Genomic DNA, 56,032 nt, shown 5'->3' on the forward strand with positions numbered 1-56,032 from the left:
TTGAAGCCTTGCACGAAAAAGGTATGCGCCACGTCTGCGGTGTCGACATCCGCAAAATCACTGGACAAGGCCAAGTGGGCAGTAGCGGCCTAACGCTGAACTGTGATCTGTTGTGCATGTCCGGCGGGTACATGCCGGTCTATCAGTTGTTGTGTCAGGCCGGCGGCAAGCTGGCCTACGATGACCAATTGGCTGAGTTCACTCTGAGTGGCCTACCGAAAAACTTGTGTGTTGCTGGTTCCGCCCATGGTTATCACGCACTGGACAACGTTTTAAGTGACGCTATTCACGCTGCCGCTGAGGTTATAGCAGCGCTTGAACTTGCTGTTACAACTAAGCCAATGCCATTGCGCAGCGAAGCTCAGGTCAACTTTCCTTGGCCGATCTTCCCGCATCCCAAAGGCAAGGATTTCGTCGACTTCGACGAAGACCTTCAAGTGCGCGACATCGTCAACGCCACCAAGATCGGCTACCGAGACGTGCAACTGGTCAAACGCTACTCAACCGTCGGCATGGGCCCGTCCCAGGGCCGTCACTCCGCGCTGCCGACAGCACGACTGGTGGCCTCGTCGACCCAGCGCAGCATTAGCGAAACCGGCGTGACCACCGCACGTCCACCCTTCGAAGCCGAGAAATTGGCCCACGTTGCGGGTCGTTCCTTTGACCCCTACCGTCAGACACCGATGCACCGTCGTCACCTCGATGCCGGGGCAAAGATGATGCCTGCCGGGATCTGGCAGCGTCCGGCGTACTACGGCAAGGCCAGTGAGCGCGATAAGTGCATGCAGGCCGAAGCCCTGCACGTGCGCAACAAAGTAGGCATCATCGACGTATCGACCTTGGGCGGTCTGGACGTACGCGGCCCGGACGCGGCCGAACTGCTCAACCGCATGTATACCTTTGCCTTCCTCAAGCAGCCGGTGGGCCGTTCACGTTATGCGCTGATGACCAATGAGCACGGCGTAGTGATTGATGACGGCGTATGCGCCCGCTTCGCGGACAACCATTTTTACGTCACTGCTACTACCAGCGGCGTGGATCGTATCTACCAGCAGATGCTTAAGTGGAACGCACAATGGAGGTTGAACGTCGATATTGCCAACGTCACTGCAGCGATCTCTGCTGTCAACGTTGCGGGCCCAGATTCACGAAAGGTACTGGAGAAGATCTGTACCGACCTGGATCTGTCACCTCAAGCATTTCCTTACCTAGGCGTTCGATTAGGGACAGTGGCAGGAATTAAGGCACGATTACTACGAGTGGGTTTCGTAGGCGAACTTGGCTTTGAAGTTCACGTTCCTGCGCGGCACGCGCTGAAGTTGTGGGACGCATTGATTGAGGCGGGTAAGGATTTTGACATACGACCGTTTGGCGTAGAAAGCCAGCGCCTTCTGCGTCTTGAAAAAGGTCATGTGATCATAAGTCAGGACACTGACGGCATGACCCATCCGGCCGAGATCGACATGGGTTGGGCAGTTAGCCGTAACAAACCTTTCTTCGTTGGTCGCCGCTCAGTGGACATCCTCGAAGCCCAGCCGCAGAAACGAAAATTGGTCGGCTTCACTTTGCCAAAGTCCAGCCTGCAGCCGCTGGAAGGTCATCTGGTGCTGCACGGCCCAAATATCAGCGGAAATGTAAGCTCGTGCGAGTATTCACGAACCCTCGACAAGGTCATTGGCCTGGCATACGCAGCCTTTGATCAAAGCGTTCCGGGACAGCAGATTCCGATCCGCGTCGAAGGCGGAGTGATCGTCCAAGCGACCGTCGTTAAGCTTCCGTTCTTCGACCCAGATAACCAACGTCAGGAAATGTGAAATGACCAACCTAAAAACCAAGGATATTTTCCATTCTGATGCTTTTTCCCTAGTACAAAAATGTGCGCTGGTTGATCTTACAGACTTGGCGCGGGTTGGCTTTCGTGGTTCAGATACCCTGGAGTTCCTGACCACTCGCGGCTTCGTTCTACCTGATGTGCCTAATCGGGCAGTGCTGCAATCTGATGGCACTCACGCAGCACGGCTGTCACAAACTGAATACTTACTGCTTGGCAGTCTGCAAGACCAAGGGCAGCGAATTGCAGACGAGGAGGCACGCTGGGAGCAGGATCATCATTCTAATTATTTATTACCCCGATACGATAGCCATGCATGGCTCCGGATTAGCGGGTCGCATATCAGTGAAGTCTTGTCCAAACTTTGCGGTGTAGACCTGCGCCCTGAAAAATTTGGAATTGGGATGGTCGCCCAAACGTCAGCAGCGCGCATCAACGTTATTGTGATCAATGCCTGTACTGACGATGCTCAATGTTTCCATATCCTTTTCGACCGAGCATCGCGCGAATATTTTGTAGCTGCTTTGCTCGACGCGATGGAGGAATTCGGTGGAGTCGCTATACCAATGGAGGGCTTCTAATACCTAAGGAGCTTTTAAACAAGTTTCTACGAATGATCGGAGTCAATTTATCCACAATCCGATTTGCTTAGAAAGGACATTGGCTCATATTTTCGTATGGGCCTACGTAAATCACGTAGCAAAGACTGTATATTAGGACAATTGTTTGATACGCAGTCGATGGATAGGATTAAAAGGTCACTCATAAAATCCCTGTTGGTCGCGGGAATGAGCGCTTTAAGGGTCATTACCAGATGACGTTGTATCAAGCGCATTTCGGGTCTAGTCAGGATGACTAGACCCTTTTTTTACTTCATCATGAAAATGCCCGCCCTCGAATCAAAGATTGCAGGGAGGATCCACGCTTCACTGAAGCACAAAACACGCAGTTCAGGGCCTCTCCACGTGGTTTAACGGGTAGGCACCTGCCCCGGCTTTTTCCTGAAAACTATAGACTCGCGTTTTGGCGCTCCTTTCCAGCCCTGGTCAAGGAAGTAGCGGATGCCACGCGCCTTGAGTATCGGACTCACATTGAAATCAACGCGGCGATAAAAATTACATCGAGTGCACCAGAACCCCTTCTTGCTGCGCTTCGCGGCTGACGCTTGTCTTCAGCGGTCTGGCGCCTGCAGCAATGTTTACCCTCTCGTCGTTCTTCTTCAAAGAAAAGCTCAGCGTCCGCAAAATTTTAGTGATCGTTTTCGCAATCGTGCGCGTACTCGTGTTGACGCTACCGACATCAGACGGCTCAGGTGAGAACACTTTGGCAGACATCATCTTCCGCGAACCTTCTGTCGATACCTTCTACTGCAAGGTGCGTGATTGCTGCTAAGGAGACGCTGAACAATTAACCCTTTCTCGCCGCCCTCCGTTTTCAAGCCATTTTTTCAACCCTTCGGCCTTATTCTGCGTTTCTGGGGCCGATATCTGCGCACATTTTTCTGATTTGCGGGCCAGCCTCGTCTTTCAGACGGATTTATCCCGCCTCCCGTTGCAAATAACGCTTGGCCAGCATCAGATTGGCCAGCCCAAATAGGCTGAACAACTGCGCCGTGTTCTTTTCCAGCCCGCGATAACGGACTTTGCGATGATTGAAGCGCACTTTGATCACTTGGAACGGATGCTCTACCTTGGCACGCAGTTGCGCCTTGGCGTATTCAATCTTGCGCTTGACCCGGAACAGCAAGCTGCCTTTGCCGTGATGCTGGTAGCTGCTTGGCCGTGCTGCAATCGACCAGATAACCTCCCGTTCTGCATGCTCCGGTCGCTTGGCCGCACCGGTGTATCCAGCGTCACTCGAAGCATAGGTTTCGGCACCGTGCAGCAACCTGTCGACCTGGGTGACATCCGCCACGTTGGCTGCCGTCACGACCAGGCTGTGCACCAGCCCCGACGTGGCGTCGACACCGACATGGGCCTTCATCCCAAAGTGCCACTGATTGCCTTTTTTCGCCTGATGCATCTCAGGATCGCGCTTGCCTTCTCGGTTCTTGACCAAGGGCGGCGCGGCGATCAGGGTAGCGTCGATGATAGCGCCGTCCTTGAGCAGCAGACCCCGGCTGGCCAGATGCTGGTTGATCGATTCAAACATCACTCGCGTCAGTTGATGGGTTTCCAGCAAGCGGCGAAATCGCAGCAAGGTGGTAGCATCCGGTGCCGACTCACGGCCTAGGTCGATGCCGATAAAACCACGAATGGCCTGGCTGTCGTAGACGGCATCTTCGGTGCCTTCGTCGGAGAAACCGAAACACTGCTGCACGACATACATGCGCAGCATGCGCGACAACCCAATTGCACGGCGCCCGCTTGCCTGTGGTGTCGCTACAGAACGGAACGACTTGCGCCTCCAGTTGTGCCCAGGGCACCAGCTGCTCGAGGTCAGCCAAGAAGCCGATCGCGACGAGTCTGCTTTTTCTTGCCGGTGTATTCGAGTTCGAAGAAGGTCTTCTGCACTTGCGTAACAAGGCTCACGGAGAGGGGGCCGGTTGGCTATTTTGGCAGCGTCTCCCTAAGAAATTGGACGTGGAATTACCACTGGCTGCGATGGCTGCGAATGTTTGCCTGATAGGTACGCCCCCACGCTGTCTATGGCCACATGGCAGTGATTATCTTTGAATGGACGCCTCTGACGGATGCTTACGTTTGGGTAATGACTATTAGTGCACGTTAGTCTTGGTAGCGCAGTAGGTTTTGTTTTTAAAAGGCGTTACTGAAATCCCTGCAAGGGAAACTTACATGCCCATAGCCGTGATGCATATTGCCGTATCATTTCTCTCAGCCATGTCTGTAACGAACATCTTCGTGTATCGGCCAAAATTAGTAAGTTAAGAAGCCTTAGCATTTCAAATTATCCAGGAATAAAGCGAGCAAAAAAAAATGGCCGCCCTAAGGCGACCGAAAGATTACTGCGTGGAGAACGTTTCTGACTATTTAGCTGCCCATGAGTTGAATCTCTGTTCAAGTTGGTCTCCATGATCAACCCAAAATGAGGCATCCATCGCTGTCTGCTGCGCCAAGTTTGCTTGATCTGTTGGCATGCTGCTTCGCCGAGCCACGTCTATAAGTGGAACTGCCTCCTTGTTAACGGGGCCATATGCAATTTGCTGGGCAAAAGCCTTCTGAGAATCTGTTTGCAATACGAACTCAATAAAGCGCAAACCCTCCGCTTTGTTTGTAGATCCTTTGGGGATGACAAATGCATCCATATTGTAAATACCACCATTCCAGACAATCCGAAGATTGCTCTCTTTCTGAACTGCAGCAATACGCCCATTGTAAGCGGAACTCATTACAACATCACCGGACAAAAGGTACTGAGGTGGCTGAGCCCCAGCCTCCCACCACTGAATATAGGGTTTAAGCTGGTCAAGTTTCGCGAATGCTCTGTCCTGCCCTTCGCGAGTGCCAAGCACCGAATAGACATCTTGGGGCGCAACACCATCAGCTAACAGTGCAAATTCAAGCGTATACATTGCCCCTTTACGCAGACCGCGCTTGCCTGGAAACTTCTGGACATCCCAAAAATCAGACCAACCAGTAGGAGCTGTCTTTAGCTTATCCGAGTTATAAGCCAAAACTGTAGACCACACAAAAAAAGCTACGCCGCAAGGTTGCACCGAGCCGTCTAAAAGATCAGGGCTCAACTTAGATATGGCAGGCTCCTCACCGATCTCCTCCAACATTCCCAGTTCACAAGCCCGCGCTATTTCGGGCATTTCCATTTCGACCACATCCCAAGACACACTTCCAGTATCGACTTGAACCTTCACCTTCGCCATTTCACCGTTAAATTCACCGGCGACAATCCGAGTCCCGGTCTTCGCAGTGTAGGGTTCATAAAAAGCTTTGAGTTGTGCGTCCTTGTTCGCCCCTCCCTGCGATACCACTACGATATCGGCATGCGCCTGCAGGGAAATAGCGAAACCAAAAACCAACGAAAAAAAACTACTGAGGACTATTTGCATTTATTGTCGTCTCCGGTGAGCCAGGAACTACCCTTGAAAGGCACTATCAGCGGTCGCAACTGACGTCGCGCTTAGTTACCAATCGCAAGCTGCCGCTCAGTTTTAAAGGCCCAACTATTTCTGCACAATCAGACGAAATTACAAATCCATCAAGCGCACTCATACATCTGCACAAATGACGAACAACAAAGAGAGGTCTTAGGGTACGGTGCCGACAGTCCAACCAAGATAATCGGGTCTTCACTGGTATGCGCCTATGTACCTTTCCAGTCATCGACGGTCACGTGAAGGTGTCACCAGCAGATTTCCAAATACCGACATGATCCTGACGTGCTCTGTTCGGTACTGTAAGATCACCACTCTGCGAGCGAGCGGTTCGCCAGTGACGGATAGGCGATGAGTTTTGGCAGCGTCTCAGACCCCAACGGGAGTATTGCTGGGTGATGACCGATGTCTGCTTCCCCTTGAGAAAACGCTGATGTGCAAGAAAAGCCGCACAACGTAAAGAAAATCAGATTTCTGAGAGCGAGGGGCATGAAATTATTCTTCCGCGATATCCAAGGCTAGATCAAACTAACCAATTGTCTATGCCGCAGAGATCGTCTTGCATGAAGTCCGCTCCTGGACGAATAGCAGTTAGAGGCGACATCACTACCGCTTAGTACCAGCGACGTTTAGTTTGGAAAGCGGAAGGTGGCTCCCATCACTGCTCGCGCATTATCTGGTGCAAAATCAGTCACCTGCCTGCAGTGGAAAAAGCTCATCAGGATTTCGAGAATCAGCATTCATTTTGGCGCACGCTTTTTCGCCAGCAGTTCTATCCGGGTATCCCGCGTTCAGACGTACTTTTTCCTAGTTGTCATAGATGTCGAATCCGCTGGACACCGTCTGTGCGTAGTATCGCACTCCGACGCGGGAAAATTCATGATCGACTGGGATTACGGGAACAAGAACGTATCTCAATTGCATTTTCGTGTTTCCCCCAGATACAGATCTTAGTATTAATTGCTTGGATGAACACCGCCAGCGCAACTCATCGGTATTCGAGGGTGAGGTGGATTGCTATGCGGATTAATTCTGACCTTAGTGAGAGGCTGTTTCGGGTCGACGTCTGCCTGTTGCCACCGTCAGCTCTGGGTCGCTCTTTGCCGGACGTGACCAAGCACTCAATTTAGTTGCTTGAACGGGAGCCCTCGGGTGATCAAACCGATAATGCTGTTACGCCGAAGCTTCGCCTCCATGCGCTGGCGTACTAGAGTCACATTATGGATTGCGGCAACCATAGCCGGCCTGCTGGTGGTGGTTTTTGCAAGGCTAGCCGATATAGCCCTGGCGCAGTTTACTCAACAGAAGCCTAAAATTTTTCAAATGAAAAAGGCCCTCGAAGGGCCTTTTTGTACTCAAATCAAAATCACTTGGTCAGCCAGGACTCAACTGTCACGGAGCCGTGCTCTGCTTTCCATTCTTTCAAGGTCTTGTGGTTGCCGCCTTTGGTTTCGACGACTTCGCCGGTGTGCGGGTTTTTGTAGACCTTCACTTGGCGTGGTTTGCGAGTGCCGGCTTTTGAATCCGTTGCTGGTGTGCGACGACCAGCATTTGGATCTAGCAGGTTGATGACAGCCTTCAGGCTGTAACCGTACTTGGCAAGCAGGTCACGCAGCTTGGATTCGAATTCGATTTCTTTCTTGAGGCCAGCGTCACCTTTCAGCGCTTCCAGAGCCTGAAGCTGTTCGGCGAGGTGCTTTTCGAGTTGGCGGAATTCTGCGAGTTTAGACATGGTGAATCTCTTATGTGATTTGTGTGTATGAAGAAAGCGCTTGGCAAATACATCTTTCGCGCCTGGAGCGAAACTCCATGAAGAACAACCGATGCATTATCGACCATTAATTGCTACCAACGAAGCCATCGGTGTCCGAGTAGAGCGCCTACAGCGGTCGGAACTAGCATGCCCAACATGTACCAAGCCCCCCAAAATGGAGCCTCCATTTCAGGGCAATGCAGGCAATAGGCAATCGTAGCCATCGCACTCGCCAATAATCCACCACAGGCACCCGTCAGTGACAGTCGCGTCGGGGCCATCCCGCGTAGGGCCCAGAAAACAGCAATAAACCCAGGAATCGAGAGCAAGGTGATGTTCATCGCGCATACCCGCCAAGTCTTACCCAGAATGATCGCGACGCGCGTATCGGGAACTGCAGTCATGAGGACATAGAGGGTACCGGCCCACACCGCTGCCACCGCTGCACCGATCAGGAGGCTTCCGGTGCCCGGAGTTACTCCAGGTCTTGCCAGTCGCGTCACCACGCTCAGAGCGCCGATCATCAGACTCAGCGGGAAGGCGATCTTCGCCCAGAAGATAGGGGTTGTTGCAACTGTGGCCAGGTCTGGGCGGACACCCAATATGGTAGTCACCAGCAAGGTGGCAACTACAAGCCCTGCCAGCACCGCAACACTGAAGCGTTTGGCAAGCGCATGCCGGTCTACCGGGGTGATCCCGGAGGCGAGCATGCCAATAAAATCATCAGTTTTCATAGTGCACCTCTAATCTTAAGTGCCAGCGCTTTAAGCCCGCGATGGACGCCGATCTTAACGGCTGACTCCGACAAACCTGTCATTTGCGCAGTTTCTGTGACGGACAATCCCTCAAGCTTCACGTGCATGATCGGCAGACGCTGACGCTCAGGTAATTGCTCAAGTAACTTGCCCAGGTCGCGACTGGCCTGCGCCGGTTCAAGGTGAGGCTCGGCAAACAATTCCGCCGCATCGTCGAGGGTGTCGTTGAAGACCTCATGGCGCGACCGTCCTCGGAAAAAATCTGTGAGTTTGTAGCGGGTGATGGCAAAAACCCACGCCGTCAGGGGTTGATCCGTCTGATACGTATGGCGACCGTTATGCACGGCCAGCAGCACCTCTTGCAGCAAGTCCTCGATTTCACTGGGCTGGCGTTGCAGCCGGGCGCGCAAAAAGCCGCGTACATGACCACTTAACACCGACAGGAACGAGCGATAAGCCCGCTCGTCGCCCTCAAGGCCTGCGAGGAACAGAGCCTGAAGCTGCATCTCTCGGCTGCGCAACGCGTCGTTACATGTAGTTCGTTCCATCGTCCGCCCTGGTTACACGAGGAGTAAAAATTTTTTTGTACCTATTCAACGCCAGACCTGACGACAGGCAACGGATGATGCTTGCGCTCAAGGACATAAGGCAACAATCAACCTTGTTTGCGGCTTATGAAAAGTTTTTGAAAAATATTTTGTGGTGGCTGTAACCGGAAAGGAGAAGCCAGCGAACTACTTATCGGATCGCAAGTACAGAGCATCCTGCACTGATACGACGACCCATCCCCATGATCCCGGAGTAACAGCCATGAACAATCTGAAACTTGCCGCCCTCGCCGTTGCCTTTTCTTCCTTCGCCGCTGGCGCCATTGCCGCAGAGACCCCAACCGCAGCCGGTTCCATGGATAAAGCAGGTGCCATGGAAAAATGTTACGGCGTTGCCATGGCTGGTCACAACGATTGCAAAGCCGGCGCCGGCACCACCTGTGCAGGCACTGCCAAAATGGACTATCAGCCTAACGCCTGGAAAAACGTTCCAGCGGGTACTTGCACCAGCATCAAGACGCCAAAAGGCACCGGCACCCTCACACCTATGTAATTCCGTCACCATGGGGCACACGCCAATCATGAATAAGCCATTCCAGATGGGGGCCGGACTCGGTCTCAAACCGAACCATTATGAGGACGCCCTCGAGTGTACCGTCGAGGGTCTCTGGTTCGAAGTTCATCCGGAAAACTACATGGTTGGCGGTGGGCCCCGTTTGGCATGGCTGGAAGCCATTGGTGAGCGACACCCACTGTCGTTGCATGGTGTATCGCTATCACTGGCCGCCGATTGCCCGCCGGACGAAGAGCATTTGCAACGTCTGAAAATGCTCACGGATCGCGTTCAACCGGCCTTAATCTCCGAGCATCTGGCGTGGTCAACCTGGCGCGGAAAGTACCATCCTGACCTACTGCCCTTTCCCCGTAACGGAGAAGCCTTGCAGCGCATCGCAGGCAATATTCAACGCACACAAGATATCCTCGGACGTCGCATTGCGATCGAAAATCCGACCCACTATTTGCACTTCGATGGACATGACTACAGCGAGCTCGACTTTCTCACCGAGCTGAGTCGGCGAACGGGCTGCGGTTTGCTGCTGGATGTGAATAACGTGCACATCAGCGCCCATAACCTGGGGTTCGATGCGTGTACCTATCTGGATGCGTTTCCGGCGAAAGCGATCATGGAGATTCATCTAGCAGGATTCGCCGAAGATCCTGGCAACTCCACGTTACTGATTGATACCCACGATGCCCCTATCGCCGAGGACGTCTGGTCTTTGTATCGACGTCTGATCGAGAGGATCGGCCTGCGCCCTACACTGATTGAACGTGATGATCATATCCCTGACTTCGACGTTTTACTGGCCGAACGCAACCGGGCACAGACCGTGTTGAACCTTGGGCAAAACCAGCGATTGCAGGTGGCGATATGAAACCATCCCTTGCGAGTTTTCAGGATGCATTCGTGGATGCGTTGTATGGCATCGAATCATCCCTCATGGACTCACTTACCACTCAGCCTGGTTTTACGGTGTATCGCAATACAGTACTCAAGGGTTCGACTGATGCGCTGCTCGCCAACTTTCCAACTGTTGAGCGCCTGGTGGGCACTGACTGGCTCAGAAGTGCGGTGGCGATATACGCACGCCTTTCGCCGCCAACGGATGCCCGGTTGCTGCACTACGGCACCGACTTCCCCCGCTTTCTCGACGAATTTGAGCCTGCGCGAGAAATGCCTTACTTAGGCGGTGTCGCCCGGCTGGATTTACTCTGGACAAACGTTCATTGCGCCATTGATGAACCGGGTCTGGAGTTGACCGACTTGTCGCAGTTTACCGAGACAGAGCTTGGCAATCTGTGGCTGACACCAAGGGCCGCAGCCGGTTGGCTCTGGTTACCTGACTGCCCGGCCTACACGATATGGCGTGTCAATCGCGAACAACTGGAAATGCCAGAGGAACTCGAATGGCAAGGCGAAGGCGCGCTGCTGACACGTAAAGCCGGTCGCGTGCATTGGCAACCCGCCAGTGCTGCTGATTGTGCCTTTCTCGACGCCTGTACAGCGCACCTGCCCCTCGATCTCGCGGCAGATAAAGCCATTGAAGCCGAACCAGACCTGAATCTGGAGAATCTCATTATCCGCCTGGTGAGTGCCGATGCATTCGTTTCTATGGACTTGGATCTTTCCTCCTGAAAAACCGGTTACTGACATCATTAAAGGAGCACGACATGGACACTCTCCAAAACCGCTCACCCGCCGCTGACCATTCCCTGCGCGGACTCTGGAATCTCGTAGCGAACCGGCTGAGCACACTCATCGGCGATTCGTTTTTGGTTCTGGTGGCGCGCATTGCTATTGCCGCCATTTTCTTCATGTCCGGACGCACCAAAGTCTCGGACTTTATGACAATCACTCCGAGCACATACGAGCTTTTCCGTACGGAGTACGCATTGCCGTTGATCTCTCCAGAACTGGCGGCGCACCTCTCGACGTACAGCGAGCATCTGTTTCCTGTGCTTCTGGTGCTGGGTCTGTTTACCCGTCTATCAGCATTGGCATTGCTGGGCATGACCTTTGTAATCGAAGTGTTTGTGTACCCCGATGCCTGGCCAACTCACCTCTCTTGGGCAGGCCTACTGCTGCTCATAGTCGCGCGCGGGGCTGGATCACTTTCACTTGATCGGCGGCTGGGCATCCGATGAAACCTTCACCATTGAGCATGGTTGCAGACAGCAACCTTGCTCATGGTTTTCGGCAACCCGTGTACCGCTAAACGCTTCGTTCTCCGTGCGCCGCAAATCACGCCAGTACAACGCCCGCCTTCCGTAGGGCTGCAACTTCCAGGTAATTCACATGCAAAGTAATGCCGTCCGATTTTCCTGTGTAGGCTGCGGTATTTGCTGCAAAGGCAGACTGATACCGTTGACGTTAGCTGAGGCACAACAGTGGCTGACTCGGGGGGATGAAGTCGCAGTGATTGTCGAAGCCTTCGACGAATCGAACTGGCCTCGTTCATCAGAGGAATTCGCCCACGCCAAAGGTCGGTCGGTAAGCGTTCGTTGTGGCGATGCACGGATAAACGTCATAGCCGTATTTGCTGGCAAAGCCCTCGAGCAATGTCCCAACCTCAGAGCGGATAATCTGTGCGGTATCTACGACGAGCGCCCGTTGGTTTGTCGAATTTATCCAATGGAAATCAACCCATTTATCCCCTTACGCCAAGACAACAAGGTGTGCCCGCCAGAAGCGTGGGAGAGCAACGATATTCTATGTACCGATGGACGAGCCAATCCAGCGCTAGAAGCGCTCATCCATCAGTCTCGATTGGCAGACAACTCCGACGCCACAAGCAAAGTCGCCATTTGTGCGCAACTGGGATTAAATGTGGCGAGCTGGAAAGACAATGCGCTGGCCGTTTATTTTCCGCATCGGACAAAACTGCTAGAGGCGATAGACAGCGCCAAAGGTGATTCAGAGGATTATCCCGACTTTGAGTGGCAAGTGCGGGTCGATGATCCATCACTAGGTGAACGATTGGCCATGGCGAATCTGGCAATGGCTGTCAACGATTCCACCGATTACATCTTCCATACCTTATGAATTGCCTTCACAGACCGACCACACATGTATGTTTCGCTTATCGAACCGTGCTCGCGTCCTGGTTGAATAGCAGCTTGCGTGTTTCCTCGTCGACCACCGGTGCGGTGTTGATTCGTTCCGCCAGCGCATAAGCACGCTTTGTCGCAGGTCGATCACCTACTCGCTCAAACCAGTGAGCCAAATGAGGGAAATCGGCAAGGTCTTGCTGCTGCCGCCTGTGAGGCACAATCCATGGATAGCTGGCCATATCGGCAATGCTGTAGTCGCCAGCGATGTAGTCACGGCCATCCGCCAAGTGTTTGTTCAGCACGCCATACAACCGAGCCGTCTCCTTGATGTAGCGCTCTTGCGCATAGGGAATTGGCTGCGGAGCGTATTGGACGAAGTGATGGTTCTGTCCTGCCATTGGGCCCAACCCGCCCATCTGCCAGAACAGCCACTGCAAGGCTTCATTACGGCCTCGCAGATCATCAGGAATGAACTGATGAGTTTTGTCTGCCAGGTACAACAAAATGGCGCCCGACTCGAAGACTGACAACGGCTGACCACCGTCCAGTGGCTCATGATCGACAATGGCTGGAATACGATTATTGGGAGCAATTTTTAAAAATGAAGGCGTGAATTGCTCCCCCTTTCCAATGTTCACTGGCACGATGCGATAAGGCTGCCCTGACTCCTCAAGGAACAAAGTGATCTTGTGGCCGTTTGGAGTAGTCCAGTAATGCAAATCGATCATGACCTGGAACCTCTACTGAGAAATCTGCGGGAACATTGCCTTGCGAGCGTCAGCATCCATCTCTGTCTTGTAACTGTGCTGGGTCTTCAGCGCTTCAGCACGCTGGGCAGCCGGACGCGCATTGATGTCGTCGAGAAGCCGTTTCACGTTTGGAAGTTTTTCCCAAGCCTGTTCACCCAAAATGAACGGTACTGCACGCGCCCAACCCCAGACGGCCATATCCACCAACGTGTACTCACTTCCTAGCATGTAAGGCTGGTTCGCCAGGCGATCGTTGATAATCGACCAGTGACGCCAGGCCTCAAAGGTGTAGCGAGTCACGGCGTAGTCTTTCGGTTCTGGTGCGAAGTGTTTGAAATGCACCGCCTGGCCAGAATACGGGCCAATGCCAGTCGCAACGAACATGAGCCAGGTATACATTTCGCCGCGTATTTTGAGGTTGTCGGCAGGCAGGAACTTCCCGCTCTTTTCGGCCAGATAAAGCAGTATGGCGTTGCTGTCGAACACTACGTTCTCGCCGTCGACCAAAGCCGGCGTCTTGGCATTGGGGTTGATCTTGAGAAACGCCGGATCGTGTTGCTCCCCCTTTCGCGTATCGACAGGGATGAGCTCGTACTCAAGACCCGCTTCCTCCAGGAAAAGAGCGACTTTCGCGGGGTTGGGAGACGGGTGATAGTAGAACTTGATCATGTTGACTCCGTACAGTGGCTTTCAATGAGTGTCGCAGAGCGCCAGGGGCGGAAGCCCAAGGCTGTTGAGTGCAGTACCAATAGCGTCTGCTACACACGCAGGATCCCGGTTGATCCGTGCCAACACGCGAATCCCAAGCAATACGCTGAGCAAGTGATGAGCGCCCTGCTTTGCATCGATCCCTGTGGCGACTGCGCGTTGCAAGCTGAAGGCATGTAGGCGGCTTTCAAAAAAACTGCGGATGGTCTCAAGTTCCTCTGACACTGCCTGACGCAAGTCTGCGTCCTCTGCATTCGTTTCGAGGGCAGAGTTCACCAACAGGCATCCACGATTCAGCGGATCGTTCAGCGTGCGATACAGCACTTCTGCAAAGAAACCGGTAATGGCCAATCCTGGATCTGGCAACTCCTCGAGGCGCCGAATTCGCTCACGCACGCCACATTCCAGATAATGCTCAAGGGCGCGACGATAAAGACTGCGCTTGTCGCCAAAAGCGTTGTAAAGGCTCGGCTGGTTAAGGCCTGTACACCTGACAAGGTCTCTGGTTGAAGTGCCCTCGTATCCCTGAGTCCAAAATGCCTCGACTACGGAGGTTAGAACCTTTGATTCATCGAATGTACGAGGCCGGGCCATTGACTGGGGTGCTCTGCAGGTTTGTCGTAGACGGTAACACAGGTTTTGTATCGGCCGACACAAAATAAAATTAGCACCTGACCACACGACTCACCTACCGGTCGGGCGTTTCAATGTTGCAAGCGTTGGGATTGGGGAAGCGCATTTACACCAGCTACGCTTGTAACGTCTGGAGCGCGTAACCACTGGAGGTTAACTATGCCCACGGTAAAAACCGCACTTGTCCTCGCGGGTGGCGGTAGCCTCGGCGCAGTTCAGGTTGGCATGTTGCAAGCTCTGGTCGAGGCGCAGGCTTCATTCGACCTGGTGGTGGGTGCGTCGGTCGGTGCCATCAACGGTGCGTACTTCGCCGCCAAACCGAACGCGCAGGGAGTGGCGGAACTAGCGAACTTCTGGCGAGGCTTGCGCAAGGACGATGTGTTCCCATTCTCGGTACTCGACACGCTCACGGCGATACTGCAGCGACGCGGGCATCTGCTGCGCGCGTCAGCATTACAACGCCTGGTGCGCCGATCGCTGCCGGTCGAGCTGATCGAAGACACTGTGTTGCCACTGCATATCGTCACCACCAATCTGCTCAGCGGTGCCGAAGAACTGCTGTCCAGTGGTAATGCTGAACAGGCGTTGCTCGCCAGTGCCGCAATCCCGCTGGTGTTTCCCTCCGTGCGAATTGGCGAGAAGTTCCTGATCGACGGCGGCGTAGCCAGCAATACCCCAATTGCCAGTGCGGTTGCCCTGGGGGCAGCGCGGATCGTGGTGGTGCCCACCGGTTTCGGTTGTGCTTGCCCGAGACCGCCGCTCGGGCTCGTGGCGCTAGCCCTGCACACACTGAACCTGATGAGCATGCGCCAACTGGTGCGCGACATTGAACTGTACTCCCCGCGCGCCTCTATCCATGTCGTTGCGCCCTTGTGTCCACTGGACGCCTCGGTGTTCGACTTCAGCCAGACCGATCAGCTGCTGCAGCGCGCATATCATACGACCCAAACGTGGATTGAAGGGGGAGGATTGATCCGCACCGGGATTCCGGACTCATTGCAGGCGCACACCCATCATGTAGGCAAGGATAATGGCTAGTGCTTTACCAGATCACTGCTCATTTGCAGTACACCGTCCAAAGCTGATCCACCCGAGTCGTAAAGCTCTGACTCATCATCTCCCTTCGCATTCCCCAATCGGGATCTGTAGGCACACCAGCCACGCGCAGCGTACCTCTGCCCCACCTCGCGTTTATCGCATCCAACACCCCCATAACCTTCTCAGTGGCAACTGGCTGGGAGATCGAGAACAGGTCTTCCGTGTACTCACCTTTCTGGCAGAGGCTAAGCAGGAGCACCTCGGCTTTGCTGTACTTGAAACCTGTTCGGTAGACCCGATCCACTGCGTCCACCGCAGCCTTTGTCATCAAACGCACGTCATCCGTTGGGCACGGTGCGGATTCCACGGCCATCCGGCCACCTATTCCATGAACATCCGGCCGCTGATTCCACGGTGATGGGAAACCTGCAGGGACTTTGAATGAGTAGAACGGGAGCTGGACTCCCCCTTCTGCCATCGGGCCGAGGATGGTGACGCTCATGGAGGGCGCCTTAAGCTAACTGTATATGCATACAGTTAACGTTGAAGCGCGCTTGCGGTCAATCTTGAGCGAGGAAAATTACGACCGATGGACTCCTTGGAAGCAAAATCTTAAGGCTGGCCAAGAGGTATCGAAGGCTGCGGTATGAGGTTTTTTTCGTTGTGCCGCCAGCAATAATGCAGTCGCTTCTCCGCGTAAGCGGCTAAAGCCCAAACGACCCGGAGCAATATTCGGCAGCAAGGGTAAAGGCTCAAGATGCCAAGGCCGCGCTTGGGAGGCGAGGCCAGCTGTGTCGGGATAGTGGAAGGTACGCCTTCGACAAGTATCAGGTCGCGCATACTCCTTTTGCGTACTCCTGATTAACCTGCGCTTTTGGCTTTGTTGCTAGAAACACTGCAGTCCAAAGCTGTTCCGCTAGCCACTGCGCTTCGCTTCGGCTGAGATGCCAGCGAACCCAACCGAAATACATACAGACGTATTGGCCATCTAGTTTGATCTGAAAATCATAGATAGCCTCTTCACCATCCTTGAATTCCCGCATCGGCTCGGGATCAAGCAGGACTCCTGTAATTAGGAATTTACTACCAGTCATCACGACTTGGAGCAGCTCAGATGTTTCCTGTGATCCAAACGACTCATGACGCTCAATGAGAACAGTCCAATGATCGTGGGCCGTTTGGATATTAGACTTATCCGACTTCGGGTGATCGTGATCAAACGAGCTGAGTACTGCTTTGATCAGAGCAGGCGCGATCTCATAAGCTTGCTGTGTGGTGAAGCATGCTTTGAAGTCGTGTAAGGCCACACGTATGAGTCGAGACGAAGTGAGTTTGACCGCCGCACGATAATGCTCGTCTGTTCCTGGAAAAGTGAAAAACTCAGAGGACTTGAAGGTGAGGCGGGATTTCAAACGGTTGTTATCGCTCATAGCACTCTCAAATTGGTTTCCTAAATCCAATTCGGCCTACTTCCATCAAACCTTTAACATTTACAAAAAAAATATCACAGATAAGGCGCTCCATTTGTAAATGGACGAGGGACTGTCAGTCGTCTCCCCAAGGATCAAATTTTCCCCCGTACTTGGCATGTAAGGCGCGATGTCGTTTGATCTGCCAAATCCACGGATCGTAGTCATCAGGCAACGTGGCGAGCGTGGCGCTGATGATCATTTGCACTGTTTCGTCGCGCAACAAGCGGCGAGTCAAATCGCGGCATTCGCCGAGCGTTACAGCACCATGCATGACATGATTTTCTTTCACATAGCGGTCGGTCATACCTACGCGCATATGACCGTATTCCTCCACGTCATCGGGGTAAATGTCTTCCAAGCTAAGGTGTCCCATTTCGAGCTCCAAGGCAAAAAACCGCTAGTAGGAGAGTACTCAAGCGTTGTCCGTGGACGCTATGGATAGGCGTGCACCATTGATGTAATCGCCCCTTCGCGCCAGCGCCTTCAAAAGCCAGCTAACAACAGGCGATCTAGTGTGCGCGATAGCCTCAGGTCAGATACCACCGTCGTGAGAGCCTGCCTTGAGCACACCCTGCGTACCAAACGAAGTGATTCCACAATCGCCACGTTGGAGCGTTGCTGAATTTCCACGTCAGCATCGCTCACCTGTTTGAAGCAACTCACGAAAACTTTTCCGTCCTACGCCTCGTATGAAACTTCCGAGAACGTAGTTGCCACTTTGAGTTTCAAGAAGCCAGAAACGTCCCTCTTTCCATACCCTCTGAATTTTCCCTGTTTGAAGAAGGCCGCCATCTGCTGGGCGAAAAGCGTCACCTTGCTCAACGTGACCGAATGACACGCCATGGCACATGTCATTTGCGATGAAGGCATCGCTGATGAATGCTGTGACCGGTACCGAATACTTTCGGACGCTCGCTTGATCAAGGCGACGCAGTTGAAAGTCGGTCAACGCTTTGCTATGAAATTCGACTTCGATGATTTCAGGCATTCAACAAAGACTCCAAATGACTCCAAAATGAATTGTCGGCAAACATCCCTTACCCGACCGACATCGAAAAAGCAGCCGCAACGGTCGCTTCTTTTCGCTGGCCTGGGCCCCAGAGAAGGTAGACGGTGTTCTTGGTTTCAAACATGCAGCCGTAAAGGAAAGATACTCCGAAGTTGCTCCGCACCCACATGCTCGGTTGGAAGCGACCCTTGCTGTCCAAGACTACTTCGTGAGCGTACAAAGTCGCTGGTAGCAGTCCGAGGCTTTTCAGCTTTTCTCCCTCATCAGGTGTCACAGTGAGGTCGATCAAGATCCACTGCCGCACCACGCAGAAGGCCTTACCAGGGAAGACAGTTTCTGCAAAAAAGATCAGGTCGTCCTGTGTACCGTGCCAGCCAGGCGTTTCTTCTCCTGCCCCATAGAGGAGTTGAGAGATTTCATCCAAGGTCACCATAGCGGTATCTCAAGTTGGTTTAGGTTGAGGAACGCTTGTATAGGTCTGCCCCGCCATGGTTACGAATTCATAGATTGGTAGTTCTTTGTCAGAGCTTTGCAATCTGATTTCGGCAAGCGGCTCCATTAGACGTTCACTTTGTCGGTTCATCCACGGTGGGGAGTTGAGATATACCATGGTTACAGCAAGAAATTCGGAATCTCCCGAGTTGCAAATAGCTTGAACAGATGCTGCGTCGCAGACGAGGCGTGTGCTTGGCCCCATAGTCCCATCGAAGAACCCCACACCTTCTATCAAGAAAAAATATTGGTTGTGACTAAGATCTACTGACTTCCACAGCAAGAGGTTTTCATCCGGCATTTTAAATCTCCCTTGCAGCTGACTCTCGTTTGTTCTGAACACAACACAGTTCCTGGCTGACGATTTATTTATTTAGCGCTCATCTGAATTCAGATAGTAAGTATTAGATCACTTACAAAACCGGTCTCTTCAAAAGGATAGCCCCTTGGATTGGACGCATAGCGAATGCCTTCTATGGTTTTGTGGTAGCCGACATGCGTATGTCCATGCAACCAAATGTCTATATTGCATCCTGCAAACTCCCGCCAATCATTGACATAAGCTGCAGCCAAATGCCCCATTTCATATTTAATCCCAGGCGCGCACTCCGGCAAGGGCGCATGATGCGTTACGACAACCGTCTTTCCTTGATGCTTGGTAGACAAGTTCGAGAGCAACCATTGTTTCGTAAATTGCGACTTTTGCTGGAGGTCTATTGGCCTTATCCGGTGGTAATGATTTCCTGCTCTGATTTGTTTGTAGTCATTCATGGAAATCTGAGCGGCAAGCATTGCAGTGGTGACGTTGTCTGTTGAGTAAAAATCAGTCCAACCTGTAGTACCAAGAAATCTTACGCCATCAATCACTACTTCATCGTTCTCTAATACGTGAACATGAGGGAGTGCCTTCTCACGCATTTTTTCCAACGTTCGGTTTAGGTGGCCTTTGTAAAACTCGTGGTTTCCAGCAACGTAGATCACAGGGCAGTGGAAGTTTTTGTTAGCCCATACCACCCCTCTGGCTAGTAGATCGATGTCTCCTGCCAAGACAACGACATCCGCAACCTGCGTAGAAGGAGAGAAATCTTGAAACTCAAGGTGGAGGTCTGACAGCAAATGAATTTTCAAAATCTCCTCCCTTAAAAAGACTATCTGCGCCGTCAATTAATGACTATTGTTTGCCAGGGGTACTGAACGCGCTGGAGTGAAAATGTACCACTTAAAAATTTCAGTCGGAATCTTTGCGGGTGGTGCCGAGTTGATTTATCAGCTGCTATCGAACAAGAAGCAAAGTGATCTGTCATTCCGCGCTTCCTGATAATTTGCTACTGGATACCCAGCCAACCAAATCAAGATCCCACTTTAGGTATTATATTCCATGGCATGGGATTGTTCAATATGGCCTTATCCTCGCTTTTGAGGATTCGCCATGATCATGAGGGAATCGCTGGCGGCAGTACTCCGACTAGTTCGATCTGCTCGCGGCCTTTCGAAGGAAGATCTTCAAGAGCAGATTGATCCCAAGCATCTATACAATCTCGAGAACGCCAAGACCGGCATAACCCTCGATATGTTGAATACGACCTCCTCAGCATTGAGTGTCGATCCATTGGCTCTACTTGTGGTCGCATCATGTTTTGACAAAAAACTGTCTCTCGATGACGCTCTCGAACGTCTCCGCATAGAGATAAAGAGTCTCATCGACCTAGGGGTCGTGAAAGGATTGCCCGAGCAATTCGTTGATGGCTCACTCGTGCCCAGTAAGGCTGGCCAACGCTCATCTCTAGAAAAAATAGAAGCTGTGCTTCGTTGCCGCGCACAGGGGATGACGCAGAAAGAAGCGTCTGCCGTACTTGGTGTTCCGACTTCAACCGTTAACCGGATATGGCGGAAGCCGAAATAGGCAAACATCGAACGACAGCAAAGGAAGGCGGTTCCTATGGACAGTGATGCATTGGAATTTACCCATAACCGCCTTCCGCAGCTCCTTCCAAGAAAATCTCTCGCATTTGTGGGTAGCATCACCCAGTTTCTGGGTAGAGGAATTTTTGCGGTGCAGCTGACAGCGCGAGATGGCAAACCTAACTGAAATGTAAACCCCGCGCGCCCCTGAATACGGGCGATTTACTCTTTTCAGCATCCGAATTTTTTACCTACAGAAGCGATGAGCTATCCCCAGGTTTACAAAGCTGGTGAAAAAAAGCCTTCGAGGGGACTTGTTTACATTTTTTATCTAGGGCAGGCTATCAGCCGAATACATACGAATGTCGATCATTAAAAAAGGCTGGCATTTCGGGGGCTTGAAGGATTTTTCAAGCTGTACACTCATAGACTCAACAAACTTGAACTAGGTTTCCATTGGTAAGTCTTCCGAAATAGGAGGCGGGTAAAGCGATCGCACAACACCACCGCGCCACGGGACAACGCCGGGCGGATAACGCCGGCCAGGTGCTGGGCTCGCGCGGCAAACACCAACAACAACTCGGTGTCCGGGTCCATGACTTCATCGACCGGCGCCAACAGCACCTCGCGGATCCGCTCGGCCAATGGCGTACCCCCCGGCTCGCGGGTCAGCACCACTTCGATACCGGCGGCGCGCAGGCGCCCGGCGAGGTATTCGCGGTTGGTGCTCTTGCCGGCGCCTTCGGGGCCTTCCAGGGTAATAAACAAGCCAGTCACAGGCAGTCCTTAGTCAGAATCATTGCGGGCTTTGCGGCGCGGGTGCATCCGGTTCGGGCGCGGGTGCAGCAGCGGGCTCTTTAGCAGGTTCATGAGTTGCTTCTTGAGCCGGTTCTGGCGGCGTCACTGGCGGCAAGATCTCGGGCGCAGGGTCAGGCGAAGCCGCCGGGATCGGTGCCTGCTCGTTCGTCGCCTCTGGTGCGGTGACCGGCGCCGGGCTGGAGCGATAATCGGCGCGCCGCTTGAGCTGAAATTCACGCACCGCGCTGTTGTGAGCATCCAGATCATCGGAGAACACGTGGCTGCCATCACCGCGCGCGACAAAATACAGACTGTTGCCGGCCACCGGGTTCAGCGCTGCATGAATCGCTTCGCGGCCGACCATCGCAATCGGCGTCGGCGGCAGGCCAGAGATTACGTAGGTGTTGTATGGGGTCGCTTCCTTGAGATGGGCGCGGGTCAACTTGCCGTTGTAACGATCACCGAGGCCGTAGATCACGGTCGGATCGGTCTGCAACAACATGCCCATTTCCATGCGCCGCACGAACACCCCAGCGATTTGCCCACGCTCTTGCGGTACGCCGGTTTCCTTTTCCACCAGCGAAGCCATGATCAGCGCTTGATAGGGCTCGGTGTACGGCACGTCAGCCGAGCGCTGCGCCCATTCCTTGGCGAGGACGTCATCGAGGCGATCGTAGGCTTTTTTCAGCAGCTCGACGTCGGTCATGCCACGCACGAAACGGTAGGTATCCGGGAAGAACCGACCTTCCGGAAAGATCCCGGTATGACCGAGCTTGTCCATCACTTCGCTGTCGCTCAAGCCGTTCAGCGTCTGCTCAAGTTTTTCATCCTTGGCCAGGGCTGCACGGACCTGACGGAAATTCCAGCCTTCGACCAGGGTCAGGCTGTACTGAACCATTTCCCCGCGTTTCCACAGACCGATCAGGCCTTCTACGGTCATGCCGGGCTGCATGCGGTACTCGCCACTGTGCAACGGTTGTCCGGCCAGATTGAAGCGCCAATACACGCGCAGCCAAAACGCGTCCTTGATGACGCCATCGGCTTCGAGTCGATAGAAAGTGCGGGTAGGTGTCGTGCCCTTGGGCACCTCCAGCAATTCTTCCTGAGTGATGTTCAGCGGCTGTTCCAGCGCCGAATGAATCTTCCAGGCAGAAGCGCCCAACAACAGCCCCGCCAGAACCAGTCCGGTTTCCAGCAGCAGCAAGAATTTACGTCTCACGTATCAAGCATCCAGTAGCGCGCGGGCAATGGTTTGGAGTTTACGGGTGAGCGGCCCAACCGGCCAGCTCAGTGCTGCATAGGCGCGCACCGGCCAAACGCCATAAACGCTGTTGCAGACGAAGACCTCATCAGCCCATTGCAGCTGTTCCAGGGTGATGTCGGTGATTTGCGTGGAGATTCCCAACGACTCGGCTTGAAACAATAATTCCGCACGCATCACGCCGGCAACGCCGCAACGCTTGAGATCGGCGCCAATCAACACGCCATCGCGAACCAGGAACAGATTACTGAACACACCTTCAATCACGCGCCCGGCCTGATCGAGCATCAAACCTTCGGCATGCTCGGTGTCTTGCCATTCGGAACGGGCAATGACTTGCTCAAGACGATTCAGGTGCTTGAGGCCGGCGAGCAAGGGTTGTCTGGACAGTCGTGTAATGCAAGGAAACAGGCGGACGCCTTGCTCTGCATGCACAGCAGGATAAGCAGCGGGTGGATTGCCCTGAAGAATGCGTCGGGCCTGGGCCGCAGGATCGGGCGCGTAACCGCGCAGGCTGTCGCCGCGGGTAAGGATGAGTTTGAGCACGCCCTCACCCAGTGCTGCGGCGTAGGCCAGCAGCTCGCTACGGATCAACACGTGATCGGCAGTGATCGCCAGGCGTGAACAGCCTAGCGCCAGACGCGCCAGATGCCGGTCCAGCAACAGCGGCTGCCCGCCACGCACGGCAATGGTCTCGAACAGACCATCACCGTAAGCCAGGCCGCGATCCTTCAGCGACAGAGCGTCAGCCGGCTGACCGTCGACCCAGCTGTCCATCAGTCAGCGAACCGGCGGAACACCAGCGAGCCGTTGGTACCGCCAAACCCGAAGGAGTTGGACAGCACCACATCGATGTCCATGTTGCGCGCGGTGTGCGGCACGAAGTCGAGGTCGCAGCCTTCGTCCGGCTCATCGAGGTTGATGGTCGGCGGCGCCACCTGGCCGTTGATCGCCAGCACACTGAAGATCGCCTCGACCGCGCCCGCCGCACCCAAAAGGTGGCCGGTCATGGACTTGGTCGAACTGACGGCCAGCTTGTAGGCGTGATCGCCGAACACCGACTTGATCGCGCAGGCTTCGGCAAGGTCGCCGGCCGACGTCGAGGTTCCGTGGGCATTGATGTACTGGACTTGATCGACGTTGACCTTGGCGTCGCGCAAGGCATTGGTGATGCAACGTGCAGCACCCGCACCGTCAGCCGGCGGCGACGTCATGTGGTAGGCATCGCCGCTGGTACCAAAACCGATCAGTTCGCCATAGATGGTTGCGCCGCGTGCCTTGGCATGTTCCAACTCCTCAAGCACCAGCGCACCGGCACCGTCGGACAGGACGAAGCCATCACGGCCCTTGTCCCATGGACGGCTGGCGCGGGTCGGCTCGTCGTTGCGGGTAGACAGCGCACGGGAGGCACCGAAGCCGCCCATGCCCAGACCGCAAGCCGCCATCTCGGCGCCGCCGGCAATCATCACGTCGGCTTCGTCGTACATGATGTTGCGGGCTGCCATGCCGATGCAGTGCGTACCGGTGGTGCATGCGGTGGCGATGGCGTAGTTAGGTCCCTGTGCACCCAGATGGATCGACAGGAAACCGGAAATCATATTGATGATCGAGCCAGGCACGAAAAACGGAGAGATCCGTCGTGGGCCGGAATCATGCAGGGTACGGCTGGTGTCTTCGATATTGGTCAGACCGCCAATGCCCGAGCCCATGGCCACGCCAATGCGCTCACGGTTGGCGTCGGTGACTTCCAGACCGGAATTGCGCACTGCCTGAAAACCTGCGGCCAGACCGTACTGAATGAACAGGTCGAGTTTGCGAGCTTCCTTGACCGACAGGTACTCCTCGACATTGAAGCCCTTTACCGAACCGCCAAAACGGGTGGAATAGGCAGAAAGGTCGGTGTGTTCGATCAGACCAATGCCACTGCGGCCAGCCAGAATGCCCTGCCAACTGCTCGGCACATCCGTGCCCAGTGGCGACAACATACCCATACCGGTGACTACGACGCGTCTACGCGACACAGCACTCTCCTTTTTTCAAATGACGACTTTGCATCAGGCCTAAAGAAAAAACCGCACGCCATGATGGCAGTGCGGTTTTTCCATGACAGCTAGCAACGATTACAAGCTATTAAGCCTGGTGGTTAGTAACGTAATCGATTGCAGCTTGTACAGTAGTGATCTTCTCAGCTTCTTCGTCAGGGATTTCGGTCTCGAATTCCTCTTCCAGAGCCATCACCAGCTCAACGGTGTCAAGGGAGTCGGCACCCAGGTCTTCAACGAAGGAAGCAGTGTTGATCACTTCTTCTTCTTTAACGCCCAGTTGCTCAGCAACGATTTTCTTGACGCGCTCTTCGATGGTGCTCATACCTTGTTTTCACTCCTAATGGACAAATTCAGGCAGCTGGCCAGTGGGTAAGTGTATAGAAAGACTTTTCAGTTTTTCAACTGAAAGCTTCACTCCTCAAACCCGGCGACCCTCTGCCTATAAATAGATTGCAGCTTTATAACGGATTTTAGACAGCTCGTATGACATTTTTTTGAAGCAATCCGTCACATTTAACTCATGTACATCCCGCCGTTCACCGGGATTGTAGCCCCAGTAACGTAAGCCGCACCGTCGGATGCAAGAAAAGCGACCACAGACGCGATCTCTTGAGCTTGCCCCAGACGGCCCAGCGGAATTTGCGTCTGCAAGGCTTCACGCTGCGCCTCGGGCAGTTCGCGGGTCATATCGGTGTCGATGAACCCAGGGGCCACCGAGTTTACCGTAATCGAACGCGAACCGACTTCACGCGCCAGAGCACGGCTGAAACCTTCCAGACCTGCCTTGGCGGCAGCGTAGTTTACTTGGCCTGCGTTGCCCATGGCACCCACAACCGAGCCAATACTGATAATTCGTCCCCAACGGGCCTTTGTCATACCGCGCAAAACGCCCTTGGACAGGCGGAACAGACTGTTCAGGTTGGTATCGACGACGTCATGCCACTCGTCGTCTTTCATGCGCATCATCAGGTTATCGCGGGTGATACCGGCATTATTGACCAGGATCGCCGGCGCACCGAACTGCTCCTGAATGCTCGCCAACACCGCGGCAACGGATTCGTCGCTGGTGACATTGAGTTCCAGGCCGGTGCCTTGAATACCATTTTCTTTCAGGGTTGCGGCGATGCGTTCGGCACCCGAGGCGGATGTCGCGGTGCCCACAACGATGGCGCCCTGACGACCCAGCTCCAGGGCGATGGCCTGGCCGATACCGCGGCTCGCACCGGTGACCAGTGCAACTTTACCTTGCAGACTCATGCAAGCTTCTCCTGATTCAGGCCTGTGCCGCACGGGCGGCAGCGAAGGCGTCTGGGGTATTGAGGTTGGATGTCGACACGCCTTCGGCGCAGCGTTTGTTCAGGCCTGCGAGCACTTTGCCAGGGCCACATTCGACCAATTGGGTCGCGCCCTTCGCGGCCAGCGCCTGGACCGACTCGACCCAGCGCACAGGCTTGTAGAGCTGCTCAAGCAGATCGCGCTTGAGGGTTTCGAGATCGGCCGGCACGTTCGCGCTGACGTTTTGTACCACAGGAATCTGTGGTTCCTGCCAGTTGATCGCAGCGATCGACTCGGCAAAACGTTCTGCCGCTGGACGCATCAGCTCGCAATGGGACGGCACGCTGACCGGCAATGGCATGGCGCGCTTGGCACCACGCGCCTTGCATCCCTCAATAGCGCGCTCGACCGCAGCCTTGGCGCCTGCGATCACGACTTGACCCGGGGAATTGAAATTGACCGCGCTGACCACTTCGCCTTGCGCCGCTTCGGCGCAGGCTGCCAGTACGTCAGCGTCGTCCAGACCGAGAATCGCAGCCATACCGCCCTGCCCGGCCGGAACGGCTTCTTGCATTAACTGACCGCGACGTTCCACCAGCTTCACCGCGTCGCCCAGACTCAGGCTGCCCGCAGCGACCAGGGCGCTGTACTCGCCCAGGCTGTGACCGGCGACGTAAGCCGGACGCGCACCGCCTTCCGCCAGCCACAGACGCCACAAGGCGATCGAAGCGGTCAGAATGGCCGGCTGGGTTTTGTCGGTTTGATTGAGTTGCTCTTCCGGCCCTTGCTGGGTCAGTGCCCACAGGTCGTAACCAAGCGCAGCGGAAGCTTCTTTGAATGTTTCGAGGACCACCGGATGTTGCGCGCCCAACTCGGCCAGCATGCCGAGGGACTGCGAACCCTGTCCTGGAAAGACGAATGCGAGGGAAGCAGACATGTAACAAGCCCCTAATGATCTTGTCGTCGGAGAATTGACGTCCCGCCTGGGGGACGCAAGAAACTGACAGTTGGATGGCTAATTGAACTGAGCGGTCACATTTAAGCATTGTCCGACGAAAACGCCTAAAGCAACAAATCCTCCAGACGACCGTGAATGCGTTCCGGCAGGTTTTCCTGAATCTCGATCAAGGCACGCTGAATCGCACTCTGGAAGCCCTGAACCCCCGCCGAGCCATGGCTTTTCACCACAATTCCCTGCAACCCGAGGAAGCTTGCGCCGTTATGCCGAGCAGGCGCCAGGTCAGCCTGAAGACGCTTCATCAGTGGCAGCGCCAGGGCACCGACCATTTTCGATGCGAGGTTTTTGTTGAAAAGAGCCTCTATTCGCCCGGCAATCATGGTCGCCAGACCTTCACTGGACTTGAGCAAAATATTGCCGACAAAACCGTCACACACCACCACATCTGCCTCGCCACGGTACAAACCGTCACCTTCGACAAAACCGATGTAGTTTATGCCGCGAGCACTCTGCAACAAGGTCGCCGCCAGTTTGACCTGCTGATTGCCCTTGATGTCCTCGGTGCCGATGTTCAGCAATGCGACCCGTGGACGAACGATGCCCAGGGTTTCCGCCGCCACTGAGCCCATCACCGCAAACTGCAGCAAATGCTCGGCACTGCAATCGACGTTGGCGCCGAGGTCGAGCAACTGACAGTAACCCTTCTGCGTCGGAATCGCCGCGACCATGGCGGGTCGATCTATGCCCGGCAAGGTTTTCAACACGAATCGCGACAAGGCCATCAGCGCGCCGGTATTGCCGGCGCTGACGCAGGCCTGAACCTTGCCATCACGCAACAGCTCGAGCGCCACACGCATCGACGAGTCCGGCTTGCCGCGCAAGGCCTGGGCAGGTTTTTCGTCCATGGTGATGACTTCGGATGCCGGGGCAATTGACAGGCGCGAGCGATCCGCAGCCGATTGGCCGGCGATCAGTTCTTCAAGAAGGGAGGGTTGACCGACAAGGGTCAGGTGCAGCGAGGGCGTAGCATTCAGACAAGCAAGGCTGGCCTGGACAATGCTGCGGGGACCGAAGTCCCCGCCCATTGCGTCAATCGCGATGACTTGAGCAGACAAGTGATTACTCGTCAGCGCCCTTGTCGATCACTTTACGGCCACGGTATACGCCTTCTGGCGATACGTGGTGACGCAGGTGAATTTCACCGGTGGTTTTTTCTACAGACAGAGTGCTTGCCGTCAGGGCGTCGTGCGAACGACGCATGTCACGGGCAGAGCGGGATTTTTTGTTCTGCTGAACAGCCATAATTGATTAACTCCTAAACGTTTGGGTCACGCTTTAACTGCGCCAATACACTGAACGGGTTGGACCGCGTTACCTCGTCCTCGCTCGGTTCGGGCTCATCGAGACCCGCCGGCTGCTGGCATTCTTCCGGATGATGAGCAGGCACAATGGGCAAGGCGAGCAAAAGCTCCTCCTCGATCAGTGACTGCAGATCCAAAGGATCTTCGCCCAGTTCCAGCACGTCATAACCTTTCGGCAACGACTGGGTATTCGCACCCTCCTTCACCACAGCATAACTGCATTCGCTGTGGATCGGCAGGGTGACCAGCTCAAGACAACGCTGGCAAACCATTTTGACTTCGGTGTCGATAAAGCTGTGGATTACCACAGACTTACGTTCATCTCGTTCAAAAACGAATTTAGCCTGCACCGTACCGACAGTGTCGGAAAGCGGGTCGCAGAGTCTCTCCAAATCGGCCAGCAGCAGTTCACCTTGAAGGGTGGTGCCACGGTCAGCCAATTTGCGCGGGTCAACGTGAGGTGGAATCGGGTCATTCAACATAGGCGCAGCATTATAGGGATGCCCCCGGCCATGTCAAAGGAAATTCAGCCCTGTCCGTCACCTGGAAGCCTCGCTAGAATTCGCACCTGCCTTCTGGAGATGCGCATGCTGCCTTTATTACTCGCTTCGAGCTCGGTATATCGCCGGGAATTGCTGGCCCGCTTGCAGTTGCCATTCACCTGCAGCTCGCCGGATATCGATGAAAGCCATCGGCCGAACGAGTCCGCCGTCGAGCTGGTAAAACGCCTCGCCAAAGAAAAAGCCCTGGCCCTTGCCGACAGCCATCCCGCTCATCTGATTATCGGTTCCGACCAGGTCGCAGTGCTCGGCGAGCGCATTATCGGCAAACCCCACACCTTCGAAAAGGCCCGCGAGCAGTTGCAGGCCTCAAGCGGCGCCAGCGTGACCTTCCTGACCGGCCTCGCCCTGCTTAACAGCCAGACCGGTCTCTGCCACGTCGACTGCGTGCCGTTCACCGTGCACATGCGCCCACTCGACACCCCAAGCATCGAACGCTACCTGCGCGCCGAACAGCCCTACGACTGCGCTGGCAGCTTCAAGGCCGAAGGTTTAGGGGTGAGCCTGTTTCAAAGCACCGAAGGCCCTGACGCCACCAGCCTGATCGGCCTACCGCTGATTCGCCTGATCGACATGCTGCTGGCCGAAGGCGTGCAAATCCCCTGAGACGCCATCACCGGCAAGCCGACGCCTACACGTTATGTGATAGCTCAAAAAAAACCGGCCACGAAGGCCGGTTTTTTTATGCGGAGGGAAAATCAGCGCAGCGACGGACCATGAAAGCCCATCCACATCGCCAACTGCTCAGCCACGCTGGCGCCAAGTTTCTTCGAAAAGCGATCAAACGGCGATTCCTGAACGGTGAAATCCACCAGCTCTTTCTCGCCGATCACATCACGCGCTACCGAACTGGCATTGCCCAGACCATCGATCAGACCCAGCGGCAGCGCTTGCTCACCGGACCAGACCAACCCAGAAAACAATTCCGGATGCTCTTTATCCTTGAGGCGATCGCCACGACCCTTCTTGACACTGCTGATGAACTGCTGGTGCGTCGTATCCAGCACGCCCTGCCAGAACTGAGTCTCCTCAGGCTTCTGCGGCTGGAACGGATCAAGGAACGACTTGTGCTCACCCGACGTGTAGGTCCGACGCTCGACGCCGAGCTTCTCCATGGTGCCGACAAACCCGTAACCCGCCGCCGTCACACCAATGGAACCCACCAGACTCGCCTTATCGGCGTAAATCTGATCCGCTGCACTGGCGATGTAATAAGCACCGGAGGCGCCCAGATCGGAGATCACCGCGTAAACCTTGGTCTGCGGATGCAAGCCGCGCAACCGTTGAATCTCGTCATAAACATAGCCGGATTGCACCGGACTGCCGCCCGGGCTGTTGATGCGCAGGATGACACCTTTAACCTTCTCATCCTCGAAGGCCGCTCGCAGGCTGCCAACGATATTGTCAGCACTGGCGGGCTCCTTGTCGGCGATCATGCCGGTCACGTCGATCAGCGCAGTGTAATTGGCGCTACGGGTGGCGGCTTTTTCCATGTCCATCAGCGGCGTGAACAGAATCAACGCGCCAAACAGGTACACAAAGGTCAGCAACTTGAAGAAAATCCCCCAGCGACGCGACCGGCGCTGCTCCTGCACGCTGGCGAGCAGGGTCTTTTCCAGCAGCTTCCAGCTTTTTTCGTCACCGCTCTCTGCGCTCGGCTTGGCGGGCGCTTTCCATTCGTCGGTCATGCCATCTACCCCAGCAAAAACGTATTAAGCCCGCTGACTCAGCCAGGCATGCAGTTCTGAAAAACGATCAATGGCCAATGCCGGCTCGAACAATTTCAGCGCTTCAATCGATTGCGCGCCATAGCTGACCGCCACCGAATCCATGCCGGCATTGCGCGCCATCTGCAGATCGAAGGACGAATCGCCAACCATCAACGCTTGCTCCGGACGAACCTCGCAATGGGCGAGAATCTGCTCAAGCATCAATGGATGGGGCTTGCTGGCGGTTTCATCGGCGGCACGAGTGATGTCGAAATAACCGTCCCAGCCGTGCGCCTTCAACACCCGATCCAGCCCGCGACGGGCCTTACCGGTGGCGACGGCCAAATGATAACCCTCGGCGCGAAACGCCTCCATCGACTCGACAACCCCTTCAAACAACGGCGAAGGCACGGCTTCCGAGGCGATGTAGTGGTCCGCATAATGCTCGCGAAACGCCACCAGCTCGGTATCGCTGATCTCGGGATACAACGTGCGAATCGCTTCCGGCAGGCCCAGACCGATGATGCCCTTTACAGCAAAGTCATCGCGCAATTGAAAACCGGAACGCTCGGACGCGACGTGCATCGCCTCGACAATCCGACCAATGGAGTCGGCGAGAGTGCCGTCCCAATCGAAAATCAGCAGTTTGTAATCAGAGGGGTGCACTCAGGCGCTCCACGGTCTTGGCCCACATCTCATCCACCGGCGCTTGCAACTTCAACTCGCCACCATCCGGCAGCGGCACGGTCAGCATGTAGGCGTGCAAGAACAGACGCTTACCGCCCAAATCGCGGATTTCCTTGCTGAAACCTTCGTCGCCGTACTTGGTGTCGCCAGCGATGCAATGCCCGGCGTGCAGGGTGTGAACGCGGATCTGGTGAGTCCGGCCGGTGATCGGCTTGGCTTCGATCAGCGTGGCAAAGTCACCGAAACGACGCAGGACCTTGAACACGGTCACAGACTCCTTGCCCTCCTCCTCGTCGACCTCGACCATGCGCTCGCCGGAACGCAGATTACTCTTGCCGAGCGACGCACGAACTTGCTTGATCGAGGCCGCCCAGTTACCACGGACCAGCGCCATATAGCGCTTATCGACACCATCACCGCGCAATGCCGTGTGCAAGTGACGCAGCATGCTGCGCTTCTTGGCGATCATCAGCAGACCAGAAGTGTCACGGTCAAGACGGTGAACCAGTTCGAGCTCCTTGCAATCCGGACGCAACTGACGAAAGGCTTCGATCACCCCGTACGTCAGGCCGCTGCCGCCATGAACCGCGATGCCGCAAGGCTTGTTGATCACGATCAGCGCCTTGTCTTCATAGACAATCGAGGCTTCGAGTCGCTGCAACAGGCCCTGGGCCAGCGGCACAGGTTCGTCGCGTTCGGGCACGCGAACCGGCGGCACGCGCACGATATCGCCCGCCTGCAGCTTGTATTCGGGCTTGATCCGACCTTTGTTCACTCGCACTTCGCCCTTGCGCAAAATGCGATAAATCAAGGTCTTGGGCACGCCTTTGAGCCGAGCGAGAAGGAAGTTATCAATACGTTGGCCGGCATATTCCGGCGAGACCTCAAGCAGTTGTACGGCTGGGGTCGAGGGGGCAGTAGTCGTCATGGCGCGGATGATATCAATTTTTTATGGAATTGAAGCACTTAATCATTACTGCTATAGTCGCGAACGCCGCCAAAAGCGGCCTGGACAGCGGACCAACGGTCAAAAACCGGCCCTGACCAATGCAATTCACCAGGACGCGAGGCCGTCCTACGGGGCTTTTGCTACGTAACGGTGGAGTTTGCAGGTGTAACGAGCGCAGGTGACATGAGGCCTGAATCACGCCGCAAAGCAGAGTTTTCACTCGCTTCGCGAGCCAATATTCACGGCCAGTTCACAAAGTGCAGTCAGCTGCGAATGACCCCGAGCGAACGCTTCGGAAACAACGCCTAAATTAGCCATGATGCGTGACCTCCCCTTTCGGAGCTCACGGTAAATGCCAACCCGCTGCGGATTCTGCGCGCGGCAGCACCCGAATTATCAGGGATACGTGTAGGGTGGAGATGCACAACCGCTGGACTGTGTAGCAATAGGCTTTATCAAGACGCTTCATCTCGTCCACAGCCGCCGGTTGATTCCTCCTCCTGACTGAGTGCTTAAGTAGCCACAGCAAGCAGGACGCGTACGTCGCGACAAAGGCCCGCATTGGCCGGACATCGCTGGACACGGGAATGGCCAACCACTCCTGACGCACCTGACACCGACCGTGAGAAGTCGTGTGTGCCGAACGCCGTTTCCGGCAGCCCGGAAACCGACGGTACTACATGAAAAGAATGCTGATTAACGCAACTCAACCCGAAGAGTTGCGTGTTGCACTGGTAGATGGCCAACGCCTCTACGACCTGGACATCGAATCCGGTGCACGCGAGCAGAAGAAGGCCAACATCTATAAAGGCCGGATTACTCGCATCGAACCAAGCCTTGAGGCTGCCTTTGTCGATTTCGGCTCCGAGCGCCACGGCTTCCTGCCCCTTAAAGAAATCTCCCGCGAATACTTCAAGAAAGCCCCCGAAGGCCGCGTCAACATCAAGGACGTCCTGAGCGAAGGCCAGGAAGTCATCGTTCAGGTCGAAAAAGAAGAACGTGGCAACAAGGGCGCCGCCCTGACCACCTTCATCAGCCTGGCCGGTCGTTACCTCGTTCTGATGCCGAACAACCCGCGTGCCGGCGGTATTTCCCGTCGCATCGAAGGTGAAGAGCGCAACGAACTGCGTGAAGCCCTGAACGGTCTGGTTGCCCCGGCCGACATGGGTCTGATCGTGCGCACTGCTGGCCTGGGCCGCAGCAGCGAAGAAATGCAGTGGGACCTCGATTACCTGCTGCAACTCTGGACCGCCATCAAAGAAGCCTCGCTGGATCGCTCCGCGCCATTCCTGATCTACCAGGAAAGCAACGTGATCATCCGCGCCATCCGCGATTACCTGCGCCAGGACATCGGCGAAGTACTGATCGACAGTGTTGAAGCCCAGGACGAAGCCCTGACCTTCATTCGCCAGGTGATGCCGCAGTACGCCAGCAAGATCAAGCTGTACGAAGACAGCGTTCCGCTGTTCAACCGTTTCCAGATCGAAAGCCAGATCGAGACCGCTTTCCAGCGCGTCGTTGAACTGCCTTCCGGCGGCTCCATCGTTATCGATCCGACCGAAGCCCTGGTGTCCATCGACATCAACTCGGCGCGCGCCACCAAAGGCAGCGACATCGAAGAAACCGCCCTGCAGACCAACCTTGAAGCCGCCGAAGAAATCGCCCGTCAGTTGCGCTTGCGCGACATCGGCGGCCTGATCGTCATCGACTTCATCGACATGACCCCTGCCAAGAACCAGCGCGCTGTGGAAGAAAAAGTCCGCGAATGCCTGGAAGCCGACCGCGCTCGCGTGCAAGTCGGTCGCATCTCGCGCTTCGGCCTGCTGGAAATGTCCCGTCAGCGCCTGCGTCCATCGCTCGGCGAAAGCAGCGGCATCGTTTGCCCACGTTGCAACGGCACCGGCATCATCCGTGACGTTGAATCGCTGTCGCTGGCGATCCTGCGCCTGATCGAAGAAGAAGCCCTGAAAGACCGCACCGCCGAAGTTCGCGCCCAAGTGCCGATTCCGGTCGCAGCCTTCCTGCTCAACGAAAAACGCAACTCGATCACCAAGATCGAACTGCGCACCCGTGCCCGCATCGTCATTCTGCCGAACGATCACCTCGAAACGCCGCACTTCGAAGTTCAGCGTCTGCGCGATGACAGCCCGGAAGCCACGGTCGGCCAGTCCAGCTACGAAATCGCTGCTGCCGCTGCCGAAGTCGAAGAAGTCCAGCCCGCCGCTGCGACCCGCACCCTGGTTCGCCAGGAAGCCGCGGTCAAGACCGCTCCGGCCCGCGCCAACGCTCCGGTTCCGACCGAAGTCGTCGCTGCCGCGCCAGTGGCTGCACCGGTTGCCGTGCCAGAACCAAGCCTGTTCAAAGGCCTGGTGAAGTCGCTGGTCAGCCTGTTCGCGACCAAGGAAGAACCTGCTGCTCCGGTTGTGGTTGAAAAACCAGCGACCACCGAGCGTCCGGCCCGTAACGAAGAGCGTCGCAACGGTCGTCAACAGAGCCGCAACCGTAACGGTCGCCGCGATGAAGAACGCAAGCCTCGTGAGGAACGTGCACCGCGTGAAGAACGCGCACCACGTGAACCGCGCGAAGCCCGTGAAGAAACTCCGGCAGTCGCTCGCGAAGAGCGCGCACCACGTGAAGAGCGTGCACCACGCGCCCCTCGTGAAGAACGCGCACCGCGCGCGCCTCGTGAAGATCGCAAGCCACGTGGCGAGCGTGAAGAACGAGTGCGTGAATTGCGCGAGCCTCTGGATGCCGCTGCTCCGGCCGCCGCTGCTGCCACCGCTACCACTGAAGAGCGTCCAGCCCGTCAGCCACGTGAAGAGCGTGCGCCACGCCCGCCACGTGAAGAGCGTCAACCACGTGCAGAGCAAGCTGCGGCCGCTGTGGCTGAAGAAGAACTGACCGGCAACGAAGAGCAACTGCAGGAAGACGGTCAGGAAGGCGCCGAAGGCGATCGTCCACGCCGCCGCTCCCGTGGCCAGCGTCGTCGCAGCAACCGTCGCGAGCGTCAACGCGATGCCAACGGCAACGTGATCGAAGGTTCGGAAGAGTCGGAATCCGCTGAAGGTAACGAGGCAGCCGAAAGCAACGAAGCGCCAAGCGCTGCCGATCTGGCCGCCGGCCTGGCGGTTACCGCAGCCGTTGCCAGCACCGTGATCAGCGCTCCGGCCGAAGCACAAGCCAACGAGCAAGCCGAACGCGCCACGGCGACAACACTGGAAACTGCTCCAGTTGAAGCGCCAGTCGTTGAAGCGACCACGCCTGTAGAAGCAACCGCCGCTCCGGAAGTCGAAGTGGCCCCGGTTCGTGAAGCACAGCCTCAAGTCGAAGCTGCCGCTGAGCCAACCGTCGTTGCTGAAGCACCTGTCGTGATTGCAGAGCCGGTGGTTGAAACCGTCGCTGAAACCGTGACCGAAACCGTTCGTGAAGTTCGCGAAGAGCAAACCGCTTTCAACTGGGTTGCCGAGCCGGCGGTTGCCGAAACACCAGCTCCCGTCGCTGAAGTAGCGGTTGTCGAGCCAGTGGTCGTGGTTGCCGAACCCGAGCCTGCTCCGGTTGTTGAAGCCCCTGTTGCCGCCGAAGTGGTTGCGCCAGTGGTTGAAGCCGCCCCAGTCAGCGCCCTGACCGAAAATGGCCGCGCACCGAACGACCCGCGTGAAGTGCGTCGTCGCAAGCGTGAAGAAGAGCGTCTGCAGAAGGAAGCCGAACTGGCTGCCGCTGCTGCTCCGGTTGAAGCGGTTGTCGCTGCCGAGCCTGCGCCGGTTGTTGCTGAAGTGGTCGAGGCAGCACCTGCTGTCGAATCGGCCATCGAAGAAGCACCGCGCTCCGTTCAGCAAGCGGTAGAGCAACACGAGCAAGCCCTGGAAAAAGAGCACGAGCCTAAACCTCTCGTCTGATTCCATCGGCCACTAAAAAGCCCCGCCTGGTGATCCAGGCGGGGCTTTTTTTATGTCGGTAGTTCAATAGATAGACCGCGTTATCGTTCTTCGCTGGCAGCCAGTTCCTACAGGATTTGTGTCGTACTCCAGGTATGTGATTCACAAACCTTGCCAGCGATGGCGGTGTATCAGGCGAAGACCAACGCCTGCGGCACATCCACATCCCACAACACCCCGACATCATCCACCGCGACCTCGACCAGCCTTGCCGAGGCAAACAACGGCTTGGCCCCACGATCACCCGACAATGCCATCAAGCCTGGTCCAAACGTACGCCCAAAACCGACCGGATGCCCGTATTCGCCATTTATCACCGGAACACTGATCCCATCATCAGAAATCCCCGCTAAAACCTGTTCAACCGTCGACGGCCGAATGAACGGCATATCCCCCAACACAATCAACCAGCCACCGAGCTGCGAACACGCCGCCACACCGGCCGCAATGCTGTCGCCCATGCCGGTCGATTCGATCAGTGCAATCTCGAAACCATACGCCTGAGCCATACGAACCACTTGCGGGCGATCTTCGGTGGTCACCAGTACGCGTTTCGCAACGGTGGCCGGTAAGTTGACCAACACCTGCTCGATCACCGAACGAACAGCGCCATCACGGCCAACGCAGTCCGCCAGCAGTTTGTCCTGATCGGCGCCGGCAACCTGTCGAAACCGATGGCCCTGCCCCGCCGCCAACACGATGACGCCGATTGGCTCAGTCATACGTCTTCCCGCAACGGCTTCTTCTGTTTCAGCTCGACGCCGTTCTTGATCGCAACTATTTCGGCCAGCAGCGACAAGGCGATTTCCGCCGGGGAATGGCTGCCGATGTGCAGACCGATCGGCCCGTGCAAGCGCTCGATGGCCTCTTGTGACAAGCCTAGCTGAGCCAGGTTTTCCCGGCGCTTCAGGCTGTTGACCCGCGAACCCAGCGCGCCGACATAGAACGCCCTGGAATCGAGCGCCGTGAGCAACGCCATGTCATCCAGGCGCGGATCGTGAGTCAACGCGACAATCGCCGTGCGTTCGTCAGTCTGGATGTTCAGCACCGCTTCGTCCGGCATGCCGGATACGAAGCGTCCGTGCTGCTCTTCCCAGCCGTAGACGAATTCGGTGCGCGGATCGCAGATCAGCACTTCGAAATCCAGCAGCCGTGCCATCTCGGCGACATAACGGGACAATTGCCCCGCGCCGATCAACAACAACCGCCAACGCGGACCGTAAATGGCGCGCAGCGTGGTGCCGTCGAAACTCAGCACATCGCTCTTGGTCGCCGGTTGCAACGTCACTTCACCGCTGGCGATATCCAGCGAGCGCGCGACGATTTCATGGGCCTCGCATCGCGCCAGCAACCCGGCAACCCAAGCCGGGTCGCCGACTCGCTCCTCGGTCAGACGCAAGGTGCCGCCGCACGGTAAACCAAACCGTGCGGCCTCCTCGCGAGTGACGCCATAAGTGATCAATTGCACCGGCGGTCCGTCAGCCGGAATCCGGCCATCGTGCAAGCGGGCAATCAGATCATCCTCGACGCAGCCACCGGACACCGAACCGATCACCACCCCGTCTTCACGCAGGGCCAGCATCGCGCCAGGCGCCCGGGGCGCGGTGCCCCAGGTCTGGACCACGCTGTACAACACCACCCGCTGACCGGCGCGGCGCCACTCCAGCACGCTGCGCAGGACGTTCAGATCGACGCTGTCCATCAGGCCTCGTCCTTTTGCCAACCTTGCAGTTGAAAACGCACCGGCAAGTCGCGGATGCGTTTGCCGGTGGCGGCGAAGATCGCATTGCACAGCGCCGGCGCAATCGGCGGCACGCCCGGTTCACCAACGCCGCCCAACGGCACCACGCCCGGTGGCGTGACCAGATGCACGGCGACTTCCTTCGGCGCCAGGGACATGCGCGCCACTTCGTACATGTGGAAGTTGTCTTGCTGGACCTTGCCGTCCTTGAAGCTGATTTCGCCCAGCACAGCGTTGCCCAGGCCCATCACGCAGGCACCTTCGAACTGCGAGCGAATCCGCTCCGGGTTGATCTGCGGGCCGCAATCCACCGCAATATCAGCCTTGTGTACGATCAATGTGCCATCGTCTTTGACTTCGACCTCGATCACCGCCGCCACATAGGTGACGAAGCTGTAATGCACCGCCAGCCCCAGGCCTCGGCCCTTCGGCAACTCTCGGCCCCAACCCGCGGCTTTGGCAGCGGTTTCCAGCACCGTGCGCATCCGTCCGGTGTCGATCGGATAGCGCTCCGGCGACTCGCCGTAGTTCCACTCTTCACTCAAGGTGCGCGGATCGATCTGACGGTCCGGGCCGAGCAATTTGATCTGGTACTTGAGCGGATCCTGTTTGGCCTTGTGCGCCAATTCATCGACAAAACTCTGGATCGCAAAGCCGTGAGGAATGTTCGACACCGAGCGATACCAGCCGACCCGCGTATGAATCGCTGCTTCCGGATTCTCCAGGCGCACGTTGGGAATCGCATAGGCCATGTTGGTAAAGCCCATACCCAGCTCGAACGCGGCCTCGTGGTTCATGCCCGGCGCGAACAGCGCGGTAATACTCGGTGCCACCGTGCGGTGCAGCCAGCCCGACGGCAGACCGTCCTTACCCAGGCTGGCCTTCAGGTATTCGGCCGAGACGGTGTGGAAATACGAACAGTGGATGTCGTCTTCACGGGTCCATTGCACCCGCACTGCCTTACCGGGAAATTCCTTGGCGAGGATCGCCGCTTCGATGATGAAATCCGGCTTGGACTTGCGACCAAAACCGCCGCCGAGCAGGGTGACGTGGAAGGTGACGTTATCGAACGCAATGCCCAGGCGTTCGCCGATTCGTTCACGGGTGACCTGCGGCGCCTGGCTTGGCGCCCAGGCTTCGCACACACCATCCTTGAAACGGGCGATGGCGACCATCGGCTCCATCGGTGCTTGCGTCAGGTGCGGCAAATAGTAAGAGGCCTCAAGGGTGCTGTCGGCGCTGCCCATGGCTTGGTCGATGTTGCCGGTATTGCGCACCACTTTGCCGGGCTTGAGTGACGCCGCTTCAATTTCCTTGCGATAGGCGATCGAGTCGTAACTGGCGTTGGGGCCCTCGTCCCACTCGATTTTCAGCGCCTCGCGGCCCTTGATGGCGGCCCAGGTGTTACTGGCCACCACCGCCACGCCGCCCAACGGCTGAAACTCCGAGGGCAGCGGACGCCCTTCGATCTGGATGACTTTGATCACCCCGGGGACTTTCAGTGCCGCGCTGTCATCCACGGATTTTACCTTCCCGCCGTAGACCGCCGGACGCGCGATGGTGGCGTAGAGCATGCCGTCGACATGCACGTCGGCGCCGTAAATCGCGCGACCGTTGACGATGTCAGCACCGTCGATGGCCTTGGTGCCTTCCTTGCCGATGTAGCGGAATTCTGACGGTTCCTTGAGCCGCAGGCTGTCACGCGGCGGCACCGCCAGCGCACTGGCAGCGACGGCAAGCGCGCCGTAACCCAGTTCACGACCACTCGGTTTATGGATGACTTTGTGCAGTTGCGCATGGCACTCGCTGACCGGGACTTTCCATTGTTCCGCGGCCGCCTGTTCGAGCATGGTCCGCGCAGCAGCGCCGCAGCGACGCATTGGTTCATACCAGTGGCGCATGCTGCGCGAACCGTCGGTGTCCTGGTTACCGAAGCGCACTTCGTCGCCCGGCGCCTGTTGCACCTTCACCATTGCCCAGTCGGCGTCGAGCTCATCGGCCACCACCATGGTCAGGCTGGTGCGTACGCCCTGGCCCATTTCCGAACGGTTGCAGACCACGGTCACCGTGCCATCTGCGGCGATGCTGACGTACACCTTCGGATCATCGATCCAGCCGTTGGGCATGCCGTCGGCGCCGAATTTCTTTTCCTTCTCGGCGGCGAACGCGTCCTGCCAGCCCCAACTCGCAGCGACCACCAGCGCACTGGTGGCACCGACGCCTTTGAGGAAACCACGGCGACTGAGGTTGCTCAGGGCGAAATCATTCGGTAACTGGCTCATGCCTTGGCCTCCTTCAGGTGGGTGGATGCCTGGCGGATGGCGGTCTTGATCCGGTTGTAAGTGCCGCAACGGCAAATATTGCCGACCATCGCCTCTTCGATCTGTTCGTCGCTCGGGTTCGGGTTGGTCTTGAGCAGTGCCGTGGCGGACATGATCTGCCCGCCCTGGCAATAACCGCACTGGGCGACGGCGGTGTCGAGCCAGGCCTGCTGAACGATTTGCCCGACCGGATCGGCGTGCAGGTTGTCGATGGTGCTGACGTTCTGGCCGATCACCGAGCCGATCGGCGTGATGCAACTGCGCGCCGGGGCGCCTTCGATATGAATGGTGCAGGCGCCGCACAGGCCCATGCCGCAGCCGAATTTGGTGCCGTTGTAACCGACCACGTCGCGGATGGCCCAGAGCAGCGGCATGTCCTCGGTGACATCGAGTTGATGGTCTTGACCATTGAGTTTCAGGGTAATCATGGGCACGCCCGCATATTTGTATGGGTTATGGGGTCGAGCAATCTGCCGCTGGGGGATTAGCGGTTGGCATCACGCAGATCGACTCAGGCTAATGAGGCTCTCTTATGCAAACGACAACGTCTGCATCGGGCCTTTGGTGGAGCAAATGCTTGCATCGTTAGGGGGCTAAGTTAACCCAGCATTAACAAAAAAGCCCTGCACAGTTGAGGATGTGCAGGGCTTTGAGATCAGTCTTGAAAGCGTAGCTTCAATACCGATTGGGCTCCATTTCCAGATCGACGTGAAAACGTTCGCAAATATCTTTTTGAATGCGTTGCGCCAGGTTCAACAACTGCAGGCCAGTCGCGGCCCCGTAGTTGACCAGCACCAGCGCCTGCAATTTATGCACGCCCGCGTCGGCCTCGCGGAAACCTTTCCACCCTGCCCGCTCGATCAGCCAGCCCGCGGCCAGTTTCATCTGCCCATCGGGTTGCGCGTAAGCCACCAGGTCCGGGTATTCGACTTTGAGCTGAGCGACCAGCGCAGCCGACACCAATGGATTCTTGAAGAAGCTGCCGGCATTACCGAGCACCGCCGGGTCCGGAAGCTTTTCGTTGCGGATGCTGCAAATCGCCTGGCTGACGTCGCTGGCGGTCGGCTGATCGATGCCTTGCTCGGTCAGACGCTGACGTACCGGGCCATATTCCAGATGCAGGTGTTCGGCGCGGTCGAGGGCGAAACGAACTCGCAGGATCAACCAGCGCCCCGGTTCCTGTTTGAACAGGCTGTCGCGGTAAGCGAAGTTGCATTCGGCCAGCGTGAAATCGCGCAGTTCGCCAGTCTGGCGATCCAGCGCGGTCAGGCCGGCGAACACGTCCTTGATTTCCACGCCATAGGCGCCAATGTTCTGCATCGGTGCTGCGCCGACGGTGCCGGGGATCAGGCTGAGGTTTTCCAGACCCGACAAACCCTGCGCCAAGGTGTGTTGCACGAACGGATGCCAAGGCTCGCCGGCCTCAGCTTCGATCACGACCTTGTTGCCGTCGTCGCTCAGGATGCGAATCCCGCGCGTGGCCATGCGCAGCACCAGCGACTGGATATCGGCGGTCAACAGCAAATTGCTGCCACCGCCAATCACCAGCAACGGCAGCTCATGTTGTGCGGCGTAGACCAAGGCTTCCCGCACGTCGGCATCGCTGTGGGCCTCGGCAAACCAGCGCGCCTGAACGTCCACCCCAAAGCTGTTGTAAGGCTTGAGCGAAACCTGTGGCTGAATCCGCACACTCATAACCGGGCCTTCAATTCGATCACCAGCAGATCACAGGCGCTTTCGATCAAGTCGAGCACCTGCTCAAAGCCTTGTTTGCCGTCGTGATACGGGTCCGGGACTTCGTCAACTTCCAACTGATAGCGTTGCAGGAACAGATCCAGCTCAGCCCTGCCTCTGGCCGGTTGCAGTGCCTTGAGGTTACGCAGGTTGCTATTGTCCATCGCCAGGATCAAATCATAAGTGGCGAAATCGGCGCGGCTCACTTGCCGGCCGCGTTGAGCGGACAGGTCGTAACCGCGCGATTTTGCCGCGGCCTGGCTGCGCTGGTCCGGCGCGTTGCCAACGTGCCAGTCACCGGTGCCGGCGGAGGCGACTTCGACTTGATCGGCCAGCCCCGCTTCCCGCAGTTTATGCCGCAGCACGCCTTCGGCCGTTGGTGAACGGCAGATGTTGCCCAGACAAACGAACAAAACCCGCATCAGGCCTCCAGCAGGCGACGAACGCGCTCGAGGTCTTCGACGGTGTCAACGCCGGTCGGCGGCGCGATCAATGCATCGGCGACGTGAATTCGCACGCCGTGCCACAGCGCGCGCAGCTGTTCCAGCGATTCGGTGTTTTCCAGCCAGCACGGCCCCCAACTGACGAAGTCATGCAGGAAACCGGCGCGGTAGGCATAGATGCCGATGTGGCGGCGATACGGCACGCCTTCCGGCAGCACATCGCGATTCTTCGCGAACGCGTCCCGAGCCCAAGGCAACGTCGCGCGACTGAACGTCAGCGCCAGGCCATTAAGGTCGCTGACGACCTTGACCACGTTGGGGTTGAACAGGGTTTCGGCGTCTTCGATCGGCTCGGCCAAGGTGGCCATGCGCGCTTCGGTGTGGGCCGCGAGGTTGGCCGCGACCTGATCGATCACGCTCGGCGGGATCAGTGGTTCATCACCCTGAACGTTGACCACGATCGCGTCGGATGCCAGACCGAGTTTTGCGGCAACTTCAGCCAAACGGTCCGTGCCGGAGTTGTGGTCTTCGCGGGTCAGCACCACTTCAGCGCCAAACGCGTTGCACGCCTCGACAATGCGCGCATCGTCAGTGGCAACCACCACGCGCTCGGCGCTGCTTTTGCACGCCTGCTCCCAGACGTGCTGGATCATCGGCCTGCCGGCGATCAGCAGCAGCGGTTTGCCCGGCAGGCGGGTAGAGGCGTAACGCGATGGAATGACAACGGTAAAGGCTGTGGTCATTTATCCAGACGCTCGTCGGTGGTCAGGGTGCGGGCTTCGGTTTCGAGCATCACCGGGATGCCGTCGCGAATCGGGTACGCCAGGCCTGCGCCCTTGCTGATCAGCTCGGTTTTGTCGGCGCTGAGCTTGAGCGGGCCTTTGCAGACCGGGCAAGCGAGGATGTCGAGCAATTTGGTGTCCATGAGCATTCCCTGGATAAAAACGGATTTAAGGCAAAAGACGAGCCGGCAACAGGCGCATCAACTGCGTATCGAACCAGGCCACGAAGGCCGGCGATGGCGCAGCATCGACCGCCAGGTACCACCAATCGGCGGCGGCGAAGGCACGGCACTTCACCGCGTCCTTTTCGGTCATCACCAACGGCAATGACGGGGTGAAATTCAAGGCCTGCACGCTGTATTCGGCGTGGTCGGCAAACGCATGCGGGACTGGCCGCCAGTGTAGCGTTTCGAGGGTTGTGAAGAAACGCTGCGGATTGCCGATCCCGGCCACGGCGTGCAGCGCCTGGCCTGCAGGAAAATGATCGAGGGGGCGGCGTTCGCCGCTGCGCAGATTGACCAGCTCGGTGGGTTGCAGCTGGAAGGCAAAACCGTCGTCGCGATCCTCGGGGGCGCCGTTGTACAGCACCGCATCAACGCTTTGCAGGCGTTCGACCGGTTCGCGCAACGGCCCCGCAGGCAGGCAGCGCTGGTTGCCCAGGCCACGGGCGGCGTCAATCAGCACCAGTTCCAGGTCGCGGGCCAAACGGTAATGTTGCATGCCGTCATCGGAGAGGATCAGGTCCAGTGGTTCGCTCGCCAGCAGTGCTTTGACGGCGCTGCTGCGGTTCGGGTCGATCATCAACGGAACGCCGGTACGCTGGACAATCAGCAGCGGTTCATCGCCAGCGATGTCGGCGCTTTGATCGGCCTCGACGCGCCATGGCAGTTGCGGCGGCCTGGCGCCATAGCCGCGACTGACCACGCCGACCCGCAAACCGCTGCGCTGACAATGCTGGATCATCCACAAAATCAGCGGCGTCTTGCCGGTGCCACCCACGGTGATGTTGCCGACAACGATCAGCGGCACCGGCGGCTGATAAATCTCGCCCTCACCCGCCAGAAAGCGTTTGCGCTTGTTCATGACCACTCGCCGATACAGCCACTCCAGTGGCTGCAACAGCTTCAGGGCCGGATGACCTTGGTACCACGCGGCGAGCAAGCGATCGGACATAGCCATCAGGGCGCGGGCGGCGCCGCCTCGACAGTGGTCATGCGCAAGTGACTGAAGCCGAGTTTGCCGGCGGCGTCCATGGCGGTGATGACCGATTGATGCTGGGTCTTGCCATCCGCACTGATGGACAGCGGCAGGTTGGTGTCACCGTTGGATTCTTTCTGCAACGCGTCCATCAGGGTCGCCAGATCATTCTTCGGCAACAATTGGTTGTTCACCGAGAACACGCCTTCGGCACTGATAGCCACGTCCAGGTGTTTGACCTGCTGGTCTTCGGCAGGCGAACCACTGACCGCTTCCGGCAGATCGACGCGCAACTGGGTTTCACGGGTGAAGGTGGTGGTCACGACGAAAAACAGCAGCAGGATAAACACCACGTCGATCAGCGACGCGAGGTTGATGTCCACATTCTCCCGTTGCTTGCGGCGGAATTTCACGCTCGTTTGCCCTCGGACAAGTCCACGTCACGGTCGCCCTGTACGACTTCAACCAGTTTGATCGCTTCCTGCTCCATGCCGACCACCAGTTCATCGATCCGGCGTTGCAGGAAGCGGTGGAAGAACACCGACGGGATACCGACCATCAGGCCCGCAGCCGTGGTGATCAGCGCCTTGGAGATACCACCCGCCAGCACCGCGGCGTTGGTGCTCATGCCCGACCCCATGAACGCGCTGAAAATATCGATCATGCCCAGCACGGTGCCGAGCAACCCCAGCAACGGCGCCATGGCGGCGATGGTGCCCAGCGCATTGATGTAGCGTTCGAGCTCGTGAATCACCCGCGCAGCGGCTTCTTCAATGCACTCTTTCATGATCTCGCGACCATGCTTGGAGTTGGCCAGGCCCGCCGCCAGAATCTCGCCCAGCGGCGAGTTGGCACGCAACTCCTTGAGTTTTTCTTTATTGAGCTGCTTGTCCTTGATCCATACCCAGACCTGCCCGAGCAAGTGCTCCGGGGTTACACGACTGGCACGCAGGGTCCACAGACGCTCGGCGACGATCGCCATGGCCGCGATGGAACTCAGAATGATCGGCAGCATCATCCAGCCGCCGGATTTGACCAATTCCCACACAGTGACAGTCCCCTCGAAAAAGTGCGCCACTCTAACATAGGGGGTCGGCGCACCGAAGACCGTGATGTCGCATCCGGTCGGGCTTTCATAACTCACAGTTATGGCGCGGCACGCCAGAAACGCCGTTCTTGACGCATCGTCCACGGTGGCTGGAAGCCTCCAAGGTGCAGACGGATGGCGCCCTGCTCGGCGCTGTCATGGATGGCCATACCGCGTTTTTTATAACGAGCGATGACCGTCGGGTGCGGGTGACCGAACGAATTGCCGTTACCGCGCGAGATCAGCACGGCTTTGGGTTGCAGCGCCGTGAGCAGCGCCATCGACGACGAGCTGCGGCTGCCGTGGTGCGGCGCTTGCAACCAATCGGTGGGCACCGCGAGCGGACTGTCGAGCAGGGCCCGCTCGGCGGCGCTGTCGATGTCACCAGTGAGCAGTATTCGCTCGCCATTGGCTTCGATTTGCAGAACGCAGGACTTTTGATTGCTGTCCGAGGCAGAGGGCCACTGCCAGAGCTGGAACCTCACGCCGTCCCAAGTCCATTGCTGGCCACTCTCGCAGGCATCGGCGTGCAACTCGGCGGGCAGCGACAAGGGATCACCGCTGAGTACCTGCTTTACCGGCAAGCCATTGGCAACCGCTCGCGCACCGCCGGCGTGATCGGCGTCGGCGTGGCTGATCAGCATCAGATCAAGTCTGTTCACGCCGAGTTTGCGCAACGTGGGCAAGACTACTCGCTCGCCGAGGTCGAAGTCGCCGAAGCGGGGTCCGGTGTCATACAACAGCGTGTGATGGCGGGTTCGCACGAGGATCGCCAACCCTTGACCGACATCCAGCTGCCAGACTTCGGCGATGCCCTCAGACAAAAGTGGCCGAGGTGGAAAAACCAGCAACAGCAACAACGGCCAACCCAGCGGGCGCAGGGGCACACCGCGCGGCATTAACAGCAGAAACGCGCCGAGGGTGCCCAATGCCCATACCCACAATGGAATCGCCACGGGCACCCACGCGGGCAACTGACCGGCCATCAACCCAAGGCCTTTGAACAACCCGTCGATTAACCCACCCGCCAACCACAACAATCCCTCACCCACATAAGGCAGCGGCAATAACAGGGTTCCGAGCAAGGCCGGCGGCAATACCAGCAAACTGATCCAGGGCACCGCCAGCAGATTGGCAACCGGCCCGCTGAGACTGATCGGCAATCCCAGCACCAGTAGCAACGGACCCAGGCCGATCGCGATCAGCCATTGAGCACGGGTCCAGGTTTGCCACCAGCGCCAGGGGCCGAGCCGACCGCCGAAAGTGAAGATCAACACCGCCACCGCGGCGAAGGACAGCCAGAACCCCGGCTGCAGGCTCGCCAGCGGGTCCAGCAACAAAACAGCGTTGAGCGCCAGCAACAGCGGCCACCAGGCGCCCAGGTGACGAAATCGCAGCCGCCACAACAGCACCAGGCCAATCATCACGCAGGCCCGCCGCACCGGCACGTCGAACCCCGCCAGCAGTCCGTAACCAAGGGCTGCGGCGAATGCCAGCGCGCAGGCCCATGGCAGCCACGGCAAACGGTTCGGCCACACCCCGTAGCGAGCGAGTCCGGCAATCAGCAGGTACACCACCCCCGCCAGCAAACCGATGTGCTGTCCGGAAATCACCAGCAAATGCACGGTGCCGGTGTCTTGCAACACCTGCCAATCCTCACGACTGAGCCCGGCGCCATCCCCCAGCACCAGCGCAATCAACGCCCCGGTTCGTCCCTGGGCATCCACGGCTTGCAAACGCTGGCGGATGCTGTCGCGCCAGGCCCATCGGGCTTCGGCAAGCCTCTGGCCATCCTTGACCGTACCGGTCGCACCGATGCGGTGTGCCAGCAGCCAGGCGTCGTAATCGAAGGCATGAGGATTGAGCAGCCCGGCAGGACGCTTCAACTTCACCGCGAGCCGCCAGCGTTCACCACTGTTGACCGGCGGTCCGTCATACCAGGCCAGGCGCATTAGCTGCGGCACCTTTGCCTGTCGCGACCGGGCGTCCGTCAATTCGAAGCGTACAACCCCGTCATTGTTCTGCGGCAAACCGGTCACCCGGCCTTCGACCCAACGGGTTTCGCCATCAAGATTCGCTGGCAAGCGATCATCCAGCGCCCACTGTGCATTCGCGCCCGCCCAACTGAAGCCGAACAGGAAAAACGCCAATGGATACGTCCGGAACGGAAGCACCATCAATCCCGTTACGGGCAACACCAGCCATAACCAGACCGGCGGTAATACCGGCAAAAAACGCAGGGCCAGCAGACCCAACGCCAACGCCATCATCCCTGTGCGCATACGCCCGTCCTTGAGAGCCCCCTCCTAGGCATAGCCGGCTCACGGCACGTGCATCGTTATTAATTGTCACAAAGTCTGAATGGGCAGCTCATAGAATCCAGACATACTTGCCGCCTTAACCGACCGAGAAGCCCTATGCCCCGGCGCTTATTCAAACGTTACATGCCAGACCCGACCAGCATCAGGGAACACAAATCCTTACGCTTTCTCGGCACGCTGTTGCATGACCCGAACCTCTGGCACCTCAACCGTCACTCGGTCGCACGAGCCATGGCGGTGGGTTTATTTGCGGCGTTCCTGCCGATTCCGTTGCAGATGCTGGTGGCGGCCATCCTCGCCATCGTCGTGCGGGGCAATATGCCGATTGCGGTCAACCTGGTCTGGTTGACCAATCCGATCACCATGCCTGCGGTGTTCTTTTGTACCTATCAGACCGGGGCGTGGTTGATGGACGTGCCTGCCCGGCACTTGCCGGATGAATTGACCTGGGAGTGGATCAGCGGCGAGCTGTCTACGCTGTGGCAGCCGTTTTTGTTGGGGTCGGTTGTGACGGGGCTGGTATTGGGTGCGCTCGCGTACTGCCTGGTGATGATGTATTGGCGGTGGTGGGTGAGTCGGCAGTGGGCTCGGCGGAAGAAAAAACGGGTGTTGTGAATGTTAAAAGGCCTCCGCGTTGGGAGGCCTTTTTTGTGGAGCGGATGGGATCTGGGCACATATCCGTTTCTTCGCTAACGGATATGTGCGCTCAGGTACGCATCCCTCGCCCACTCACCAACAACCGCGCACACCCGACATACAACACCACCGTCGCCACCAGCATGAACGTAATCGCCACACTGATCCTGATGTCCGACACCCCCAGAATGCCGTAGCGAAACGCATTGACCATATGCAAGACAGGGTTCGCCAGCGACACCGTCTGCCAAAACGGCGGCAGCAACGAGATCGAGTAAAACACCCCGCCCAGATAAGTCAGCGGCGTCAGCACAAACGTCGGAATAATCGAAATGTCATCAAAGTTGCGCGCAAACACCGCGTTGATGAAACCCAGCAACGAGAAAATCGTCGCCGTCAGCACCACCACCAGAATGGTCACGCCCAGGTGATGCACCTGCAGCTGGGTAAAGAACAGCGACAACAGCGTCACAATCACCCCGACCATCAACCCGCGCAGCACGCCGCCCAGGGTGTAGCCGATCAGAATCGTGTGCGGCGACACCGGCGACACCATCAATTCCTCGATGGAACGCTGGAACTTGCTGCCGAAGAAACTCGACACCACGTTGCCGTAGGAGTTGGTGATCACCGACATCATGATCAGCCCCGGCACGATGTATTCCATATAGGTGAAACCACCCATATCACCGATCTGCCGGCCGATCAGATTGCCGAAAATCACGAAGTACAAAACCATGGTGATCGCCGGCGGCAGCAGCGTCTGCGGCCAGATCCGGGTGAAGCGCTTGACCTCGCGGTAAACGATGGTATTGAGCGCGACGAGATTGGGTTGCAGCTCGGAACTCATACCGCCACCTTCGACAGATTTTTCTCCACCAGGGACACGAACAACTCCTCGAGGCGATTGGTTTTGTTACGCAGGCTCGACACTTCGATGTTCTGCTGCGCCAGTTGAGTGAACAGCGCGGTGATGCCCATGGCCTTGTCGACCTGGACTTCAATCGTGTGGCTGTCGAGCAGCTTGGTCGGGTAACCGAGCAGCTGCGGTGCGACGCTCAATGTGTTTTTGATATCGAGCAGGAAGGTTTCCACATGCAGCTGGCCAAGCAGCTGTTTCATGCTGGTGTTCTCGACGATCGTGCCGTGATCGATGATGCCGATGTTGCGGCACAACTGCTCAGCCTCCTCCAGATAGTGCGTGGTGAGGATGATGGTGATGCCTTTCTGGTTCAGCTCGGTGAGGAACGTCCACATCGAACGACGCAGCTCGATATCGACCCCTGCCGTCGGTTCGTCGAGGATCAACAGACGCGGTTCGTGAACCAGTGCACGAGCGATCATCAGGCGACGCTTCATACCGCCGGACAGCGAACGCGACGGCACATCGCGCTTGTCCCACAAGCCGAGTTGGGTCAGGTATTGCTCGGCGCGTTCCTTGGCGATTTTCGGCGGGATGCCGTAGTAACCGGCCTGGGTCACGACGATGTCGAAGGTTTTTTCGAACTGGTTGAAGTTGAATTCCTGGGGCACCACGCCGATGGAGCGCTTGAGCTGCGCAGGATTCTTGTCGAGGTCGTGACCGAAGATATTCACCGTGCCGCTGGTCTTGTTCACCAGGGTCGAGAGAATGCCGATGGTTGTGGATTTGCCGGCGCCATTGGGGCCGAGCAAGGCGAAAAAGTCACCTTCGGCGACGTCCAGATCGATACCACTCAAGGCCTGGAAACCGTTGCCGTAGGTTTTGGTTAGCTGCCGGATGGACAGAGCGGAACTCATATCGGATTTACGCACCAAGGAAGGGAAGAAAGGGATCAATAAGGGCGGGCGGCGAGCAATGCAACCGCGGCGCATGAGCGCAATGGTGCTTGTCGCCGCCACACATGTACAGTCAAGTGTGTCGATAGTGAGTATTAAGTCAACGCGGTCATGACGGCTTTCTTGTACGCCGCACGCTGCTTCAGTCGTGCATACCAGGCTTCCAGATGAGGCTGCGGGGCACGTTCGATGGGCATCTCGAACCAGGCATAAATGAAGCTGCCCAGCGGAATGTCGCCCATGCCGATTTCATCGCCGGACAAGTACGGTTTGGCCGCCAGTGCCTGATCGGCCATCGCCAGCAAGCCATTGCACTCTTTGATTGCTGCGTTGATTGATGGCCAATCCTGCTGGTCCGCCGGGGTGCGCAATACACCCCAGAAAACCGTGCGGAACGGGCCGGCAAAACTTGAAGTGGCCCAGTCCATCCATTTGTCCGCAGTGGCGCGGGCCTGCAGATTTTCCGGGTACCAGGCAGTGCCGCTGGCGTGGAGAGCCATCAGGTAACGCACGATGGCGTTGGACTCCCACAGCACGAAGCCGTCGTCTTCAATCACCGGCACGCGACCGTTGGGGTTCATCGCGCGATATTCGGGCGTATCGACCACACCAAAGGCGCCGCCCGCATCAATGGCTTCATAGGCCAGGCCCAGTTCTTCGGCGGCCCACAAAGGTTTTCTGACATTCGACGAATTTTTCCGACCCCAGATCTTCAGCATGACCGCCTCTTGATTGATGAATGCGCAGGCAGCATACGCCGGATCAGGCACGACTCAAATCGCTCTGCATGTCCCCCAGCAGCAGCGGCAGTTGCTCGCCGAACAGATGCGGATAGCACTTTTCCAGGTGTTCGAAAAAGAACGCCTCCGGCACGTCGGTGAACTGGCCGTGATCGATCAGGTACTCCATCAGTTGCTCGCCATCACGATTGAACGGATGGAAAACACTGTCGTTGATTCCGTCGAACTCCAGCGGCGCAACCTTGAACAATTCGCAGAGTTTCTGGTTGAACGCCGGCGTGGCTTTGACCCAGCGGCCGTTCAGGTACAACTCTGTATAACCATGCATGGCGAACACGTCACTCTTGAGCAATTCCAGCAAACGCGGGGTCGACAAGTGATTGCGCACATCCGCCAGACCGATCCGCGCGGGAATCCCGCAATGCCGGGCAGCACCGGCGAGCAGCGTGGCTTTGGGCACGCAATAACTTTCCCCGGCCACTAACGCATAGCTGCCCCGCAAGGTGTCTGGATCGCGGCTGAACGTATAGGGGTTGTAACGCACGGCCTCGCGCACTGCGTAATAGAGATTGATCGCCTGCTCGAGGGGGTCGCGGCTACTGCCACGATGTTTTTCGGCGAACTCCACCACCGACGGGTGGTCACTATCGATGAAGCGGCCGGGACGCAGATACTCGTGCATGAGGACAATCTCCTGGGGAAGCCACGAGTCTAGCGACAGGTTCAGCACAGAGATAACGACGTTTCGGCCAAACATGGACGCTTAGCCGCCCGCCCAACGAACTATTCGCGCGGCCCGGTGCCAACCGGACCTACAAAACTCATCGAAGGTATCCCACGAATTCAATCACCTCGCTCTGACCACCCTGTTTTGCGGATGCCGTCTAAGCTCTGAAGGTTGTTTTTGCCCTTGTTTCACGGAGGATTAAATATGCTGCTGTTGTGGATACTGGTTCTGGTTGTCGGAATTGCTTATCTGGCCCACCGCCGCATCGCCCCGCTGCCCGCCCTGTGCATTGTTGCCATTTACGTGGTGGCGATGGGCGCCTTCAGCCACGCGCCAGGCTGGCTGTTGCTGGTGCTCTGGGTGTTGATCGCGGCTGTCGCGGCGCCTTTGTTGCTGCCCGACCTGCGGCGTAAATTCTTCAGCGCGCCGCTGTTCAACTGGTTCCAGAAAACCCTGCCGCCGATGTCGGAAACCGAACGCGATGCCATCGACGCCGGCACCGTTTGGTGGGACGGCGAACTGTTCAGCGGCCGTCCGGACTGGGACAAACTGCTGTCCTACCCAAAAGCTCAATTAACCGAAGAAGAACAGGCCTTCATCGATGGTCCGACCGACGAACTCTGTGCGATGGTCACAGACTGGCAGATTGGCCAGGACATGGACCTGCCTGCCGAAGCCTGGACCCACATCAAGGAAAACGGCTTTTTCGCCCTGATAATTCCCAAGGAATACGGCGGCAAGGGGTTTTCTGCCTACGCCCATTCCCAGGTGGCGATGAAGCTGGCGACCCGCAGCGGCGACCTCGCCTCCACCGTGATGGTCCCCAACTCCCTCGGCCCGGCCGAACTGCTGCTGCATTACGGCACCGACGAACAACGCAACCATTACCTGCCACGACTGGCGCGCGGCGATGACATCCCGTGTTTCGCATTGACCGGGCCACTGGCCGGCTCCGATGCCGGCTCGATGCCCGACACCGGGGTGATCTGCAAAGGCGAATGGGAAGGCAAGGAAACCCTCGGCCTGCGCCTGAATTGGGAAAAGCGCTACATCACGCTCGGCCCGGTCGCCACCCTCCTCGGCCTGGCCTTCAAGGCGTACGACCCGGATCACTTGCTGGGCGATGAAGTAGATTTGGGTATCAGCCTCGCGTTGATCCCGACCGATACCGCCGGTGTGGAAATCGGCCGTCGTCACCTGCCATTGGGCGCTGCGTTCATGAACGGCCCGAACTCGGGCAAGGACGTGTTCATTCCGCTGGACTTCCTCATTGGCGGCCAGGAAATGCTGGGCAAAGGCTGGATGATGCTGATGAACTGCCTGTCTGTCGGGCGTTCGATTTCATTGCCTGCGGTCGGCACAGGCGCGGCGAAGTTCACCAGCCTGGTAACCGGTCAATACGCGCAGATTCGTGAGCAGTTCAACGTACCGTTGTCGGCGTTTGAAGGTATTCAGGAAGCGATGGCGCGCATCGGCGGCAACGCCTGGATGATGGACGCCGCCCGGATGCTCACCGCCAACGCGGTAGACCTGGGCGAGAAACCGTCGGTGCTGTCGGCGATCCTCAAATATCACCTCACCGAACGCGGCCGCGAGTGCATCAGCCACGCCATGGATGTGCATGGCGGCAAGGCAATCATCATGGGGCCAAACAATTACCTCGGACGCAGCTGGAATGGCGCGCCGATCTTCATCACCGTCGAAGGCGCGAACATCCTTTCGCGCAACCTGATGATCTTCGGCCAGGGCGCGATTCGCTGCCATCCATTCGTCCTGAAAGAAATGGCCCTCGCCGGTCGTGAGGACAAGGATCAGGCCCTCACCGAATTCGATGGCCTGCTGCTCAAGCACATCGGTTTTGCCGTGAGCAATGCTGCCAGCACGCTGGTGTTGAACCTCGGCTTCGGGCATCTCGAACATGCGCCGGGGGACAAGCTCAGCCAGGGTTACTTCCGCGCACTCAACCGTCAGGCTGCTGCATTCGCCATGCTCGCCGACCTGAGCATGATGTTGCTGGGCGGCGAACTGAAACGTCGAGAACGTCTGTCGGCACGTCTGGGGGATGTGCTCAGCAACCTGTACCTCGCTTCCGCTGCGCTCAAGCGCTACCACGACCTCGACTCTCCGGAACACATGGCGCCGCTGTTTACCTGGGCCATGGAAGAAAGCCTTGGCCAGTCGGAACGCGCGCTGGATGAACTGCTGAGCAACTTCCCGAACAAGGTGTTGGGCTGCCTTTTACGCGTGATCGTGTTCCCGTTCGGTCGCCGTCACAAAGGGCCTTCGGACAAACTCGGTGCAGAAGTGGCTGCGGTGATTGGTCGGGCCAAGGGCGATCCGACTCTCGAAGAATTGCTCGGTGGATGCTTCCGCCCCCAGTCGGCCGATGACGCCGTCGGTGCATTGCAACATGCGTACGACCAGTTGAACGCGGTTCGGCCGGTGCAGAAGAAACTCCACATGGCGCTCAAAAGCGGTCAGGTCAGACCGGTTGCCGGGGAAAACGTCATCGATGCAGCACTGGAGTCTGGCGTGTTGCAGCCGGCCGAAGCGCAAAAGCTGCGGGATGCCGAAGTGGCGCGGCGCAAGGTGATCGATGTCGATGACTTCGACAAAGAAGAGCTGGTGCTGGCGGCCGGAAAAGTCCGCTGATCCAGCCAGTCATGTAAAAAGGTGCGCGGGAGCTTTATACTCCCGCGCCCGTTTTGCTCTTGAGGACTTATCTCGTGTCCAACGTCGTTGCCGATCATCTCGTCTTGCTCGACCACTTGCGCAGCATCCTGGTCGCCGTGGGTGAGGCCGAACAGGTTCCCGAAGAAAGCCATGCCTTGTTCCTGGAGCGCTTCGACGAACTGCGTGCGTTGCTGCCGGTCGACCCGATCGAAAGCCAATACCTGGGCCAGGACATTCTGTGCCAGGTAATCACCCGTTACCCGCAAATCGCCCATCTGGTCCCACGGGATCTGCTGTGGTACTTCGCCGGTGACTGCCTGCACTACATGCCCGATGATGAAATCGACGTGTATCAGGCGCTGGAAGAACGTCGCTTCGAAGCTGAACAGAACGATGAACCGTTCGACTGGAATCAGGAAAAGCAGCTGCTGGCGATGTCGAACGATGACAGCAAGCACTGATTGCTGATCAGAAATACAAAAAGGCCCGCATGGTTGAATATGCGGGCCTTTTTTGTGGCATGACCGAGTATTGCGGTGTCTGGACGGACGCCATCGCGGGCAAGCCCGCTCCCATAGGCTTTTGTGGTGAAGGCGCAATGTCTGGCATCACACAAATCACTGTGGGAGCGGGCCTGCCCACGAAGGCGTCCGTCAGAGCAACCCATCACTCTCCGGCAACTCATACTCCGCCGCGACCTTACCCAGCGCACCAGGCTTGCCCGGCTTGCTCAGCGTCGGCTCCTTCTCCAGGCATTCCACCAGATAATCAATCAACACCCGCAGCTTGGGTGGCAGGTAACGGGTCGGCGAATGCAGCAACCACGCCCCGCCGTGGTATGACGCCAGAAACGTCCAGTCCGGCAGCACCTGCACAATCAAGCCCTGCTCCAGCGCATAGCGCGCGGTGAAGTACGGCAGGCTGCCAATCCCGATGTGCTGCAACACCGCGCCCAATCGCACACCGGTGTGATTGGCGGCATAACGCCCACGCACACCGACGGTGACGGCCTTGGTGCCTTTCTTGAATTTCCAGCGCGCATCGCTCGGGGTCTCGCCCAGGTAGATACAACTGTGGTTGAGCAAGTCATGGGGATGAGTCGGCGTGCCGTGCTCGGCCAGGTACTGCGGGGTGGCACAGAGCAAATGGTCGATGGTGAGCAATTGTCGCCCTACCAGCCCGGCGGGTGGCCGATCAGTGATACGGATCGCCAGATCGACGTTGTCGTCGATCAAATCCACCTGACGGTCTTCGAGTAACAGCTCCACATCCACTTTGGGATAGCGCCGCAGAAATTCCGGCATATGCGGGTGAATCACGAAGCGTCCTACGGCTTTGGGCACGCTGACTCGTACCAGTCCTTCCGCCTCATGGGTGAACTGACCACTGATTTCCATCACCGACTTGGCCGCGCTGACCATCTCCTGGCAACGCTTGAATACCTCCTCGCCACCGTCGCTCAGCCGCAGCTTGCGCGTGGTGCGTTGCAGCAGGCGCGTCGCGAGCGCCTTCTCCAGACGCGAAATGCTGCGACTGACCGCCGAAGGCGATGAGCCCAACTGACGCGCCGCTTCGGAGAAGCTTCCGGTCTCGACAACCTTGACGAATATCGCCATTTCACCGAGCAACGGCAGAGGAAGATTTATGCTCACAGCGCAACAGTCCTTTGAAGTTTGAACGGATTATCACGCAATTCCATGCTT

General features: G+C 57.3%; 57 protein-coding genes and 5 pseudogenes (1 of these 62 cut by a window edge). 14 read left to right on the plus strand and 48 right to left on the minus strand.

The features are described 5' to 3' along the window. Both ACI77H_RS14900 and ACI77H_RS14905 read left to right on the plus strand, forming a co-directional pair. On the plus strand, window positions 1–1,814 hold the 3' portion of the coding sequence (locus ACI77H_RS14900; protein ID WP_407012558.1) for a 2Fe-2S iron-sulfur cluster-binding protein. Its footprint begins 1,084 nt before the window's first position; the window shows 1,814 of its 2,898 coding nt (coding positions 1,085–2,898); its start codon lies beyond the left edge, outside the window; its stop codon occupies window positions 1,812–1,814. 1 nt (window position 1,815) lies between these two features. Continuing rightward, window positions 1,816–2,412, plus strand: coding sequence for a sarcosine oxidase subunit gamma (locus tag ACI77H_RS14905; protein WP_407012559.1), 597 nt, complete (start codon window positions 1,816–1,818; stop codon window positions 2,410–2,412). A 534-nt stretch (window positions 2,413–2,946) separates the two neighbouring features. Here ACI77H_RS14905 and ACI77H_RS14910 read toward each other — a convergent pair. The 7 genes and pseudogenes from ACI77H_RS14910 to ACI77H_RS14940 all read right to left on the minus strand — a co-directional run bounded on the left by ACI77H_RS14910 (window position 2,947) and on the right by ACI77H_RS14940 (window position 8,956). Continuing rightward, window positions 2,947–3,168, minus strand: a complete 222-nt coding sequence (locus tag ACI77H_RS14910) for a hypothetical protein (RefSeq protein ID WP_407012561.1) — start codon at window positions 3,166–3,168, stop codon at window positions 2,947–2,949. 199 nt (window positions 3,169–3,367) lie between these two features. Continuing rightward, window positions 3,368–4,344, minus strand: a pseudogene (locus tag ACI77H_RS14915) (IS5 family transposase). A 473-nt stretch (window positions 4,345–4,817) separates the two neighbouring features. After that, on the minus strand, window positions 4,818–5,855 hold the full coding sequence (locus ACI77H_RS14920; protein WP_407012562.1) for an ABC transporter substrate-binding protein: 1,038 nt from the start codon (window positions 5,853–5,855) through the stop codon (window positions 4,818–4,820). Between the two features lie 257 nt (window positions 5,856–6,112). Beyond that, window positions 6,113–6,391 (minus strand): annotated as a pseudogene (locus tag ACI77H_RS14925) (DUF6130 family protein); the annotation flags it as partial. 875 nt (window positions 6,392–7,266) lie between these two features. After that, window positions 7,267–7,632, minus strand: a complete 366-nt coding sequence (locus ACI77H_RS14930; protein ID WP_407012563.1) for a histone-like nucleoid-structuring protein, MvaT/MvaU family — start codon at window positions 7,630–7,632, stop codon at window positions 7,267–7,269. 113 nt (window positions 7,633–7,745) lie between these two features. Continuing rightward, a complete protein-coding gene (locus tag ACI77H_RS14935; protein ID WP_407012564.1) occupies window positions 7,746–8,387 on the minus strand; it encodes a DUF1109 domain-containing protein in 642 nt (213 codons plus the stop codon). After that, window positions 8,384–8,956, minus strand: a complete 573-nt coding sequence (locus ACI77H_RS14940; protein WP_094468393.1) for a sigma-70 family RNA polymerase sigma factor — start codon at window positions 8,954–8,956, stop codon at window positions 8,384–8,386. The genes ACI77H_RS14935 and ACI77H_RS14940 overlap by 4 nt, the downstream gene beginning before the upstream one ends. A gap of 262 nt (window positions 8,957–9,218) precedes the next feature. Between ACI77H_RS14940 and ACI77H_RS14945 the strand changes: the two genes are divergently transcribed. The 5 genes from ACI77H_RS14945 (at window position 9,219) to ACI77H_RS14965 (ending at window position 12,560) form a co-directional block, all read left to right on the plus strand. After that, on the plus strand, window positions 9,219–9,509 hold the full coding sequence (locus ACI77H_RS14945) for a DUF2282 domain-containing protein (protein WP_208668277.1): 291 nt from the start codon (window positions 9,219–9,221) through the stop codon (window positions 9,507–9,509). 28 nt (window positions 9,510–9,537) lie between these two features. Further along, a complete protein-coding gene (locus ACI77H_RS14950) occupies window positions 9,538–10,392 on the plus strand; it encodes a DUF692 domain-containing protein (protein ID WP_407012565.1) in 855 nt (284 codons plus the stop codon). Further along, window positions 10,389–11,153: a putative DNA-binding domain-containing protein gene (locus ACI77H_RS14955; RefSeq protein ID WP_407012566.1), complete on the plus strand. Its 765-nt coding sequence runs from the start codon at window positions 10,389–10,391 to the stop codon at window positions 11,151–11,153. Before ACI77H_RS14950 ends, ACI77H_RS14955 begins: the two co-directional genes overlap by 4 nt. Window positions 11,154–11,188: 35 nt before the next feature. Beyond that, complete coding sequence (locus ACI77H_RS14960; RefSeq protein ID WP_166589626.1) at window positions 11,189–11,662, plus strand: DoxX family protein; 474 nt, start codon at window positions 11,189–11,191, stop codon at window positions 11,660–11,662. Window positions 11,663–11,813: 151 nt separating this feature from the next. Beyond that, entirely contained in the window at window positions 11,814–12,560 is a 747-nt protein-coding gene (locus ACI77H_RS14965; protein ID WP_407012567.1) for a YkgJ family cysteine cluster protein, read from the plus strand. Window positions 12,561–12,597: 37 nt separating this feature from the next. Here the strand turns inward: ACI77H_RS14965 and ACI77H_RS14970 are convergent, their stop codons facing one another. From ACI77H_RS14970 to ACI77H_RS14985, 4 genes and pseudogenes are all read right to left on the minus strand, one after another. Beyond that, window positions 12,598–13,296: a glutathione S-transferase N-terminal domain-containing protein gene (locus ACI77H_RS14970; protein ID WP_407012568.1), complete on the minus strand. Its 699-nt coding sequence runs from the start codon at window positions 13,294–13,296 to the stop codon at window positions 12,598–12,600. A gap of 12 nt (window positions 13,297–13,308) precedes the next feature. Then, window positions 13,309–13,986, minus strand: coding sequence for a glutathione S-transferase family protein (locus ACI77H_RS14975; protein ID WP_407012569.1), 678 nt, complete (start codon window positions 13,984–13,986; stop codon window positions 13,309–13,311). 21 nt (window positions 13,987–14,007) lie between these two features. Then, window positions 14,008–14,421 (minus strand): TetR family transcriptional regulator C-terminal domain-containing protein, encoded by a 414-nt coding sequence (locus tag ACI77H_RS14980; RefSeq protein WP_407012715.1) that lies wholly within the window; start codon window positions 14,419–14,421, stop codon window positions 14,008–14,010. A gap of 39 nt (window positions 14,422–14,460) precedes the next feature. Next, a pseudogene (locus ACI77H_RS14985) lies at window positions 14,461–14,619 on the minus strand (TetR/AcrR family transcriptional regulator); the annotation flags it as partial. 198 nt (window positions 14,620–14,817) lie between these two features. On the opposite strand from ACI77H_RS14985, the gene ACI77H_RS14990 reads away from it, so the two are divergent. Further along, window positions 14,818–15,696: a patatin-like phospholipase family protein gene (locus ACI77H_RS14990; RefSeq protein ID WP_407012570.1), complete on the plus strand. Its 879-nt coding sequence runs from the start codon at window positions 14,818–14,820 to the stop codon at window positions 15,694–15,696. Between the two features lie 19 nt (window positions 15,697–15,715). On the opposite strand, the pseudogene ACI77H_RS14995 reads toward ACI77H_RS14990, so the two are convergent. From ACI77H_RS14995 to ACI77H_RS15025, 7 genes and pseudogenes are all read right to left on the minus strand, one after another. Further along, window positions 15,716–16,051, minus strand: a pseudogene (locus tag ACI77H_RS14995) (DUF4113 domain-containing protein); the annotation flags it as partial. A gap of 472 nt (window positions 16,052–16,523) precedes the next feature. Then, the gene (locus tag ACI77H_RS15000) at window positions 16,524–17,126 is read right to left on the minus strand and encodes a hypothetical protein (RefSeq protein ID WP_407012571.1); all 603 of its coding nucleotides are present in this window, start codon (window positions 17,124–17,126) and stop codon (window positions 16,524–16,526) included. Between the two features lie 115 nt (window positions 17,127–17,241). Next, window positions 17,242–17,526 (minus strand): hypothetical protein, encoded by a 285-nt coding sequence (locus ACI77H_RS15005; protein ID WP_407012572.1) that lies wholly within the window; start codon window positions 17,524–17,526, stop codon window positions 17,242–17,244. 273 nt (window positions 17,527–17,799) lie between these two features. Then, complete coding sequence (locus ACI77H_RS15010; protein ID WP_407012573.1) at window positions 17,800–18,156, minus strand: hypothetical protein; 357 nt, start codon at window positions 18,154–18,156, stop codon at window positions 17,800–17,802. Window positions 18,157–18,205: 49 nt separating this feature from the next. Further along, window positions 18,206–18,610, minus strand: a complete 405-nt coding sequence (locus ACI77H_RS15015) for a DUF6957 family protein (protein ID WP_407012574.1) — start codon at window positions 18,608–18,610, stop codon at window positions 18,206–18,208. A gap of 9 nt (window positions 18,611–18,619) precedes the next feature. Then, a complete protein-coding gene (locus tag ACI77H_RS15020) occupies window positions 18,620–18,970 on the minus strand; it encodes a hypothetical protein (protein WP_407012575.1) in 351 nt (116 codons plus the stop codon). An 89-nt stretch (window positions 18,971–19,059) separates the two neighbouring features. Next, window positions 19,060–19,797 (minus strand): metallophosphoesterase, encoded by a 738-nt coding sequence (locus ACI77H_RS15025; protein ID WP_407012576.1) that lies wholly within the window; start codon window positions 19,795–19,797, stop codon window positions 19,060–19,062. Window positions 19,798–20,098: 301 nt separating this feature from the next. Here ACI77H_RS15025 and ACI77H_RS15030 point away from each other — a divergent pair, with 301 nt between their 5' ends. Continuing rightward, the gene (locus tag ACI77H_RS15030) at window positions 20,099–20,572 is read left to right on the plus strand and encodes a helix-turn-helix domain-containing protein (protein WP_407012577.1); all 474 of its coding nucleotides are present in this window, start codon (window positions 20,099–20,101) and stop codon (window positions 20,570–20,572) included. A 482-nt stretch (window positions 20,573–21,054) separates the two neighbouring features. On the opposite strand, the pseudogene tmk reads toward ACI77H_RS15030, so the two are convergent. The 10 genes and pseudogenes from tmk to ACI77H_RS15080 all read right to left on the minus strand — a co-directional run. After that, window positions 21,055–21,348, minus strand: a pseudogene (gene tmk / locus ACI77H_RS15035) (dTMP kinase); the annotation flags it as partial. Between the two features lie 19 nt (window positions 21,349–21,367). Then, window positions 21,368–22,588, minus strand: a complete 1,221-nt coding sequence (mltG, locus tag ACI77H_RS15040) for an endolytic transglycosylase MltG (protein WP_407012578.1) — start codon at window positions 22,586–22,588, stop codon at window positions 21,368–21,370. Between the two features lie 3 nt (window positions 22,589–22,591). Continuing rightward, on the minus strand, window positions 22,592–23,407 hold the full coding sequence (gene pabC, locus ACI77H_RS15045) for an aminodeoxychorismate lyase (protein ID WP_407012579.1): 816 nt from the start codon (window positions 23,405–23,407) through the stop codon (window positions 22,592–22,594). Then, window positions 23,407–24,651 (minus strand): beta-ketoacyl-ACP synthase II, encoded by a 1,245-nt coding sequence (fabF, locus tag ACI77H_RS15050; protein WP_407012580.1) that lies wholly within the window; start codon window positions 24,649–24,651, stop codon window positions 23,407–23,409. Before fabF ends, pabC begins: the two co-directional genes overlap by 1 nt. Window positions 24,652–24,760: 109 nt before the next feature. Then, on the minus strand, window positions 24,761–24,997 hold the full coding sequence (gene acpP / locus ACI77H_RS15055; RefSeq protein WP_150631730.1) for an acyl carrier protein: 237 nt from the start codon (window positions 24,995–24,997) through the stop codon (window positions 24,761–24,763). 191 nt (window positions 24,998–25,188) lie between these two features. Beyond that, entirely contained in the window at window positions 25,189–25,932 is a 744-nt protein-coding gene (gene fabG, locus ACI77H_RS15060; protein ID WP_007942004.1) for a 3-oxoacyl-ACP reductase FabG, read from the minus strand. A gap of 16 nt (window positions 25,933–25,948) precedes the next feature. Beyond that, the gene (gene fabD, locus ACI77H_RS15065) at window positions 25,949–26,887 is read right to left on the minus strand and encodes an ACP S-malonyltransferase (RefSeq protein WP_150631732.1); all 939 of its coding nucleotides are present in this window, start codon (window positions 26,885–26,887) and stop codon (window positions 25,949–25,951) included. 125 nt (window positions 26,888–27,012) lie between these two features. Continuing rightward, window positions 27,013–28,023, minus strand: coding sequence for a phosphate acyltransferase PlsX (gene plsX / locus ACI77H_RS15070; RefSeq protein WP_407012582.1), 1,011 nt, complete (start codon window positions 28,021–28,023; stop codon window positions 27,013–27,015). A 4-nt stretch (window positions 28,024–28,027) separates the two neighbouring features. After that, window positions 28,028–28,210 carry a 50S ribosomal protein L32 gene (rpmF, locus tag ACI77H_RS15075; protein ID WP_008152339.1) on the minus strand — a complete coding sequence of 61 codons (183 nt, stop codon included), beginning with the start codon at window positions 28,208–28,210 and terminating at the stop codon, window positions 28,028–28,030. 13 nt (window positions 28,211–28,223) lie between these two features. After that, entirely contained in the window at window positions 28,224–28,751 is a 528-nt protein-coding gene (locus ACI77H_RS15080; protein ID WP_004371317.1) for a YceD family protein, read from the minus strand. A 105-nt stretch (window positions 28,752–28,856) separates the two neighbouring features. Here ACI77H_RS15080 and ACI77H_RS15085 point away from each other — a divergent pair, with 105 nt between their 5' ends. Continuing rightward, window positions 28,857–29,435 carry a Maf family protein gene (locus ACI77H_RS15085; protein ID WP_407012583.1) on the plus strand — a complete coding sequence of 193 codons (579 nt, stop codon included), beginning with the start codon at window positions 28,857–28,859 and terminating at the stop codon, window positions 29,433–29,435. A gap of 92 nt (window positions 29,436–29,527) precedes the next feature. On the opposite strand, the gene sppA is transcribed toward ACI77H_RS15085, so the two are convergent. Genes sppA through rluC form a run of 3 tightly spaced genes read right to left on the minus strand, consistent with a single transcriptional unit; the run spans window position 29,528 to window position 32,153 of the window. Next, entirely contained in the window at window positions 29,528–30,517 is a 990-nt protein-coding gene (gene sppA, locus ACI77H_RS15090) for a signal peptide peptidase SppA (RefSeq protein ID WP_407012584.1), read from the minus strand. 24 nt (window positions 30,518–30,541) lie between these two features. Beyond that, entirely contained in the window at window positions 30,542–31,204 is a 663-nt protein-coding gene (locus ACI77H_RS15095) for an HAD-IA family hydrolase (RefSeq protein ID WP_407012585.1), read from the minus strand. Continuing rightward, on the minus strand, window positions 31,191–32,153 hold the full coding sequence (rluC, locus tag ACI77H_RS15100; RefSeq protein WP_407012586.1) for a 23S rRNA pseudouridine(955/2504/2580) synthase RluC: 963 nt from the start codon (window positions 32,151–32,153) through the stop codon (window positions 31,191–31,193). The genes ACI77H_RS15095 and rluC overlap by 14 nt, the downstream gene beginning before the upstream one ends. 701 nt (window positions 32,154–32,854) lie before the next feature. On the opposite strand from rluC, the gene rne reads away from it, so the two are divergent. Continuing rightward, window positions 32,855–36,070: a ribonuclease E gene (rne, locus tag ACI77H_RS15105; RefSeq protein ID WP_407012587.1), complete on the plus strand. Its 3,216-nt coding sequence runs from the start codon at window positions 32,855–32,857 to the stop codon at window positions 36,068–36,070. A gap of 170 nt (window positions 36,071–36,240) precedes the next feature. On the opposite strand, the gene ACI77H_RS15110 is transcribed toward rne, so the two are convergent. The 12 genes from ACI77H_RS15110 to ACI77H_RS15165 all read right to left on the minus strand — a co-directional run bounded on the left by ACI77H_RS15110 (window position 36,241) and on the right by ACI77H_RS15165 (window position 47,696). Next, window positions 36,241–36,831: an NTP transferase domain-containing protein gene (locus ACI77H_RS15110; RefSeq protein ID WP_407012588.1), complete on the minus strand. Its 591-nt coding sequence runs from the start codon at window positions 36,829–36,831 to the stop codon at window positions 36,241–36,243. Continuing rightward, window positions 36,828–37,811 (minus strand): XdhC family protein, encoded by a 984-nt coding sequence (locus tag ACI77H_RS15115; protein ID WP_407012589.1) that lies wholly within the window; start codon window positions 37,809–37,811, stop codon window positions 36,828–36,830. Before ACI77H_RS15115 ends, ACI77H_RS15110 begins: the two co-directional genes overlap by 4 nt. Further along, window positions 37,811–40,132, minus strand: a complete 2,322-nt coding sequence (locus ACI77H_RS15120) for a molybdopterin cofactor-binding domain-containing protein (protein WP_407012590.1) — start codon at window positions 40,130–40,132, stop codon at window positions 37,811–37,813. The genes ACI77H_RS15115 and ACI77H_RS15120 overlap by 1 nt, the downstream gene beginning before the upstream one ends. Continuing rightward, the gene (locus ACI77H_RS15125; protein ID WP_150636046.1) at window positions 40,129–40,599 is read right to left on the minus strand and encodes a (2Fe-2S)-binding protein; all 471 of its coding nucleotides are present in this window, start codon (window positions 40,597–40,599) and stop codon (window positions 40,129–40,131) included. The genes ACI77H_RS15120 and ACI77H_RS15125 overlap by 4 nt, the downstream gene beginning before the upstream one ends. Window positions 40,600–40,846: 247 nt before the next feature. Continuing rightward, window positions 40,847–41,866 carry a UDP-N-acetylmuramate dehydrogenase gene (murB, locus tag ACI77H_RS15130; protein WP_407012591.1) on the minus strand — a complete coding sequence of 340 codons (1,020 nt, stop codon included), beginning with the start codon at window positions 41,864–41,866 and terminating at the stop codon, window positions 40,847–40,849. After that, a complete protein-coding gene (locus tag ACI77H_RS15135) occupies window positions 41,863–42,327 on the minus strand; it encodes a low molecular weight protein-tyrosine-phosphatase (protein ID WP_407012592.1) in 465 nt (154 codons plus the stop codon). The genes murB and ACI77H_RS15135 overlap by 4 nt, the downstream gene beginning before the upstream one ends. Next, window positions 42,327–43,091, minus strand: coding sequence for a 3-deoxy-manno-octulosonate cytidylyltransferase (gene kdsB, locus ACI77H_RS15140; protein ID WP_407012593.1), 765 nt, complete (start codon window positions 43,089–43,091; stop codon window positions 42,327–42,329). Before kdsB ends, ACI77H_RS15135 begins: the two co-directional genes overlap by 1 nt. Then, window positions 43,088–43,273 (minus strand): Trm112 family protein, encoded by a 186-nt coding sequence (locus ACI77H_RS15145; RefSeq protein ID WP_007945752.1) that lies wholly within the window; start codon window positions 43,271–43,273, stop codon window positions 43,088–43,090. Before ACI77H_RS15145 ends, kdsB begins: the two co-directional genes overlap by 4 nt. 25 nt (window positions 43,274–43,298) lie before the next feature. Then, on the minus strand, window positions 43,299–44,309 hold the full coding sequence (gene lpxK / locus ACI77H_RS15150) for a tetraacyldisaccharide 4'-kinase (protein WP_407012594.1): 1,011 nt from the start codon (window positions 44,307–44,309) through the stop codon (window positions 43,299–43,301). Continuing rightward, a complete protein-coding gene (locus tag ACI77H_RS15155) occupies window positions 44,309–44,740 on the minus strand; it encodes an ExbD/TolR family protein (protein ID WP_407012595.1) in 432 nt (143 codons plus the stop codon). Before ACI77H_RS15155 ends, lpxK begins: the two co-directional genes overlap by 1 nt. After that, the gene (locus ACI77H_RS15160; protein WP_407012596.1) at window positions 44,737–45,375 is read right to left on the minus strand and encodes a MotA/TolQ/ExbB proton channel family protein; all 639 of its coding nucleotides are present in this window, start codon (window positions 45,373–45,375) and stop codon (window positions 44,737–44,739) included. The genes ACI77H_RS15155 and ACI77H_RS15160 overlap by 4 nt, the downstream gene beginning before the upstream one ends. A 98-nt stretch (window positions 45,376–45,473) precedes the next feature. Then, the gene (locus ACI77H_RS15165; protein ID WP_407012597.1) at window positions 45,474–47,696 is read right to left on the minus strand and encodes a DNA internalization-related competence protein ComEC/Rec2; all 2,223 of its coding nucleotides are present in this window, start codon (window positions 47,694–47,696) and stop codon (window positions 45,474–45,476) included. 135 nt (window positions 47,697–47,831) lie between these two features. On the opposite strand from ACI77H_RS15165, the gene ACI77H_RS15170 reads away from it, so the two are divergent. Continuing rightward, a complete protein-coding gene (locus tag ACI77H_RS15170) occupies window positions 47,832–48,350 on the plus strand; it encodes a DUF2062 domain-containing protein (protein WP_407012598.1) in 519 nt (172 codons plus the stop codon). A gap of 91 nt (window positions 48,351–48,441) precedes the next feature. On the opposite strand, the gene ACI77H_RS15175 is transcribed toward ACI77H_RS15170, so the two are convergent. From ACI77H_RS15175 to ACI77H_RS15190, 4 genes are all read right to left on the minus strand, one after another. Continuing rightward, a complete protein-coding gene (locus tag ACI77H_RS15175) occupies window positions 48,442–49,221 on the minus strand; it encodes an ABC transporter permease (RefSeq protein ID WP_046049056.1) in 780 nt (259 codons plus the stop codon). Then, window positions 49,218–50,150: an ABC transporter ATP-binding protein gene (locus ACI77H_RS15180; RefSeq protein ID WP_407012599.1), complete on the minus strand. Its 933-nt coding sequence runs from the start codon at window positions 50,148–50,150 to the stop codon at window positions 49,218–49,220. The genes ACI77H_RS15175 and ACI77H_RS15180 overlap by 4 nt, the downstream gene beginning before the upstream one ends. Window positions 50,151–50,284: 134 nt before the next feature. After that, on the minus strand, window positions 50,285–50,908 hold the full coding sequence (locus ACI77H_RS15185) for a glutathione S-transferase family protein (RefSeq protein ID WP_407012600.1): 624 nt from the start codon (window positions 50,906–50,908) through the stop codon (window positions 50,285–50,287). A gap of 43 nt (window positions 50,909–50,951) precedes the next feature. Further along, window positions 50,952–51,611: a transglutaminase family protein gene (locus tag ACI77H_RS15190; RefSeq protein WP_407012601.1), complete on the minus strand. Its 660-nt coding sequence runs from the start codon at window positions 51,609–51,611 to the stop codon at window positions 50,952–50,954. Window positions 51,612–51,860: 249 nt separating this feature from the next. Here ACI77H_RS15190 and ACI77H_RS15195 point away from each other — a divergent pair, with 249 nt between their 5' ends. After that, window positions 51,861–54,308 carry an acyl-CoA dehydrogenase gene (locus ACI77H_RS15195; RefSeq protein ID WP_407012602.1) on the plus strand — a complete coding sequence of 816 codons (2,448 nt, stop codon included), beginning with the start codon at window positions 51,861–51,863 and terminating at the stop codon, window positions 54,306–54,308. 74 nt (window positions 54,309–54,382) lie between these two features. Next, window positions 54,383–54,790, plus strand: coding sequence for a PA2817 family protein (locus tag ACI77H_RS15200; protein WP_407012603.1), 408 nt, complete (start codon window positions 54,383–54,385; stop codon window positions 54,788–54,790). 192 nt (window positions 54,791–54,982) lie between these two features. Here ACI77H_RS15200 and ACI77H_RS15205 read toward each other — a convergent pair whose 3' ends face one another. Next, window positions 54,983–55,981 carry a LysR family transcriptional regulator gene (locus tag ACI77H_RS15205; protein ID WP_407012604.1) on the minus strand — a complete coding sequence of 333 codons (999 nt, stop codon included), beginning with the start codon at window positions 55,979–55,981 and terminating at the stop codon, window positions 54,983–54,985. Window positions 55,982–56,032: the final 51 nt, after the last annotated feature.

Origin of the sequence: Pseudomonas sp. O230 (genome assembly GCF_045447035.1) — a bacterium.
Classification (GTDB): Bacteria; Pseudomonadota; Gammaproteobacteria; order Pseudomonadales; family Pseudomonadaceae; genus Aquipseudomonas.

Bases quoted from the DNA above. Each gene is read 5' to 3' on its own strand.
- pabC (WP_407012579.1), bottom strand. From the start codon at position 23,407: ATGGACAGCTGGGTCGACGGTCAGCCGGCTGACGCTCTGTCGCTGAAG.
- ACI77H_RS14955 (WP_407012566.1), top strand. From the start codon at position 10,389: ATGAAACCATCCCTTGCGAGTTTTCAGGATGCATTCGTGGATGCGTTG.
- lpxK (WP_407012594.1), bottom strand. From the start codon at position 44,309: ATGGCTATGTCCGATCGCTTGCTCGCCGCGTGGTACCAAGGTCATCCG.
- ACI77H_RS14990 (WP_407012570.1), top strand. From the start codon at position 14,818: ATGCCCACGGTAAAAACCGCACTTGTCCTCGCGGGTGGCGGTAGCCTC.
- acpP (WP_150631730.1), bottom strand. From the start codon at position 24,997: ATGAGCACCATCGAAGAGCGCGTCAAGAAAATCGTTGCTGAGCAACTG.
- rluC (WP_407012586.1), bottom strand. From the start codon at position 32,153: ATGACGACTACTGCCCCCTCGACCCCAGCCGTACAACTGCTTGAGGTC.
- ACI77H_RS15145 (WP_007945752.1), bottom strand. From the start codon at position 43,273: ATGGACACCAAATTGCTCGACATCCTCGCTTGCCCGGTCTGCAAAGGC.
- fabG (WP_007942004.1), bottom strand. From the start codon at position 25,932: ATGAGTCTGCAAGGTAAAGTTGCACTGGTCACCGGTGCGAGCCGCGGT.
- ACI77H_RS14960 (WP_166589626.1), top strand. From the start codon at position 11,189: ATGGACACTCTCCAAAACCGCTCACCCGCCGCTGACCATTCCCTGCGC.
- ACI77H_RS14975 (WP_407012569.1), bottom strand. From the start codon at position 13,986: ATGATCAAGTTCTACTATCACCCGTCTCCCAACCCCGCGAAAGTCGCT.
- rne (WP_407012587.1), top strand. From the start codon at position 32,855: ATGAAAAGAATGCTGATTAACGCAACTCAACCCGAAGAGTTGCGTGTT.
- ACI77H_RS15135 (WP_407012592.1), bottom strand. From the start codon at position 42,327: ATGCGGGTTTTGTTCGTTTGTCTGGGCAACATCTGCCGTTCACCAACG.
- ACI77H_RS15010 (WP_407012573.1), bottom strand. From the start codon at position 18,156: ATGCCTGAAATCATCGAAGTCGAATTTCATAGCAAAGCGTTGACCGAC.
- ACI77H_RS15120 (WP_407012590.1), bottom strand. From the start codon at position 40,132: ATGAGCCAGTTACCGAATGATTTCGCCCTGAGCAACCTCAGTCGCCGT.
- ACI77H_RS15180 (WP_407012599.1), bottom strand. From the start codon at position 50,150: ATGAGTTCCGCTCTGTCCATCCGGCAGCTAACCAAAACCTACGGCAAC.
- ACI77H_RS15195 (WP_407012602.1), top strand. From the start codon at position 51,861: ATGCTGCTGTTGTGGATACTGGTTCTGGTTGTCGGAATTGCTTATCTG.
- rpmF (WP_008152339.1), bottom strand. From the start codon at position 28,210: ATGGCTGTTCAGCAGAACAAAAAATCCCGCTCTGCCCGTGACATGCGT.
- ACI77H_RS14950 (WP_407012565.1), top strand. From the start codon at position 9,538: ATGAATAAGCCATTCCAGATGGGGGCCGGACTCGGTCTCAAACCGAAC.
- kdsB (WP_407012593.1), bottom strand. From the start codon at position 43,091: ATGACCACAGCCTTTACCGTTGTCATTCCATCGCGTTACGCCTCTACC.
- ACI77H_RS15185 (WP_407012600.1), bottom strand. From the start codon at position 50,908: ATGCTGAAGATCTGGGGTCGGAAAAATTCGTCGAATGTCAGAAAACCT.
- ACI77H_RS14920 (WP_407012562.1), bottom strand. From the start codon at position 5,855: ATGCAAATAGTCCTCAGTAGTTTTTTTTCGTTGGTTTTTGGTTTCGCT.
- sppA (WP_407012584.1), bottom strand. From the start codon at position 30,517: ATGACCGACGAATGGAAAGCGCCCGCCAAGCCGAGCGCAGAGAGCGGT.
- ACI77H_RS14970 (WP_407012568.1), bottom strand. From the start codon at position 13,296: ATGATCGATTTGCATTACTGGACTACTCCAAACGGCCACAAGATCACT.
- ACI77H_RS15190 (WP_407012601.1), bottom strand. From the start codon at position 51,611: ATGCACGAGTATCTGCGTCCCGGCCGCTTCATCGATAGTGACCACCCG.
- ACI77H_RS15030 (WP_407012577.1), top strand. From the start codon at position 20,099: ATGATCATGAGGGAATCGCTGGCGGCAGTACTCCGACTAGTTCGATCT.
- ACI77H_RS15125 (WP_150636046.1), bottom strand. From the start codon at position 40,599: ATGATTACCCTGAAACTCAATGGTCAAGACCATCAACTCGATGTCACC.
- ACI77H_RS15165 (WP_407012597.1), bottom strand. From the start codon at position 47,696: ATGCGCACAGGGATGATGGCGTTGGCGTTGGGTCTGCTGGCCCTGCGT.
- ACI77H_RS15170 (WP_407012598.1), top strand. From the start codon at position 47,832: ATGCCCCGGCGCTTATTCAAACGTTACATGCCAGACCCGACCAGCATC.
- ACI77H_RS15020 (WP_407012575.1), bottom strand. From the start codon at position 18,970: ATGCCGGATGAAAACCTCTTGCTGTGGAAGTCAGTAGATCTTAGTCAC.
- ACI77H_RS15085 (WP_407012583.1), top strand. From the start codon at position 28,857: ATGCTGCCTTTATTACTCGCTTCGAGCTCGGTATATCGCCGGGAATTG.
- ACI77H_RS14935 (WP_407012564.1), bottom strand. From the start codon at position 8,387: ATGAAAACTGATGATTTTATTGGCATGCTCGCCTCCGGGATCACCCCG.
- ACI77H_RS15015 (WP_407012574.1), bottom strand. From the start codon at position 18,610: ATGGTGACCTTGGATGAAATCTCTCAACTCCTCTATGGGGCAGGAGAA.
- ACI77H_RS14940 (WP_094468393.1), bottom strand. From the start codon at position 8,956: ATGGAACGAACTACATGTAACGACGCGTTGCGCAGCCGAGAGATGCAG.
- ACI77H_RS15115 (WP_407012589.1), bottom strand. From the start codon at position 37,811: ATGGACAGCGTCGATCTGAACGTCCTGCGCAGCGTGCTGGAGTGGCGC.
- ACI77H_RS14965 (WP_407012567.1), top strand. From the start codon at position 11,814: ATGCAAAGTAATGCCGTCCGATTTTCCTGTGTAGGCTGCGGTATTTGC.
- ACI77H_RS15110 (WP_407012588.1), bottom strand. From the start codon at position 36,831: ATGACTGAGCCAATCGGCGTCATCGTGTTGGCGGCGGGGCAGGGCCAT.
- ACI77H_RS15000 (WP_407012571.1), bottom strand. From the start codon at position 17,126: ATGAGCGATAACAACCGTTTGAAATCCCGCCTCACCTTCAAGTCCTCT.
- ACI77H_RS14930 (WP_407012563.1), bottom strand. From the start codon at position 7,632: ATGTCTAAACTCGCAGAATTCCGCCAACTCGAAAAGCACCTCGCCGAA.
- fabD (WP_150631732.1), bottom strand. From the start codon at position 26,887: ATGTCTGCTTCCCTCGCATTCGTCTTTCCAGGACAGGGTTCGCAGTCC.
- ACI77H_RS15080 (WP_004371317.1), bottom strand. From the start codon at position 28,751: ATGTTGAATGACCCGATTCCACCTCACGTTGACCCGCGCAAATTGGCT.
- ACI77H_RS15175 (WP_046049056.1), bottom strand. From the start codon at position 49,221: ATGAGTTCCGAGCTGCAACCCAATCTCGTCGCGCTCAATACCATCGTT.
- ACI77H_RS14910 (WP_407012561.1), bottom strand. From the start codon at position 3,168: ATGATGTCTGCCAAAGTGTTCTCACCTGAGCCGTCTGATGTCGGTAGC.
- ACI77H_RS14905 (WP_407012559.1), top strand. From the start codon at position 1,816: ATGACCAACCTAAAAACCAAGGATATTTTCCATTCTGATGCTTTTTCC.
- murB (WP_407012591.1), bottom strand. From the start codon at position 41,866: ATGAGTGTGCGGATTCAGCCACAGGTTTCGCTCAAGCCTTACAACAGC.
- ACI77H_RS14945 (WP_208668277.1), top strand. From the start codon at position 9,219: ATGAACAATCTGAAACTTGCCGCCCTCGCCGTTGCCTTTTCTTCCTTC.